We start from the raw sequence: 42,697 nt of genomic DNA on the forward strand, positions 1-42,697 counted from the left end.
CCCGAAGGTCGACACCATGAACACCGTCGCGAGCAGCACGCGCAGATCGGGTCGTCCCCACACGTACGCGAAGCCTTCGCGGACCTGACCTTTCACTCGCGGAGCCGGCTCGACGCGGAACAGATCCCCCGCACGCATCGCCAGGAGTGCGCCGAACACGCCCACGAACGACACCGCGTTGATCAGGAAGACCCATCCCGTACCGATCAGGGTGATCAGGACCCCGGAGATCGCAGGGCCGACGATGCGCGCCGAGTTGAACGTCATCGAGTTCAACGCGATCGCGTTGGAGAGCGTTTCCTTGCCCACCATCTCGATCGTGAAGGACTGTCGCACAGGCGCATCGATCGCCGACGAGCATCCGAGCACGAACGCGATGAGGTAGACGTGCCAGAGCGCGACGACGCCCCCGACGTCGAGCACACCCAGCACCAAACCGCAGATCGCGGCGAATGCCTGCGTGATCATCAGCAGCGTGCGCTTGTCGTACCGGTCGGCGAGAACTCCACCCCACACCGACAGCAGCAGAGTCGGCCCGAACTGCAGGGCCATGACGATTCCGACGGCGAAGCCGTTTCCCCCGGAAAGGGTCAGTACGAGCCAATCCTGCGCCACGCGCTGCATCCAGGTACCGATGAGCGAGACGATCTGCCCGGACGCCCACAAGCGGTAGTTGCGTGTTCGCAGCGCTGCGAACATCGACGGGGCAGTAGGCACTCTTTACATACTAACCCTAGGTAACGATCTACTCCGAGTCGCTCACCAAGGCGCCGATGATGGTGACGGCGTCGCGCAGCACCGCCAGCTGCGGCTCGTCCAACCCCTCCAACTGAGCCGTCATCCATGCTTCGCGTGCGCTGGCCTCGTCGGCGATCAGTTCCTTGCCCGCCGCGGACAGCGAGACGATCACCTGACGGCCGTCGGTGGGGTGCGGAGTGCGCACGACCAATCCGAGTTCGGCCAGCGACGCGATGACCCGCGTCATCGAGGGCGGCTGGACCTTCTCGCGCGTGGCGAGTGCCCCTGGCGTCATGTCCCCTTCGCGGCTCAAGGTTGCAAGAGCCGACAGCTGAGTCAACGACACCTGCGAATCGACTCGGCGCCCCCTGAGATGGCGAGTCAATCGCACGACGGCAAGCGACAGATCACTTGCCAGTTCACGGTTGTCCTTCACGCTGTATCCCGACGTCACAGCGGAGAGATTACGCCTAGAGCCGCGTTCGGGCTCACGTAACCGCGTCAGTGATGGGTCCGACGACGAAATATGCAACGAAGAGCGCTGCCACGACCCAGAGCAAGGGATGAACCGACTTCGCCTTCCGAGCGGCTACGGCGAGTACGACCCAGGTGATGAAACCGACGCCGATTCCATTTGCGATGGAAAACGTGAACGGCATGACGACGATGGTCAGGAACGCCGGAAGGGCCACCTCGAACTTGGTGAAATCGATGTCGCGGACCTGCCCGATCATCAGCGCGCCGACGACCACGAGGGCAGGTGCGGCAGCCTCGATCGGCACGATCGCGGTGAGCGGCGTCAGGAACATCGCCGCGAGGAACAGCACGCCGGTGACGACGTTGGCGAGACCCGTCCTCGCGCCTTCGGCGATGCCCGACGCCGATTCGACGAACACCGTGTTCGACGACGCCGATGCCGCACCGCCGGCGATCGCGCCGGTTCCCTCGACGACGAGGGCCTTTCCGATACCCGGCAGGTTGCCCTTGTCGTCGACGAGGTTGCCCTCCTTGCCGAGACCCGTCATCGTGCCCATCGCGTCGAAGAAGTTGGCCAGCACGAGGGTGAACACCAGAAGGCTGGCGGCCAGAACGCCGATGCGGGTGAAGGCGCCGAACAGGTCGACGTCACCGACCAACGACAGGTCCGGAATCTGGAAGAGGGTGTCCGGCAGGATCGGCACGCTCAGGTTCCACCCCTTGGGGTCGACGCCCTGGGACGGTCCGACATCGGTGAGAGCCTCGATGACGGCCGCGACGCCGGTCGTGACGACGATGCCGATCAGCAATCCGCCGCGCACCTTTCGGACGACGAGGATGCCCATCAGCAGGACACCGAAGACGAACACGGCCGTCGGCCACGACGCGATGGAACCGTCGATACCGAGACCGACCGGAACCGTCGTGCCCGCGGCGTCGGGAATGCGGCGAACGAAGCCGGAGTCGACGAGACCGATGAACGCGATGAACGCGCCGATACCGGCGGCGATGGCGGCTTTCAGCTCCGACGGGATCGCGTTGAACACCGCGGTACGGAACCCGGTCACGGCGAGCAGCACGATGATGATGCCGTCGATGACCACGAGGCCCATCGCCTCGGGCCACGTCACCTGCGGCGCGATCGTGACGGCGAGCAGCGTGTTGATGCCAAGACCGGCGGCGATGCCGAACGGATAGTTGGCGACGATGCCGAACAGAATGCTCATGAAGCCGGCCACGAGCGCGGTCACCGCGGCGACCTGTGACACCGGGAGGATGTTGCCGAGAACGTCGGTCTTGGCCGCGGCGTCGTCGGGCGAGAAGCTACCGAGGATGAGCGGGTTCAGGACGACGATGTAGGCCATCGCGACGAAGGTGACGAGACCGCCACGTACTTCGGCGCCGACCGTGGACCCTCGTTCGGTGATCTTGAAGTAGTTGTCCAGCAGCCGGGACGAGAAAGCCATGGGAGTAACCTACCTTCATGGACAGGCAGAGTGCGGACAGGGAAAGTGTGCTCAGCCCGCGCCTGACGGATCCGGCGCCGGTACTCGCTGTCGGAATAATCGCATGGATCGTCGCCGCGGTCGTAGTCGCGGTCAGCGGCGACCGATGGGCGGACGCGCTGACGACCTGTCTGACCGGAATCGTCCTGGGCGCCTTCGGCTTCACACTCTTCGTGGTCCAACGTGCCGCGGCACGACGCGGGAGCAAGACCGCTCAACGCGGATTGACCTGAGAGCGCCGTCACGTAATCGCCGTCATAAAACAGCCTTTGACGTGCGGAAATTCACCGCCGAACGCGGTTGTGTAACACAGATTTAACGCGGATCATCGGTGATGTCAGATTCGAAACAGCACCGATTCCCGAAAGCAAGGCCATGAAGCTCGTTTCCCAGTTCCGTACCCGTCGCAATCACGTCCGTTCGCTTCGCGCTCTCTACGCCCGCGCACACGCCGTCTCCAGCCCGTCCATGCGCGACGAGTTGCTCGTCATCGCACAGCGGAGCGACTTCGCGCGGTAATCGCCACCGCCGCAAGACCCCACAGAACACCGAACACCCAGCCCGCCAGAACATCTGTCGTCCAATGGGCGCCGAGGTAGATCCGCGAGAAGCCGATCGACAAGGATGCGACGGCGGGTAACACCAGCACCACCGGATTCCGACGCCACGACACGGTCGACCGCCACATCAGTGCAGTGACCGTCGTGGCCAGGATCGCCGACATCATCGCGTGCCCCGACGGGAACGAATAGGTGGAGATCTCCACCAGACGTTCGGGTATCGGGGGCCGGTCACGTCCCCACAGCAGCTTGCCGAGGCTCATCGCGCCCCAGCCGGTCAGCATCGCGCCACCGACCATGATCGCGTCGGGCACTCGTTTCGACGCCAGCAGCGCGACACAGACGACGACCGACAGCACGAACATCGACACCGTGTTGCCCAGCGTCGTGATCGCCCAGAAGACGTCCGTCAGCCACGGCACCCGGTGGGCCACCATCCACTGCAGCACGTCACTGTCCACGCGGTCTCCCCCAGCTCTCGTCACAGTGCACGATGCCGTCGTCGGTCACCCACGACGCGACCCGGCGCATCCCTTCGACTGCGCCGGTCACGCGCACGGTCAACTCTCGGTGCACGACGACCTGTCCCGACGGCAGCTCCGATCCCAGCGCCGCGCAGGCAAGTACCGCGTCCGGCTCGCGATCCCACGAACTGACGCGTCCGACGCCGACGACGTCCGCGCGAATCGATTCCGACGCAGTGCGCACGTCCAGGATCGACGCCAGCGTCGCCGCCGATTCCATCGAGGACAGCACCGCGACGTCCGACGTCACGACGCCGACGAACCACGGCCGGTCGACGACCACCGCGTCGGTGGGGTCGATCACGGCCCCGGACATCGCACGCACACGGGGAGGAAGATCGAGATCGTCGAGATCGACGACTCCCGACGACACCGCCTCGGCGACGAGTCGGTGCGCACGCGCGACGACGGCCGGTGTCGGAGTACGCGCCGGATCGGCGAGCCGGTCCAGAATCAGGGACGCGAACTCCGCGCTGTCGCAGACCGAGGGCGCCAGCGCCGACGCCACGTCGTCGGCGTGCGGATGGTCGAGCAGGTCCAGCAGGCCGGCGAATGTCAGATCCGACGGGGCACGGTAGTGGCCGAGCCGATGGCCGTCGATCACAGCGTGCCGACGCAGCCACCACGCGGTGTACCCGCCACGATCGGCGAGAAGGTCGCGTGTGGTCCGCTCCTCGACCAGCTGCGACAGAGCGTCTGGCCAGCGTTCGTCGTCGACGAGGTCGAGGTCGCGGACGGCGATCAGCACATCGGGGTCCTCCCGCAACGACGCCCACCAGGCGCCCTCGTCGGCGAGATCGTGATCCGGTCCGGTCGGCAGGTCCTCGGTGACGACGCCGAAACCCCATCCGACGCCGACCGCCCGCAACGCGTCGGCGCCGAACCTGTCGACCACGGACGTGGCGACGACACCGAACGGCGAGTCGCTCGACAGCAATCGCACCAGCGGCGCGTCCGGGAGCAGTAGTTCGTCGGCGGCGCGCAGTTCACCGTCCGTGTCCTCGATCGGGAGCGAACCGAGCCACGACGGCAACTCCCGCTGCCCGTCGGCCAGCGACAGCACGGTGGCGATGAGTTCGTCGACGGCATCGTCGTCGTCCCAGTCCAGATCGTCGAGCACGACCTGCAGCGCCGGATCGGACAACAACTCCGCGGGCGACGCCTCGGTCGCGCCGAGCCGGGTCAACAGCGGTGCGGCGGCGTCCGGGTGAACGAGCCGAGCCCAGTGCACTCCCCCGACCGCTCGTGCTCCCACCGTGAGAACCGTCGTACGCGGGCCCGTGACGGTGCGGCCGTCGGACAGCGGAACCGGCAGCGCCGCAAGCTCTTCCGCAGCGACGCCGTCGGTGACGAGCGGGGCCAACGCGTCGTACAGGCGGTGCCACCAGAGGGGTTCGTGCGACGTCCCGGACAGCATGTCGGCGAGCCTGGCCAACCCGATTCGATGGACGTCGACGGCCGCGAGGGCGGGGCCGTGCCGCGGGCCGGACACCGACGGGGCCGCGAGATCCGGCATCACCGGCCCGAGCACCTCGGCCAGTTCGTCGGTCGATCCCGGCAACACGACGGCCCGCGACGGAACCAGATCCTCGCCGTCGGCGCCAGGAAGCCAAGGGGTCGAGGCACATTCACGCACGATCCGCTCGCGCAGCACTCCGTCGACCTCACTGCGCGCGAAACCCGGCCTCGGCACGAACGACGGCCGTGATGCAGCAGGAAGCGCTGCGAGCATGCGGCCGTAGCCGTCGGCGATCCGTTCGACGGGAGTGCCGGGCAGCGTGCGTCTGCGGTCCGGTTGCATCGCGACGTCGGCAATCACGATGGCGGGCAACGACAATTCCTCGTCGGACCGCGTCGGAGCGCGCAGAACGTCGGCGTCGACAGGCACCGGGACGCCGTCGCTCATGGGCACCACCCAGCGCGCGTGGTCGGTGCGGAACTGCCACCAGGTTCGGTCGCCGATGGTCAGGTGCGCCGCACCGTTTTCGATATCCGTTGTGCGGCAGTCGAAGTGCGTGTCGTCGATGTCGATCGTCGTCAACGAGTCGAGTTCGAGGAGCAGGTCGACGGCCTCGGCCCGGAACGCGTCGAGCATCGGTGCGGCATCGTGATGCAGCTTCAGAACGATCTCGGACGCAAACCCTTCCGCCGGCGCTTCGTTCGTCGGCCACGCCAATCGGAGCACCGGGATACCCGCGTCCGGGGCCGTCAGACCCGCGTCGATCAGAACCTGCCCGGTCCGTTCGGCACTGAACACGATTCCGCCTGCCGCGGAACGGAATTCGATCTCCGACGCCACGGTACGCACGGCGGTGAAGCCGACTCCGAACCGTCCGACACCCGACGTCTTCGCCGACGCACGCAGCGCCGTCAACGCATGCACACCCTCGATGTCGAGAGGGGCACCCGTATTGGCCACGTGCAACGCGTCGCCGACGCACCACACCTTCACATGCCCGGGAACCCCCGCTCGGTCCGCCGCGTCGGCAGCGTTCTGCGCCAGCTCGGTCAGCAGACGATCGCGATATCCCGCGCGAACCAGATCCGCCTCGGTCGCCGCATCCTCTCGCAGCCGGGTCGGCGACGACGTCCACGCCGAGACGACCCCGGCCCGCAGAGCTTCGGTGTCGAAAGGATCGTTCAGGTGGTCGATTGCGGATCCTGGATCGGCTGCTCGTCCTGCGACGCCTCCGCCGCTTCCGTCTCCTGCGGCGCTTCCATCTCCTGCGCCGGTTCCGGTTCCTGCACCGGTTGCGGTTCCTGAGGTGTCACGTCGAGCACGGCGTCGTCGTACGGCTCGAACTGCGGCGAGCCTGCGCCGGTGCGCAACTCGGTGTCCGAGTGCGCGCCGCATCCGTACTCGGCGTGGACGACGCGTCCGTCGGCGGCGAACTCGTTGCCGCACACACCGAACGCGGCGGAGAGCGACCCGGCGATCGGAAGATAGAAGCCGCACAGACCGCACGTCGACGGTGCGGCCTTCGCCATCTCGCTGCCCGGACCGAATTCGCCGTCGTGCCACCGCTCGGCCGCGTCGAGACGTCCTTCACGGCTCGGCACCTGCGTCCGTCCGAGGCCGAGCTCGTATGCGACGTCGTCGACCTGCGGGTCACCCGTCGCGACGTAGCCGGGAACGAGCCGCGGATCCTGCACGCGAGGGGGAAGGAGATCGCCGGGACCGAGATCGCCGGGGCGAATGCGCTCGTCCCACGGCAGCCACTCGGGCGCGACGAGAGCATCAGGGCCGGGCAGCAGAACGAGCTCGCTGATGGTCGCGGTGTCCGCGCCCTCGGGTGCCGCGACGACGACGGCCCACTGCCATCCGCGGTAGCCGGGCAGGTCGCTCACGAAGCGATGGGTGGCGGAACTCTCGTCCTCGGCCGTCACGCCGAGATACTCACCGATACCGCCTTCGCCCAGGTCGACGACCGCCTGCCGCGCCAGATCCACGGCGTCGGCCAACACGGGGCGAACCGGTTCACGCTGGGTTGTCCGATCGCGCACGGCTTCGTCGCGGTCCGAATGGTCGAGTTCTGGAGACGATACGAAACTCACGTCGTTCATTTTGCCGCATCACGTCGAATGCGCCCAGTTCGGGCCTGCCATGATGGGCGGATGACCGTCCCCTTCCGGGCCGTGCCGGGTCTGCTCGCCGCGGCGGTTCTGCTGATCGGATGCTCCGGAGCCACGGACGAGCCGGACGCCACCGCCACGACGTCGACCGTGACGGTCGTCCAGACGCGGGAGCACGATCGGACGGCGTTCACCCAGGGCCTCGAAGTGTCCGGCGGCGAACTGTACGAGGGCACCGGCCGCAACGGGTCGTCGTACGTGCGGGTCTCGTCCCTCGAGACGGGCGAGGAACTGCGACGCGTCGACCTGTCGTCGAACTATTTCGGCGAGGGGCTCACCGTCGCCGGAGACTCCCTCTGGCAGATCACGTGGCGCGACGGCGTCGCGTTCGAGCGCGATCCCGTCACGCTGCAGGAGCGTCGGCAGGTGGTCTACGACGGCGAGGGCTGGGGCCTGTGCGACGACGGTGACCGACTGATCATGAGCGACGGCTCGTCGACACTCACGTTCCGCGATCCCGCGTCGTTCGACGAGACGGGGTCGGTCCAGGTGACCGTGAACGGCGAGCAGCTGAGCAACCTGAACGAACTCGAATGCTCCGACGACGGTTCCGTCTATGCCAATCTCTGGCAGAGCGACGACATCGCCCGGATCGACCCCGACTCCGGGCGCGTCACCGAGATGATCGACGCGTCGCCGCTCTGGAATTCGATGACCTCCGACGAGCGTGCGGGTGCCGACGTGCTCAACGGAATCGCGCAGATTCCCGGCACCGACAGGTTTCTCGTCACGGGGAAGCTCTGGCCGACGATGTTCGAGGTGCAGTTCACACCCCAGCCGTGAGTCGGTGTCTTCGCCGCGTCGATTTTTAGGACAGAATTGATCCCGTGACCGATCCCCGCCACTCCGATACCCCTCCGGGTGAGGATCACCCGGGATTCGACAACTACCGACCTGCGCCGCGTCAGGCCAGCAGGCGCACTCCGCTGCCTCCACTGCATCCCCCGACGCCTCCTCCCGGTAAGGGGTCGGGCCCGAAACCGCCGCCGATGCCGCGCAAGCTGACGGTCACCCGCGTCGCCGCGATGCGTAGTCGCGAGCTGACGGGCAAGGGCATCGGCGCGTTCCAGCGAGCCGCCAAGGCCGACGGCGCCGACAAGTCCGGACTGACGGCTCTGACGTACGCGACGATGGCGAACTTCGCGTCCGACGCAGCCCTCGCCGTCGCGCTCGCGAACACGTTGTTCTTCTCGGCCGCGACGGGCGAGGACAAGACGAAGGTCGCGCTGTATCTGCTCATCACGATCGCGCCGTTCGCCGTCATCGCCCCGCTCATCGGCCCGATGCTCGACCGACTTCAGCACGGCCGACGCATCGCGCTGGCCACGTCGTTCGTGCTGCGCGCGACGCTGGCGGTGGTCCTGGTGTTCAACTTCGACAGTTGGGTGCTGTACCCGGCGGCGCTCGGCATGCTCGTACTCAGCAAATCGTTCGCGGTGCTCAAGAGTGCCGTGACCCCGAGGGTGCTGCCACCGGAGATCGACCTCGTCCGCGTCAACTCGCGGCTCACCGTGTTCGGTCTGATCGGCGGCACGATCGTCGCAGGCGGTGTCGCGGCCGTGATCGCGTGGCTCGCCGGGTCGTCGGGCGCGCTGTGGTTCGTCGCCGCCATCACGATCTTCGGCGCGTACCTGAGCATGCGGATCCCGTCGTGGGTCGAGGTCACCGAGGGCGAGGTCCCCGCGACACTGAGCTACCACGGCGACGACGCCGTCACCGAGGTCATCCGACGCGAGAAGCAGACGGCTGCTGCCCCGAAGAACCGTCGTCAGCCGTTGGGCAAAGCCGTCATCGTCGGATTGTGGGGCAACGGCACGATCCGAATCCTGACCGGGTTCCTCACGCTGTACGTCGCGTTCGTCGCCAAATCGCAGACCGAACACGAACCGATCAAGCAGGCCGCGATGCTCGGACTCGTCGGCGCGGGCGCAGCGATCGGAAACTTCGCCGGCAACGCCGCGGGCGCGCGCATCAAGCTCGGCAGGCCCGCGATCGTCGTCCTGCGCTGCGCCGCCGCCGTGACGGCATTCGCGATCATCGCAGCCATCACCGACAGTCTGCTGACCGCTGCGCTCGCGGCTCTCGTCGCCTCCTGCGCCAGCGCCCTCGCGAAGGTCTCCCTCGACGCGTCGCTGCAATCCGATCTGCCGCCCGAATCCATCGCATCCGGATTCGGGCGTTCGGAGACCGTTCTGCAGCTCTGCTGGGTTCTCGGCGGAACGTTGGGCGTGCTGCTGCCGACCGAATACTGGCTGGGTTTCACCGTCGTCTCGGTATTACTTACGATCGGACTCGCGCAGACTTTCCTCACCTACCGAGGAAAGTCGCTGCTGCCCGGGCTCGGCGGAAACCGTCCCGAGCACGCCGAGCAGACCTTTCCCGACGCCGCCACCCGACAGAACGTGAGCTAAGTGAACCTCGCACCGAAAACCAAGAAGATCCTGGCAATCGGGGCGGCCGCTGCCGTCGTCGTGCTCGTCGCCTTCGTCGGGGTGTTGGCGCTCCTCGTCCGGGACGCACCCTCCGGGCGACCGAGCATCACAGCTTTCGCCGACGGCCGGACCATCGACGTCCAGCCCTACCTGTACTGCCCCGTAGACCAGCCTTTGTGCGGCAGTGACGGCGAGAGCGTCACTCTGCCGGTACGCGAGGGACGTCCGCTCCAGCTGTCGCTACCGAGCGAGATCGCGTCGGCGCCGTGGATTCTCGCCGCCGTGTACTCCGACGAGTCGGGAAGCGACGCCGTCGAAACCGACACCCTGTACCTCCCCGACTCGACCTCGGCGGTGACGGTCCCGCCGGTCGACGACCAGGGTCGTGCGCTGCTGGGCGTCGAGGTCCGACTGCCGTCCGGCGTCATCGACACCGACACCCAGCAGGAAGAGATCGTCAGTCACGCGATCTGGTCGATCGCGACGGCCTGAGCGGAGATCGTTTCTTGCTCAGCTGTCCAGTTCCCGGGCCACCGCGCGCACGACCTCGGAGATCTTCTGCGCGGTCTTGCGGTCCGGGTACTTACCCTTGCGCAGCTCCGGCTGAATGGTTGCCTCGAGCAACGTGATCATGTCCTCGACCATGCCGTGCAACTGGTCCGGAGTGTGTTTCCGCTCCACTGGCTCACGCCGGTTCGCGCTGTTCTGCCGCACCGACGGGGCAGGTTCGAGCACCTTCAGGCTGAGCGCCTGAGGACCGCGTCGACCGGCAGCCATGCCGAACTCGACCTTCTGGCCCGCCTTGAGGCCCTCGACGCCGGGAGGAAGCGCAGACGAACGAACGTAGACGTCCTCTCCCTCTTCCTGCGAGAGAAAGCCGAAACCCTTGTCGACGTCGTACCACTTCACCTTGCCGGTCGGCACTGCGCTCACCCGTCCATTCGCTCGAAGTACTTCCACACAACAGTCGCGCCCCACATACGAACGTAGGACGCGAATACTGCAGTCTACAGCGGAGGGCATCTGCGAGGCATCTGCGTTTTCGTTCGCAGCCCAGCCGCTAAGTTGGTGACGTGCCCGATTCGCGCCCCCACCGCAACACACTGCTTCGCGTCGCACTGACGATCTTCGCCGTCGGCCTGCTGGCGATCGTGGCCATCTTTCTCGTTCCCGCGATCACGAACGAGGAACCGCCACTGTGGCTTTATCTGACTGCAATGCTCGCGTCGCCCCTCGGCTTCGTTCTGGCGCTAGTGTTTGCGCTGATGTCCGGTAGACGTGCGAGGTAGAGGGGCCGACAAGTGCGAGTGATCCTGAACGTCATCTGGCTGATCTTCGGCGGACTCTGGCTGGCACTCGGCTATTTCGCGGCGGGCATCGTCTGCTGCATTCTCATCATCACCATTCCGTTCGGCATCGCGTCGTTCCGCGTGGGCGTCTATGCGCTGTGGCCGTTCGGCAAGACCGTCGTCGAGAAACCGACCGCCGGAGTCGCGTCGTTGATCGGCAACGTGATCTGGGTGATCGTCGCCGGCATCTGGCTCGCGATCGGTCACATCGTCACGGCGGTCGCGATGGCGATCACGATCATCGGGATTCCACTCGCCATCGCGAACCTGAAGATGATCCCGATCTCTCTGATGCCACTCGGCAAGGACATCGTCGACGCCTGATCACTTCAGCCCCTCCTGCCCCATTCCGGCTGGATGTGACTTCTGTCACATAACAGCGGCATAACGGAAGGGCAACGAGCGGGCGACGCCGACGCATCACCGCCGCTAGCTGGGAGTTCGCCGGCCCCGCTTTCCGTTATCCGAACGACTGTGGCCGCGGCCCCCGAAATCGACAGTTACCAAATGGTGACACTCCGCCGGAACTTCAGTACGGTCATCAGCGGCTGAGAAACTTCGGCCGAATCCGTACCCGCAGCGCCCAACCTCGTCCCGCGGAAACGGAACCCTCGACGAACTACCCAGGGGACGAGGACGGGGGACCCACACGTCCTCTCGGATAACCGGAAAGCGTTGCCCGGCAACGATTTCCTTGGGGTGAAGCCCGACAGTTCCTCCGGAACGGTTGGGCCGGGCTACCTCTCAGCCCGAACCCGACAGCTGACCTCGCAGGCGCCAGTGGAGAGGATTTCAATTCGTATGAGCGGACGTCATCGCAAGCCGACCACCACCGGCCGCACGGTTGCCAAGGTCGCCGTCACCGGCGCCATCATGGGCACCGCGGGTATCGCCTTCTCGGGCACCGCGAACGCGGCCCCCGACTCGGACTGGGATCGCCTCGCACAGTGCGAAGCAGGCGGTAACTGGGCCATCAACACCGGCAACGGTTTCCAGGGCGGCCTGCAGTTCTCTCCGAGCACCTGGACGTCGCACGGCGGCGGACAGTATGCAGCGTCGGCCAACCAGGCCACCCGTGAAGAGCAGATCGCCGTCGCCGAGAAGGTCCTCGCATCGCAGGGTTGGGGCGCATGGCCCTCCTGCTCGTCGAGCCTCGGACTGAGCAGCGCGCCCACCGAGCGCAGCGTTCCTGCCTCGCCGCAGTCCGCTCCCGAAGCCCCGAAGCTTCCGGACCTCACCAGCATCCCGACGGTCGACGGCACCGCCGAGGTCATCGACGGCATCACGACCGCCGTGCAGACCATCACCAACGATCCGCAGATCACGTCCTTCATCCAGGACGCGACCAAGGGCATCCAGCTCGACCCGCAGATCGTCGAGTTCTACCAGGCCAACAAGGCATTCCTGCCTCAGTAAGCGCCGCACGTACGCGAAAGGCCCCCGAGATTCTCGGGGGCCTTTCGCGTATCTGTTCTTCTAACGGTTGACGACGGTCACCGGGTGCGCGTACGGCAGCTGCTCCACCGGCAACGGGAACTCCGTCTCCTCGCCGAACGGGGACAGGCCTCCCGATCGGGAGGACGAGAGCTCGGTCACCGCGTGATCGCCACGAGCGGTTTCGGGCCAGCCTGGATCGACATAGGGCTTCTTCGACTTGTTCACCATGCGCCCATTTTGACACCTGCGACGCGCCGTACACCAGCCCAGGTCTCTAATCTGTAAAGCAATGACCGATACAGCAGTGGCTTCGGACCTCGCGGCGTGGCTGAGATCCCGTACCGACACCGAGCTCGTCACCACCCTGACGCTGCGGCCGGACCTGACCGTGCCGCCGCCGTCGACCATCGGGGTGCTCGCCGGGCGTGCCGAACAGCGAGCCTCGATCCTGCGCGCCGCGGACACGCTGGACACTCTCACGCTGACGATTCTCGAGATGCTCGCCATCGAAGGCGCGCACGAAATGCCGGTCACGCGGGCCCAGCTCGACGCGATCATCGCCAAACGAGCCACGGGCAAGGCCGTCGACCGCGCACTCACGTCGTTGCGCGACCGTGCACTCGTCTGGGGCACGACGTCGCTGCGCATGGTTCCTGCCGCTCGTGACGCCGTGCCCTGGCGCGTCGGCCGCATTCTCGACGCCACCGAGCAGCTCACCGCCGAGCAGATCACCGCAGCGCTCGCCGAGCTGGACGACAGCGAACGTAGCCTGCTCGAGACGCTGGCAAGGTCGTCGCCCACCGGCAGGACGAGGGACGCAGCACCCGACACTCCCCCCGATCGGCCGGTGCAGAAACTCCTGCGCGCAGGTCTGCTGATCTGGCTCGACGAGCAGACCGTCGAACTGCCGCACCAGGTCGGACAGACGCTGCGCGGCGAACCCGTCTCCGATCCGACGTCGCTGACACCCCCCAAGCCCGCGACCAGCAAATTGACCGCGGCCGACGTCAACGCCGCTGCGGCAGGCGAGGCACTCGAACTGATTCGGCACTGCGGGGCCGTCGTGCAGGCGTTGTCCGACACCCCGGCTCCGGCACTGAAGGCCGGTGGCCTCGGTGTCCGCGAGATCAAACGCATCGCTAAAGTCACCGGGCTCGACGACACCCGCGTCGGACTGCTCGTCGAATTGCTCGCGGCCGCGTCGCTCATCTCGAGCGGCACCCCGGACCCGCTGCCACCGAACGATTCCGGTGAGGACTACTGGGCACCGACGTCGGCCGTCGACGCATGGACGAACGGCACGACCGCCGCCAAGTGGCACACGCTCGCGTCGGCGTGGCTCGATCTGCAGCGCGCGCCGTGGCTGATCGGGATGCGTGATCCCAACGACAAGCCTGTCGCTGCATTGTCCGACGAAGTGCGCTCCCCCGCCGCACCGCGTGACCGGCGGACCATCCTCGAGTACCTGGCCGACCTGGGAACGGGTGTGGCAGCGGGTGAGATCGACATCTCGCGTGGACTGGCGTGGCGTCGTCCCCGGTCGGCGGCCCGGTTCTCACCGCGGCCGGTCTCCCGCATGCTCGCCGAGGCGACGGCACTGAGCATCGTCGCGCGCGGGGCACTGTCGACACCCGGCAAGGCGCTGCTGCACGGCGGCGACGCGGAAGCGGAGATGCGCGACGCGCTCCCCACCCCGATCGACTACGTGCTGGTGCAGGCCGACCTCACCCTCGTCGCGCCCGGACCGCTCGAACCGGAGTTGTCGGACCGCATCGACCTCGTCGCCGACGTCGAATCCGCAGGTGCCGCGACGATGTACCGCATCACCGACGACAGCCTGCGCCGCGCACTCGACGTCGGAATGTCCGCATCCGAACTGCACTCGCTCTTCGAGGTGCACTCGCGCACGCCGGTGCCGCAGGGCCTGACCTACCTGATCGACGACGTCGCCCGCAGGCACGGGCGGTTGCGCGCGGGTGTGGCGTCGTCGTTCGTGCGGTGCGAGGACCCGGCGCTGCTGGCCGAGGTGCTGAAGTCGCCTGCATCCGAGCAGTTGGCGCTCCGCGGACTTGCCCCGACGGTGGCGATCTCGCAGGCGCCGCTGGCCGAGGTCCTGGCCGTGCTGTCCGCGGCCGGGTTCGCGCCTGCCGGTGAGGACGCCAGCGGCGCCATCGTCGACCTGCGTACCCACGGCGCCCGCGTGCCCGCGCGTCGGCACCGTCCGACGTACCGGAACCAGGCGGTCCCGACCGAGGAACAACTCGGACGGCTCGTCACCGAGCTGCGCGCCGGGGAGCGGGCAGCATCGGCGGGCGGCAAGACCGTTCGCTCCGACGGCACCCGCGCGACCGGGTCCGCGACGATGGCCCTGCTGCAGACGGCCGTCAAGGTGCGTCGCAGCGTGTCCATCGGGTACGTCGACGCCCAAGGTGTCGCGTCGCAACGCGTCGTGGACCCGGTGAGCGTCGGCGGCGGGCAGCTCGACGCGTTCGACCCGGCAACCGGGGTCGTCCGGCGATTCACTCTGCACCGCATCACGTCGGTGGCGCTCGTGGAATGAGGCGGCTGCGCCGCACGTGCGCGCGAATGTACAGCCGGCTATACATTCGCGCGCACGTGCGCCGACGGCGCCTCGTGTGGACAATGGAAGAATTGCGCACTTTCCGTAGGAGGAATCGGTGACCGACGGACCCCTCATCGTCCAGTCCGACAAGACGCTGTTGCTCGAGATCGACCACCCGCAGGCAGGCGAAGCCCGCGGCGCCATCGCGCCGTTCGCGGAGCTCGAACGCGCGCCCGAGCACGTCCACACGTATCGCATCACGCCCCTCGCGCTGTGGAACGCGCGCGCCGCCGGTCACGACGCCGAACAGGTCGTCGACGCACTGGTCAACTACTCGCGCTACGCGGTCCCGCAGCCGCTGCTTGTCGACATCGTCGACACGATGGCCCGCTACGGCCGTCTGCAGCTGGTCAAGAACCCGGCCCACGGGCTGTCGCTCGTCAGCCTCGACCGTGCCGTGCTGACCGAGGTCATGCGTCACAAGAAGATCGCGCCCATGCTCGGCGCCAAGGTCGACGACGACACCGTCATCGTCCACCCGAGCGAGCGCGGTCACCTCAAGCAGATGCTGCTGAAGATCGGCTGGCCCGCCGAGGACCTCGCCGGGTACGTCGACGGCGAAGCGCACCCGATCGATCTCGACCAGGAAGGCGGCCACTGGTCGCTGCGCGACTACCAGGAGATGGCGGCCGACTCGTTCTGGGCGGGCGGCAGTGGCGTCGTCGTGCTCCCCTGTGGCGCGGGCAAGACGATGGTCGGCGCTGCCGCGATGGCCAAGGCGAAGGCGACGACGCTCATCCTCGTCACCAATACCGTCGCCGGCAGGCAGTGGAAGCGCGAGCTGATCGCGCGCACGTCGCTGACCGAGGACGAGATCGGGGAATACTCGGGCGAGCGCAAGGAGATCCGCCCGGTCACGATCGCGACGTACCAGGTGATCACGCGTCGTACCAAGGGTGAATACAAGCACCTGGAGTTGTTCGACTCCCGCGACTGGGGCCTGGTCATCTACGACGAGGTCCATCTGCTGCCCGCACCGGTCTTCCGTATGACGGCCGACCTGCAGTCGCGTCGACGCCTCGGGCTCACCGCGACGCTCGTGCGTGAGGACGGCCGCGAGGGCGACGTCTTCTCGCTCATCGGCCCCAAGCGGTACGACGCACCGTGGAAGGACATCGAGGCGCAGGGCTGGATCGCGCCCGCCGAGTGCATCGAGGTCCGTGTCACGCTGACGGACGCCGAGCGTATGGCCTACGCCGTCGCCGAGCCGGAAGAGCGCTACAAGCTGTGCTCGACGGCCCACACCAAGATCGCCGTCGTGAAGTCGATTCTCGCCAAACACGAGGACGCACCCACGTTGGTGATCGGCGCCTATCTCGACCAGCTCGAGGAGCTCGGTGAGGCGCTGAACGCGCCGGTGATCCAGGGGTCGACGAGAAACAAGGAACGAGAGCAGCTGTTCGACGCGTTCCGCCGCGGTGAGATCCAGACGTTGGTGGTCAGCAAGGTGGCCAACTTCTCGATCGATCTACCGGAAGCGTCTGTGGCAGTGCAGGTTTCGGGCACGTTCGGATCGCGCCAGGAAGAGGCGCAGCGCCTCGGACGACTGCTGCGACCGAAACACGACGGCGGACAGGCGCACTTCTACTCCGTCGTCTCCCGGGACACGCTCGACGCGGAGTACGCCGCACACCGCCAGCGTTTCCTGGCCGAGCAGGGGTACGCCTACCGCATCACGGACGCCGACGACATGCTCGGTCCCGCGATCTGACAGACGTGCTAATAATGGGCGTGTGCGCCAATTCCAGTTTCCTGTCGACGTAGCCCACGCCAAGTCGGTGAACGAGACGATGGCCGACGTACGCAGGCTTCGCGTGTCGGCCATCGTGACCGCGGTGGTGCTGATCGGCGCCGGAATCTGGTTCTTCTGGTTGGCACATCCGTGGTCGTACATCCTCGGCGCGGTGTTCTTGATCACGGCCGCGACGTCGCTGTGGGTCACGGTCTGGGCCCCGCGCAAGGTCGGCACCGTCGAGGACCTCTACGCGAAGGGCGGCCTCGTGCCGGCGGTCATCGCGGAGAAGCGGGCGCGCGGTGTGACGTTGCTGGCGCTCGTCGACATCGCGAAACCCGACGCGGACACGCGTCATTTCGCACTGGTCACCCGCAGCATTCGAACACTTCCCGGCCACGAATTGGTGGAAGGCGAACTGGTTCCGTCCATTTCGGTGCTCGCCGACCGCAACAAGAACACGATCGGCGACACCTGGCAGATGGTGTCCCCCATGCCGATCGCATGGGGAACCACCGACAAGACGATCATCGCGCGCGCGACGGCCGAGATCTCCGACGAGGAATGGGCCTTGCTCGTCGCGAACATCGGTCTGTCGGCGAAGGTGCGTGAGGCCGACAACCAGCAGTTGCTCGTCGACCCGCACGACCTTCCCGACGACCTCTGATCAGCTCAGTGCTGGAATGACCTCGCGCTCGAAGAGTTCGATGCCGGAGCGGTCGTAGGCCGCTTCGGGGAAGTAGAAGATGCCGTAGCCGAGGCCCTTCTCCTTCAACGCGGTGAGGTTCTCGACGATCTGCTCGGGCGTTCCGACGCCGGGCAATCCGCGGAACGCGCCGAGGGCAGCGTCCGCCTTCTCCGCACCCACGTGCTTGGCAAGACGCTCCTCGAGCTGCTTCAGCCGATCCTGCACCTCGGCCTCGCTGGAACCGATCGCGACGTTGTAGTTGGCCGAGCGAACGATGGCGTCGAAGTCGCGGCCGAGTGTGCGGCAGTGGCCTTCGAGCAGCTCGGACTTGCGAGTGAATCCTTCGAGGGTGCCGTCGAAGTTGGTGTAGTTCGCGTACTTCGCCGCGATCTTCAGCGTCACCTTCTCGCCGCCGCCTGCAATCCACAGCGGAATTCCGCCGTCCTGCAACGGCTTCGGCCATACACGCGCGCCGTCGACCTGGTAGTACGTACCGTCGAGCGTCGCCGAGCCCGTCTCCCATGCCTGCTTGAAGATCTGCACACCCTCGTCGAGCGCCCCGAGGCGATCACCCGCCTTCGGGAAGCCGTACCCGTACGCACGCCACTCGTGCTCGTACCACCCTGCGCCGATTCCCATCTCGACGCGTCCACCGGACACGAGATCCACGGTAGCGGCGACCTTTGCGAGGTAAGCAGGGTTGCGGTAGGCCATGGCGGTGCACATCTGACCGAGCCGGATACGCGACGTCGACGCCGCGAACGCGGACATCAGTGTCCACGCCTCGTGCGTCGCCTCCTCGGTGGGCTCGGGGACCGTGTGGAAGTGGTCGTAGACCCACAGCGACTCCCACGGGCCGGAGTCGGCAGCCGTCGCCAGGGTGCGCATCACCTCCCACTGGTCCGAAGGATCGATGTCGACGAGATCGAGTCGCCAGCCTTGAGGAACGAACAGTCCGAATCGCATGCTTCGAATCGTACCGAGCAGCTCGGTAATAGACTGCTCGTCCATGAGCACCAGCTCGCTCGTCGAACGCTTTCAGACGCATCGAAACCACCTGTTGGCGGTCGGCTACCGCGTGACCGGGAGCGTCGTCGACGCCGAGGACGCGGTGCAGGAGAGCTGGATCAGGTTGTCCTCGGCCGAATCGGACTCCATCGACGATCTTCGTGCCTGGCTCACCACCGTCGTCGGCCGTATCTGTCTCGATCGACTGAAGTCGGCCGCATCTCGACGCGAAAGCTATGTCGGACAATGGCTTCCGGAACCGATCGTGTCTACTGCGAGCGCACCTGGCGACGACCCTCTCGACGTCGTCGTCAGAACGGAGGACACGCGGCTCGCGGCCCTCGTCGTGCTCGACACGCTCTCGCCCGCGCAGCGCGTCGCGTTCGTCCTGCACGACGGCTTCTCCGTCCCGTTCGACGCCATCGCGTCGGTTCTGGACGTGACACCGGCCGCTGCCCGGCAGTTGGCGTCGCGCGCCCGCAAGCAGGTCGACCACGCGCCGGTCCCCGTCCCCGACGCCGAGCACAACATCGCTGTCACCCGATTCATGACGGCCTTGGCGACGGGCGACCTCGATCGCGTCGTCGCTGCGCTGCATCCGGACTGTCGCACGATCGGCGACAGCGGCGGCACGACGCGGACCGCGGTGCAGATCGTGCACGGCCCCGACAAGTGTGCGCGCTTCTTCCTCGGTCTGATCGCGAAGTACGGCCCCGAGACACTGCTGTCAATGGTTCCGGCGTCGGTCAACGGTCAGCTCGGGTACTACTCGCACGGTGTGTCCGGCGAGCGCGGATTCCCGGCCAGAGCAGGCGGATTCACGGTCCGGGACGGTCTGGTGTGGGCGTCGTACGACTTCGCGAATCCGGCAAAGCTCAAAGGTGTGACTCGGTCGCTTCCTTCCACGGAACCCGACACGCGTCCCCCGAGCCGAAACCCTGCTCGGTGATGCCGAGCGAGCTGTTGATCCGCGCCCTCATGTTCTCGAGGCCGATCTGATAGGTCAGTTCGACGACTCCTGCCCGGCCGAAGCGTCGTTCCAGATCGGCCACCATCTCGTCCGTGACGTCGATCGGCGTCGACGTCATCGCGTCGGCATAGGCGATCGCAGCACGTTCGTCGTCGGTGTACTTCGACGACGTCTCGTACTCGCCGATCTCGCGTAGACGGTCGACGTCGAGACCGTCGAGACGCTGGATCATGACGCCGAAGTCGACGCACCACGAACATCCGATCGTCCATGCGGTGCGATAGACGGCCAGCTCGCGCACGCTCACCGGAAGCGTCGTCGACGCCTTGTCGGCGGCCAGTTCGCTGACGGCAGATGCGAAGAACAGTTTCGGATGGTGCGCGAACACCGCGAACGGCTCGGGAACCTCGCCGAACATCCGTGCCGCAGCCTTGTACGTCAGCCGCACCGGCAGCGACGCGTCCTGTGGGGTGACGGGTGGAATTCTGGTCATGACTTCTCCTGTGGGTGGTTGCTGCTTACATGACCTCGGACGAGTCGGGCGACGAAAATGTGACGCCGGATGGGCCGGGAGTGGAGCCTGAAGGAACGACCCGGATGGGCCGGGAGTGGAGCCTGCAGGAACGACCCGGATAAGCTGCTGTGATGAGCGCGGAGCATTCGAGCCGGACCGTCGAACGCCTACGCCCGTTCGGATCCACGATTTTCGCCGAGATGACGGCGCTGGCTCTCGAGAAGAACGCCGTCAATCTCGGCCAGGGTTTTCCCGATACCGACGGGCCCGCGTCGATGCTGGCGACGGCGGAACGGGCGATCGCCGACGGCTTGAATCAGTACTCGCCCGGTCCTGGGCTGCCGGTTCTGCGTGAGGCGATCGCGGCGGACCGGAAGCGGCGCTTGGACGTCGACTACGACCCGGCGAGCGAGGTGCTCGTGACGGTCGGCGCGACGGAGGGCATCGCCGCGACCGTTCTGGGTCTGGTGGAGCCGGGCGAGGAGGTGGTGCTGATCGAGCCGTACTACGACTCGTACGCTGCAGCCGTGGCTCTCGCCGGGGCTCGCCGGACGACCGTGCCGCTTGTTGCCGACGGGAGCGGCTTCGCACTGGATCTGGATGCGCTCGAGCGTGCGATCGGACCGGACACGAAACTGCTGATCGTCAACACTCCGCACAACCCGACCGGGACCGTGCTGAGCCACGAGGAACTGACGCGGATCGCCGAAATCGCCTGTGAGCACGATATTCTCGTGCTGACCGACGAGGTGTACGAACGGTTGACGTTCGACGGACACAGCCACCTACCCCTTGCGTCGCTGCCCGGAATGTTCGAGCGCACCGTCACTGTGTCGAGCGCGGCGAAGACTTTCAACGCCACGGGGTGGAAGACGGGTTGGGCACTCGGTCCGCGGGTGCTGATCGACGCGGTGCGCGCCGCCAAGCAGTTCTTGACCTTCGTCGGCGGCACACCGTTCCAACCTGCGGTGGCGCACGCGCTGAACCACGAATCCGCGTGGGTGGAGAACCTGCGCGTCGACCTGCAGTCGAAGCGTGACGTGTTGTCGTCGGCGTTGACCAAAGCCGGCTTCGACGTGAAGTCCAGTAGCGGAACGTATTTCGTCTGCGCCGACGTCGCCGGAATCGGAGAGACCGACGCCATCGCGTTCTGCCGCACGCTCCCCGATCGGATCGGCGTCGCCGCCGTACCCGTGTCGGCGTTCGTCGATCATCCGGAACCGTGGAAGACGTTGGTGCGCTTCGCCTTCTGCAAGAAGGACGAGGTTCTCGCTGAGGCAGCCGACAGACTGCTGAACCTGTGACCCGATGAGCGCCCGCACAATCCCGGCCGGCTTCGTCGCCAAAGCCGTGTCGCTGGCCGAGAGCGGGGGCGTCGACCTCGCCTATCCGATGTCGATCGCAGGCATCGGGCACGACACGCTCGACGACCCGAACGGCAGGCTGACCGCCGAACAGGTCACCTTGTTCACGCAGGCGGCATGGCAGATCACGGACGACGAATTGTTCGGACTGGCCAGTACTCCGATGCGCCGCGGCAGTTTTCGCGTCATCTGCCTGACGCTCATCCACTGTCCCGACCTGTCGACGGCTCTCGTACGCATGGCCGAGACGACGCGTGTGCTCTCGGGCATGCCGCCCATGGGAATCACCCGAGGCGAGACGTCGACGCGGCTCACGATTCCCCCGGCGGACAACAGCCACCTCCCGGTAGCGGCCAGGGCCGCTGCGGGCCAACTGCTCACCGACTTCCGCATGGTGCTCGTCCATCGCTTCGCAGCCTGGCTCATCGGTGGACGTGTGAAGCTCCATGCCGTCGAATTGCCGTACGAGATGAGCGATCCGGCGACCGGCAAGTTGTACGACCGTATGTTCGGCACCCGCGTGACGTTCGGCGCGCCCGCCGCGGCGCTCGAATTCGACAACTCTGCGATGCGAGCACCGATCGTCCAGACCGAAGAAACGCTGGCGGAGTACCTTCGCGAATCACCGACCCTGCTGTTCACGGCTCGTGACTACGACAGCACCGCGTCGTCGCAGGTCCGCAGGGCCCTCGAGCTCGGATTGCACGGGCAGGCCCCGGGGACGGACGACATCGCGGAGATGCTGTCCGTCAGCACCGCGCATCTCCGACGCCTCCTGCGGCAGGAAGGCACGTCGGTCAACCAAATTCGCGAGGAAGTTCTGCGCGACGCGGCGGTGTCGGGCCTGAGCCGTGGTGACTCCGTCGACGACATCTCGAGCAGGCTCGGCTTCTCCGAGCCGTCGGCGTTCCGTCGCGCGTTCAAACGATGGACGGGCCAGACACCCGGTTCGTACCGCTAGGTCAAGCAGAACTCGTTGCCCTCGGGATCGGCCATCGTGATCCAGTCGAACGGCCCCTGCGAACCACGATGGAGAATCCGCGCGCCCCGTGCGCCGAGCTTCTTCGCGACGGCTTCGCGGTCGTCACCGACGCGCACGTCGAGGTGCTGGCGATTCTTGACCGTCTTGGGCTCCGGAACGGATTGGAACAGTATCCGCGGACCGTTGGGGTTGTCGGGGTTCGCGATGGCGGCCCCGATCTTCCACACCAGGTTTCCCTCGAAGACGACGGTGTCCTCCTCGCGGGCGTGCCCCTTCTCAACCAAACCTCGAACGAAGTTCCCGTCGGTGGGCTCGACCTGCCACCCCAGCGTTTCCGCCCACCATTTCGCCTGCTCATGAGGCTGCGCGCAATCGATCGTGACCTGTACGTCGTATGCCATGCGGATACCATAGACAACCGATCGGACACATGCGCCGAGTTTTCACTGGAACATACGTTCGAATCGCGCTAGGGTGGCCGACATGAGCGTGGAACTGCAGGGCTCACTGTTCACCGACACCGACTCCGATTTCGGCCCACTCGGGTCGTCGGTGACCCGGCGAACACTGACCCGCGGCGCCTGGGTCGACGTCCGTCCCGGGTGGGCCGGTTCCATCGACCTGTTCGACAGGCTGGTCGCCGGGGTCGACTGGCGGGCCGAACGACGCCAGATGTACGACCGGGTGGTCGACGTTCCCAGGCTCGTGCGCTTCTACGGCGAGCACGAACGCTGGCCGGATCCTGCGTTGACCGAGGCGAAGAGTGCGCTGGACGCGCAGTACCGCAGCGAACTCGGCGAACCGTTCGCGACCGCCGGATTGTGTTACTACCGAGACGGATCCGACAGCGTCGCCTGGCACGGGGACGACATCGGCCGTAGCGCCACCGAGGACACGATGGTCGCCATCCTCTCCCTCGGCGCGACGCGGCAGTTGATGCTGCGGCCCCGCGGCGGCGGCACGTCGCTGAAATTCACTCTCGGACACGGTGATCTGATCGTCATGGGCGGCTCGTGCCAACGCACGTGGGAGCACGCGGTACCCAAGAGCACCCGCGCGACCGGCCCACGCGTCAGCGTGCAGTTCCGGCCGCGCGGGGTGCGCTGAACTAGCCGCGCCTGCGCGTCACTGCGTCGGCGAGAGCGTCCAATTGTGCTGCCGTGGTGTCCCAGTCGAGGCACGCGTCGGTGATGGACTGTCCGTACGTCAGTTCCTCCTTGTGCCCGAGCGTCAGATCCTGACGGCCCGCAACGAGGAAGCTTTCGAGCATGACGCCGACGATGCCGTGCTCGCCCTCGCCGAGGCGGCGCGCGACGTCGGTGACCACGTCGACCTGCTTGTTGTGATCCTTGCGGCTGTTGCCGTGGCTGGCGTCGATGACGACACGCTCCGGCAGGTTCGACTTGCGCAGGCGAGTGACGGTCTCGGCGACCGATTCCGCGTCGTAGTTCGGTCCGTCGGTTCCGCCGCGCAGGATGACGTGGCAGTCCGGGTTACCCGTCGTGCGGATCAACGCGGCCTGGCCGTCGAGGTCGGTTCCCGGGAAGACGTGGCTCGACGCGGCCGCGCGGGTTCCGTCGACCGCGACCTGGATGTCGCCCTCCGTGGAGTTCTTGATGCCGACCGGCATCGACAGCGCGCTGCAGAGCTGGCGGTGCACCTGGCTCGCGGCGGTGCGGGCACCGATGGCGCCGTAGCTGACCAGGTCCGCGATGTACTGCGGCGTGATCGGGTCGAGGAATTCGCAGCCCACGGGAAGTCCGAGCGCCGAGATGTCCACCAGAAGCTGACGGCCGACGCGCAGACCCTCGTTGATGTCGAACGAACCGTCGAGGTGCGGGTCGTTGATGAGGCCCTTCCAGCCCAGCGTCGTACGCGGCTTCTCGAAGTAGACCCGCATGACGATGTGCAGGCGGTCGCCGAGCTCGGTGGCCTTCTCCGCCAGCCTGCGGGCGTAGTCCATCGCGGCCGTGGTGTCGTGCACCGAGCACGGTCCGACGACGACGATCAGCCGGTCGTCGCGGCCGTCGAGGATGTCGACGACGCCGTCGCGACCACGGCGAACCGTCGCCGACACCGCGTCGTCCGCTGCATGTTCGCGGCGCAACAACGACGGCGCGACCAATGGGCTGATGCTGATGGTCCGCTGTTCGTCGAGGTCGGTACCAGCGGGGGTGATGTCGATAGTCATGAGAAATCTTTCTGTTTCTCAGACCGACTCTCGGGGAGCTCCACGCACACGTCGAGCCGGTCTGCATCCGGCTCGTGGGGTGGGAATCTCAGCGCATGGCGTCGCTGGCTGACCCACCCGGGGCCGGCCTGCTAAACCAAAAATATGCGCGCTGCATGGAACAGACCGTAGCACGACCCCCGTCGGCTTCCGTCGACAGCCGCGTCACGGGGGCTTTCGGGGCATCCGATGTCGTGCGCGCGAATGTGTAGCCGGCTATGCATTCGCGCGCACGGGTGCGCAGCCGCATATAGGTTGCGCACAACATAAACGTGCACTACCGTTCAGGACGTGACCAACGAACTCGCACTCGATCGCCAGGTGTGCTTCGCGTTGTACTCCGCATCGCGGGCTACCACCGCGGTGTATCGCCCGATGCTCGAGCGCATGGGCGTCACCTATCCGCAGTACCTCGTGCTGCTGGTGCTGTGGGAGAAGGACGGCCGAGGCGTCCGTGAGATCTGCACCGAACTCGATCTCGACACCGGCACACTCTCACCGCTGCTCAAGCGGCTCGAAGCTCTCGGATTCGTCGAACGGCGACGCCTCACCACGGACGAGCGTCGCGTCGAGATCCATCTGACGGAGTCCGGCCGCGCCTTGCGTGCCCACGCCGTCGACATCCCCAAACAGCTCGCAGGCAAGACGGGTATGACCGTCGCCGACCTCGAACATCTCCGAGACGCGCTGGTCAAGCTGACCGACGCGCTTCACGACACGGAAGGGTAACCACCGAAGATGAAGACCATCTACACCGCAGAAGCTCTGGCCACCGGTGAAGGCCGCAACGGTCACGCACGCACCTCCGACGGGCGGCTCGACCTCGACCTCGCGATCCCGGAGGCCATGGGTGGCAGCGGCCAGGGCACCAACCCGGAGCAGCTGTTCGCGGCCGGGTACGCGGCGTGCTTCCACTCGGCGCTGCAGTTGGTCGCGCGTCAGGACAAGGCCGACGTCACGGATTCGGCCGTCGGCGCACGCGTCGGCATCGGACCGAACGACGCAGGCGGCTTCCAGCTCGAGGTCACTCTCGAGGTGACGCTGCCGAATCTCGGCCGCGACGAGGCACAGGCGCTGGCCGACAAGGCGCATCAGGTGTGCCCGTACTCCAACGCCACCCGCGGCAACATCGACGTCACCGTCACGGTGACCGAGGACTAGGAGGTATTTCCATGCAGGCCACCGAGATTCATCTCGCGTCCCGCCCCGAGGGCGAGCCGGTGCCGGACAACTTCCGCACTGTCACCACCGAACTACCGGCGCTCGAGGACGGTCAGATCCTCGTGCGCAACACCGTCATGTCGGTCGATCCGTACATGCGCGGCCGCATGAACGACGTCAAGTCCTACGTCCCGCCGTTCCAGTTGGATGCGCCTCTCGACGGCGGCGCGGTCGGTGAGGTCGTCGAAACCCGTTCCGACGCTTTTGTTGTCGGCGACGCCGTCTCGCACGGTAAGGGCTGGCGCGACGTCGCGATCGTCGACGCGTCCTCGGCGAAGAAGATCGATCTGGACAAGGCGAAGGCGTCGGCCTACCTCGGCGCACTCGGCCTGACCGGTCTGACCGCGTACGCGGGACTCACCGCCGTCGCACAGTTCAAGGAAGGCGATACCGTATTCGTGTCCGGCGCAGCCGGAGCCGTCGGTTCGCTCGTCGGACAGATCGCGAAAGCACTGGGCGCGGGCCGCGTCATCGGCAGCGCCGGTTCACCCGAGAAGGTGCGACGCCTCCAGGAACTCGGCTTCGACGCCGCGTTCGACTATCACGACGGGTCCGTGAAAGAGCAACTCGCGCAGGCAGCTCCGGACGGCATCGACGTCTACTTCGACAACGTCGGCGGTGATCACCTGGAAGCGGCCATCGCGTCGGCCAACACGTACGCGCGTTTCGCGTTGTGCGGAGCGATCTCTCAGTACAACGCGACGGAGCCGACCCCCGCTCCGCGCAACCTCGCGCTCGCGATCGGCAAGGAATTGACGCTGAAGGGCTTCATCGTCGGTTCCTACCGCCAGCTGTCGGGCGAGTTCGCCGAGAAGATGGCGACGTGGCTCGCCGACGGCTCCGTCCAGTGGGACGAGACCGTCGTCGACGGTCTCGAGAATGCGCCGAAGGCGTTCATCGGACTTCTTCGCGGTGAGAACACCGGAAAGATGGTCGTCACCATCTGATGTGAGACCGGTGGCGCGGCGGTCACTCGTCGCGCCACCGATAGGTGACGCCGGTCAGCGCCTCCGATTTCTCCCACAGTCCGGCCGCGACGGTTCGATCACGTGCTCGCGCAGCGTATCCCACGATCGTCGGATACCCACGCAGTTCGAACGGCCCGTCCGGGCCGATGTACAACCCGCTCGTCACCTCGGGCGACGTCGCGGCGTAGAGCTCCGGGAGCGCACCCATCTCTGCACTCTGCGCGAACAGGTTTCCGATGCCCATGACCTTGTCGTAGACAGTTTCGGTGTGCGACTGCAGATTCGTCCGCGCGTAACCCGGATGCGCCGCAAGCGATTTCACCGATGATCCGCTTGCAGCCAGGCGCCGGTCGAGTTCCAGCGCGAACATCAGATTCGCCAGTTTGGATTGTCCGTACGCTCCCCACCGCCGGTAGGGCCGTCGGTCGTAGTTCGGATCGTCCAGGTGAATTCGGCCGATCTGGTGCAGACCGCTCGACATCGTCACGACGCGATCGGTGATGCGGGGCAGCAGCAGACCCGTCAACGCGAAATGGCCGAGATGGTTGGTGCCGAACTGCATCTCGAAGCCGTCGACGGTTCGTCGGTTCGGCACTGCCATCACGCCCGCATTGTTGATCAGAACGTCGACGGTGTCGACCGTGTGCGCGAACTCCCGCACGGACCCCAGGTCTGCCAGATCCAGTCGACGCACGTGCGCCCGCGGTCCGATGCTCCGCGCGACGGCGTCGCCCTTGTTCGTGTCTCGACAGGCGAGGACGACGTCGGCGCCCGCCTTTCCGAGCGTCCGCGCGGTCACTTCACCCAATCCGCTGTTCGCCCCGGTGACGATGAAGCGCCGCCCGGTCAGATCGGGAATGTCGGACGCAGTCCAGGCGGGGTCGGAGGTCATCGCCCGAGCCTAAGGCCCACCAAGCATCAGCGTGATGCGATTGCGGACGCGTGATTCATCGGCGGCCGGTCGTCCGTCATCAACGGCGAGGTGACCGCGTGGAACGGGTCGTCGCCGAGGCCGAACACCCTGTGTTCCTGCGTCGAGTCGGGAATTCCGAGCCGGCCGAACATCGTGGCCATGATCTGACGGCTCATCATCGCGAGTTCGGACGACGGACGATTGCGGTGCTCTCGCACACCGAGGTTGACCTGGCCTATCGCGTCGACGCCGAGTCTGTCGTACGTGTCGAGCAGAATGCCGATCTCGACGCCGTAGCCCGGCGCGAACGGTATTGCCGCGAGCAGCTCACGCGTCGCCGCGTATTCGCCGCCCAAGGGCTGCAACACGCCGGCAAGTTCGGGGCGCAACGCGGTCAGAAGGGGGCGAGCCACCAGTTCGGTGACGCGGCCGCCGCCCTGCTCGGTCGCGACGCCGTCGACATGCAGCGGCCGCCGATAGAACCCCTTGACGAGCTGCACACGACTTCCGAGGAGCAACGGCCCGAGGAGCGACGGCACGAATCGGGGGCTGGGATCGACGAGGTCGGAGTCGACGAACACGACGACGTCACCCGTCGTCGCCGCGAGCGATCGCCACAGCACCTCGCCCTTGCCGGGGCGCGGAGCGAGCCCGGGGAACGCTTCCTCTCGCGTGACGACCCGCGCGCCCGCGCGTCGCGCCTCCGCCGCGGTGGCGTCTACCGATCCCGAATCGACGACGACCAATTCGTCGACGAGCGTTCCGAGCAACGGCACGACCGACGCGACGACGTCGGCCACCGTCGACTCCTCGTTCAACGCAGGAAGGACGACCGACACAGTCCGACCACACTTGGCGTCGATCAGCTCGGCCACGGACCAGTCCGGCGTCCGCCACGAATGTCGAAGCACCCCCGAATTCATTGCGACACCCCCATCGCCGACGCGAGCAACGGCCACGAGTCGTGCATGTCCTGTTGCCAATAGCCCCACGAGTGCGTTCCGGAATCGCGCAGGTTGTAGGTCGCCGGGATACCGAGCGACTCGAGCCTCGTCTGCAACTGCCGCGAGCACACGTCGGTCGCCCTCTCGATGAGCGCGCCGACGGCGAGTTGCTCGGCGAGCTTGGCCGGATTGCCTGCGATGTCCGGGCCGTCGATCGTGTCGAGCGGTCCCGGCAGTCCCGACCCGCTCGAGACGTACAGGGCCGTGCCACGCAGCTTGTCGGCGTGCACGAACGCGTCGTGTTCCACCCACGAAGGATCCGAATCCGGCCCCCACATGTTGAGAGTGTTTCCGCGGCCGCGCATTTCGACGACCGACTTCACGTACGCCCGGCCGAGCGGGTCCGACGTCATCGCACACCCGCTGTACGACGCGGCTCCCCGATAAAGCCCTGGATGTTCGATCGCCAGCTGCAACACCGACGTTCCCGCCATCGAGATGCCGGCGATGGCGTTGACCCCGTTACCGGAGAATTCGGCGTCGACGACGGGAGGCAGTTCCTCGGCGAGGAACGTCGACCACTTGTTGCGCCCAAGGACAGGGTCGTCGTGTTGCCAGTCGGTGTAGTAGCTCGCGGCCCCACCGGTGGGCACGACGACGTTGACCTGCTTGTCACCGAAGAACGCCGGTATGTCGGTGCGGTCGAACCAGCTGCTGCCGCCGTATCCACCTGCCGCGCCGTTGAGGAGATACAGCGTGGGAGCGGGGATGTCGGGGTTCGCGGCACGGAACACAGTGAGGTCGACGGGGCGGTCCATCGACGGCGAGTAGACCTGCAGCGACGTGGTGCGGTCGGAGACGGATGCGGCGTCGACCACGTACGCGACGTCGGAAGGTGCTGCGGCGGAGGGCATTCCGTACGCGAACGCACAGATGCATGCCGCGGCCACGGCAACGAACGACGACGCGACAGTGCGATACGGCATTTGCGAAATGCTATGTCGGACTCGGCAACAGGATCGACGACGGACGGCAAGTCTGTCAGATGTCGGTGCGGGACGACGCGATCCTTTGGGCCCCTTCACAAGGCGCGCTCATGTTTGGGGCCATTCACAAGGCCGAACACGTGCCTGCGACGAAGTCTCGGCCCCATCATGGACAGCGTGCGGGCGTTCTGCCGCGCACAGTGTCTGCACATCGCATACGGAAAGAAGGATGTCGCGTGGTCAGCTTCGGACTCATCGGTGAATGGAACCCCGTACCCGGACACGTGACGACGTGGAAGCCGACCCCCGAATGCATCGCTCGCGTGCACGCCGCGCCGCCGCACCCGGTGCCACCGTCGCACATCCAGGAGGAGTATCTGAAGTCCGCGTACCGAAACCGGGACTCGGGCTTTCGTTTCTCCCGTTTGTGCCTCGTCACGTTCGACATCTTCGAACCGTTGAACGCGGATGCGATGACGCAGGCCGTCAACGGCTTCCTGCGTAAGCACGACACGTTCGCGAGCTGGTTCCACACCGACGAACACGGTGTGGTGCGCCACGTCACCGATCCCGAGTTCATCGAGCTCGCGCCGACCGACGTCGGTGAGTTCGACGACCAGGAAGCCCTGCGGCAGCATGTCCAGGACACCACTCCTGGCCCGACGAGCTGGGATTGCTTCTCGTTCGGCGTCATCGATCACGGGGACACGTTCACCGTCTATGCCGCGGTCGATCATCTGAACACCGACGGAATCTCGCAGGCACTGACGTTCTTCGAACTCCGGACGCTCTACACCGAGGCGGCTGCAGGCACCCTGAACGTGCAGCCGTGCCTGGGCAGTTACCTCGAGTACTGCACTCGCGAACGCGAGGCGAGTGCCCAGCTGACGTCCCGGTCGCACGAGGTCCGCACGTGGATCGACCTGGTCCGAGAGAACGGCGGCGACCTCCCGACCTTCGCGCTACCGCTCGACGCGCACGCCGAGAAGTACACACGCTCGGAAGTGAGGGACTTCCCGCTGTTCGACAAGGAACTTGCGGATGCCTTCGACGAGGCCTGCGAGCGCGCAGGCGCCAAGATCACCGGCGGGATCTTCGCCGCCGCAGCGATCGCCGAGTACGAGTTGGTCGGCAAGAAGAACTACCTGGGCCTGACCCCGAAGAGCACCCGCACGACGCCCGGCGAGTTCGGCGCCATCGGCTGGTTCTCCAGCCTCATCCCCGTGCATTTCACCGTGTCCGGAACGTTGACCTTCTCCCATCTCGCGGGAGTTGCGCAGCGCGCCTTCAAGTCCGGCAAGCTGCTGTCCGACGTCTCCTACCACCGCGTACTCGAGCTGGTCACGCCCGACAGCGGCATCACGACGCAACCGGGCTGGTCCGCACCGATGATCTCCTACGTCGACGTGCGCAAACTTCCCGGCGCCGACATCGTGTCCAGCGTCAACGGCGGCCTGTTCGGCAACCAGGGCAGCTCCGACGAGGTCTACATGTGGATCAATCGGTTCGAGAACCACACCGGCGCGACGTTCATGTTTCCCGGCACCGACGTCGCGCGTCGGTCCATCGACCGCTACTTCGCGGCCATCGGCGACGTCTTCCTGTCCGTGGCTCGCACCGGTGACTATTCGTTCGCCGACGCGGTGTCGGGAAGGACCGCGTAATCGTCGTGACGTCGACTCGTCACATCGCGTACCGCAGGCTGTGCGCATGCCTGATGGCGGTGTTCATGCTGATGATCGACGTCACGATCGTCAATGTGGCCCTACCGTCCATCGCCGACGACATCGAGGCCGATGCCAGCGCGCAGGCATTGATCGTGTCGTCGTACACGCTCGCGTTCGCGTGCACGTTGCTGACCGGGGCCTGGCTCGGTGGACTGGTCGGTCGCCGAACCGTGTTCGTCTGCGGGATGGCCGGTTTCGTCGCGGCGTCGATCCTGTGCGGATTGGCCGGGTCACCGGAACTACTCGTCGTGGCGCGCGTGGCCCAGGGCATCGCGGGCGGTCTGGTGTCCGGCCAGACCGTCGCGGTGATCGCGTCGTCGTTTCCACGCGAGCGTCACAGCGTCGTGTTCGCGATGTACGGCGCGACGGCGGGTGGTGCAGCCGTTCTCGGGCCGTCGATCGGTGGAGTTCTGGTGTCGCTCGATCTTCTTCAATGGGGTTGGCGCACGGTGTTCTTCGTCAACGCGCCGATCGGTCTGACGGCCCTCGCGCTCGCCGCGTCGAGCCTGTCCGACGCGAGACCGGCCACATTGCCACGGTTGGATCTGCGCGGAGTCGCCCTCTCCACGCTGGGCCTGGTGCTGCTCGTCTATCCGTTGACGCACAGCTACCGGCACGGCTGGTCGCTGCCGACAGTGCTCTCGGTCGTCGCATCCATGGCCTTCTGCGCTCTGTTCGTCGTACACGAGAAGCGCTGGTCTCGAATGGATCACGAGCCGATGCTTCGACTCGAGCTGTTCCGCCGGCGAACGTTCGCGATCGGGTGTGCGCTGTCGATCCTGATGTTCGGATCGTTCACCGGCTTCTTCTTCACCGTGTCGCTGAGTCTGCAATTCGGCCTCGAACTGTCCCCCGTGCGTACCGGCGTCGTGACGGTCCCGTTCGCGCTCGGCGCGGCCGTGTTCTCGGTTCTGTCGCCGAAAATGTTCGCACGCATCGGAACTCGCATGCTGCCGCTCGGTTTCGTGCTGTTCGGTGTGTCGCTGCTGTGTTTCGCAGCACTGTCCTACCACGAGTCGACGGCGAAAAGTGTCGCCGCTCTTGCCTTTCCGTTGTTCGTCGGCGGCGCGGGTATCGGCGTCTTCGTCGCGCCGCTGCAGACGACGATCGTCTCCGGCACCGACAGCTCCACGGTCGGTTCCGCGTCGGGGATCATCCCGACCGTGCAGCAGGTCGGACAGGCCGTCGGACTGGCGTTGGTCGGTCTCCTCTTCTTCCACCAGTTGTCCGATCTGACACCGTCGGTGCCACCCGGCAGTGTCGGGTGGGCGTCCGCCCAGCCGTACGTCGTCGCGCAGCGCCACGTCTTCTTCGTGTTGACTGCCGTCGTCGCGGCCTCGGCCCTTCTCGCCCTCGCTCTGCCGAAGAAGGTCGAAAGCCCTCCCGCAGTTCCCGTCTCCGCCTGATCCATGTCACCACCGAGAAGAAGGACCACCGTGCGTACTCGTCTCACCGCAGTCTTCGTCGCCGTCGCCGCCGTGTGCGGCCTCCTCGCCGGGGCATCCTCCGCGGCAGCCGACCCCGTTGCACTGGCCCCCGATCCCGACGCGTTCTACGCCGCGCCACCCACGATCGGCGACGCGGCCCCGGGCGACGTTCTGGATTCCCGACGCGCCGACAGTCCGCGATACCCGAACACCGACATCTGGCAGATCAAGTACCGGTCGACGAACTCCTCCGGCGACCCGATCGCCGCCGTGACGACGGTCCTCATGCCGCGCGGCCGAGGGGAAGGAACGCCCCTCGTCTCGTATCAGGCGATCGTCAACGCACTGGGGACGAAGTGTGCACCGTCGCACGGCCTGTTCTCCGACGAACTGATCGAGGCACCCGCCGTCTACCTGGGCATGGTCGCCCGCGGATGGGCCGTTGCGGTACCCGACTACCTCGGGCCGAACGCGGCGTACGGCGCGGCGAGGATGGCCGGTCAGATCACCCTCGACGGAGTGCGCGCGGTGCAGCGATTCCAGCAGCTTCCGCTCGCCGATTCGCCTGTCGGCCTGCTCGGGTACTCGGGCGGCGGCTTGGCGACGTCGTTCGCCGCCGCGATCGCCCCTAGTTACGCACCGGAATTGGAGATCGCGGGCATCGCCGAGGGCGGAATCCCGTCGGATCTCGCACAGATCGCGCAGAACCTCGCCTACAGTCCGCAGCCTCACCCCGGCTTCGGTATGGCGATGGCCGTCGCGCTCGGTCTCGAACGCGAATACCCCGAGCGCTTCCCGATCACCGAGAACTTGAACGACCGGGGAATGTCATTGCGCAACAAGATGTTCAACGAGTGCAGACGGTCCATCCTTATCGACGGCGCGTTCCACAGCGCGCGAGATCTGACGACGGCCGCGTCTCTCGCGGACACGCCGAGTGCGCAGGAGGTACTGCGTGAGAACAGCGTGACGTTCTACGAGGGCGTCCCGACTGCGCCGTTGTTCGTCTGGCAGGGTGTGAACGATTTCATCGCGCCGTTCCAGCCCGTCCGCGACATGGTCGGTCGATACTGTGCGGCAGGTGCGACCGTTCAGTTCCGCGGATACCCTGCTGCCGAACATTTCTCGGCGACGGTCGTCGGTCTTCCCGAGGCCTACCTGTGGCTCGACGCACGATTCCGGGGTGAGCCCGCACCCACCAACTGCTGAGGCGGATAGGGTGAGCGCCATGGCCCGCGCTCCCCTTCCCATCCGCAACGGCCTCGGACCTACCCGTATCAGGATGCCCGACGACGCGTCGGCCTCCACCGTTCTCGACTATCTCGTCGGCAGGTTCCCACAGGATGCCGATCGGTTGCGGGAGAAGGTGGCTGCTCGCGAGGTGGTGGATGCGGCAGGTGTCCCGATCGGAGTCGGCACGCCGCTCGTCCCCCGCGCCGACATCTACCTCTACCGGGACGAGCCGGACGAACCCGTCGTCCCGTTTCCGATCGACATTCTTCATCGCGACGAGAATCTCGTCGTCGTCGACAAACCTCATTTCCTCGCGACGACGCCACGGGGTGCGTACGTCACGCGGTCCGCGCTCGTCGTGCTCCGACGTCAGCTCGATCTGCCCGACCTCAGTCCGGCGCATCGGCTGGATCGACTGACGTCGGGTGTACTCGTGTTCACCGCACGGCCGCAGGTTCGACGCGCCTATCAGGAACTGTTCGCGCACCGCGCCGTCGAGAAGGAGTATCACGCCGTCGCACGGTTCGATCCCGATCTGACGTTCCCGCGGACAGTCCGAAGCCGAATGATCAAGGAGCGCGGCGTTCTTCGCGCCGAGGAAGTCCCGGGCGAGCCCAATGCGGAAACACGCGCAGACATCGTCCGGCACGACGGCGTGCACGCACTGTATTCGCTACGGCCGAGAACCGGTCGCACACACCAACTTCGGCTTCACATGAGCTCGCTCGGCGTCCCGATCCTCGGCGACAACTTCTACCCGGAGTTCTACGACGTGGCCGACGACGACTACTCCGCGCCTCTGCAACTGCTCGCACGGTCCATCGAGTTCGTCGACCCGTTCACCCGTGAACGTCGGGCGTTCACGAGTACCCGCTCGTTGCAGCTCCCTACTCGGGCATAGACAACACGTCGCCGTGCGAGAAGTTGTTCTCGGCTATTTCCGCGGTCCTGACGGCGATTCGGTGCGACAACACCGCCATCGTGAACAATCCGATCGCAACGTTGCCGAGGGCCGCGAATCCTTCCTGGGCGAAATCGACGAGCGCATTGAGCATCGTGAAGATCAGCGCGGCGATCCGCAACATTCGCAGCGGCCACAATTTCTTGTTTCGCAACGCCACGACCGACGGCAACGACAGAGCAAACGTCGTGCAGGACGACAGGAACAGAATTCCGCTCGCGATTCCCATCCTGTCGATGTCGAGCGTCGTGTCCTCGGAGTCGAAGTGGAAGTCCCCGACCACCAATTGGACGATGCCGAAGACGACGCCCGCGAACGACGCCAGCGTCATCCCCCACGCGACGACGGGCACCCAGCGCGAACTCTTGAAGAAGGCGGGAATCAGGCGCGGCGCGAACCGTCGCATCGTGTACAGCCGGGCACTTCCCGGACTGCAGTTCCCGAGCAACAGCCGCAGACCGCTGACGGTCTCGGCGTCGGCACCTTCCGCTTCGGCACGCGCAACCATGCGCAGAGCCCACTCGCGACGATGTTCCGGCAAGCCGTGCGCCACCCCCTCCGCCGCGATGAGAGCCGCGTTGGCGAGCGTCTCCTCGCGCGACGGCCTACGCGCGTCCCGCACGATGCGGTTGCCGACGAGGACGACGACCACGAGCACGTACATGATCTCGGCCGACGGGCCGTAGAAGTAGTCGTTGTTCTTCGTGACGAACTTGCCGACCTCGTCGAGGAACAGTCCGAACCCGATTCCACCCAACACCACGGCGAACGCGCGCACCCCGAATCCGATGAAGAGCCAGCCGATCAGCAGAGCCAACATCATCGCGGCGCCGCCCCACAGCGCGTGCGCGATGTGCAGAGTGCCACCACCGACCTGCGGGTAGCCGGTCATTTCCAGGTACAGGCGCGTCACCAGAATCGTCGCGATCGCGATGATCATGAACGCCTCGGTCGTCGCACTCCCGTACGCGTTGCGCAGTATCGGTGACCGGCCGACCCGCGCAGTCGACGGCGCAATCCCGGTTGCCATCGCACCAGTATGAGCGGCCCGGACCACCGGACGACGCGTTTCGACCGACTAGGGCGACTGTGGCGAAAGCTACGATCACACCCATGAAGTTCCGAACACTCGCCCTCACGTCCGGCCTGTCGCTCGCGCTCGTCGTGGCAGGTTGCAGTTCCGAGGATCAGTCCGAGGCGAATCAGACCCTCGACAACGCGGCAGGCTCGGCCAGCAGCGTGGCCGCCAGCCTCGGCGAGCAGGCGGGAAATCTGTTCGACGACGCGAAGGTCGAGGCGTTCGTCGTGGCCTTCCGCGCACAGTTCGGCGCTCTTGCCGACAGCCGTGACGACAACGCGATCAAGGCCCTGTTGAACAGCACGTGCGCCGAGATCGCGAGCGGAACCGACGAGTCGACCGTCGTCTCCGAACTCGAAGTCGAGGCGGCGTCCGGTGACGTCCGCCCCTCGACCGAGCAGGCGCAGCGCATCTACGATCAGGCAAAGCTGGCCTGCAGCTGAGCGAACGGCTTGACAAACTTCTTTGCTGAAACTGCAATAGTCGTATGAGCACGCCGGAACGAGAGATCGACGACGTCATCGCAGGCGTCGGCCCGCGCCTACGTCGGCTCCGCAGCGAACGGGGTACGACGCTCGCCGCTCTCGCGGAGACAACGGGAATTTCGCTGAGCACGTTGTCCAGACTCGAATCCGGCGACCGCAAGCCCAGCCTCGAACTGCTGTTGCCGATCGCTCGTGCGCACCAGATTCCGCTCGACGAGTTGATCAGCGAACCACCTGTCGAAGACCCGCGCGTCACGGGCACCCCGGTGCGCCGCGAGAACGTGACGATCCAACCGCTCACGCGTCGGCCCGGCGGCATGCAGGCCTACAAGATCGTCGTGGACCCGGACCGGCACGAACCGTCCCCGCGCGTCCACGAGGGGTACGAATGGTTGTACGTTCTCAACGGTTCGCTCCGTCTCGTGCTCGGTGAACACGACATCGTCATGAAGCCCGGCGAGGCCGCCGAGTTCGACACCCGCGTTCCGCATTGGTTCGGCGCAGCAGACGGAAGACCCGTCGAGATCCTCAGTCTGTTCGGGCCGCAGGGGGAACGGATGCACGTTCGCGCGAAACCATCCGAGTCTTAGCGCATCGGCTACTTTCTCGTCGGTGGCGTGTGGCAGAGTGAGCGCTCTCACGAACAGTGAAATAGCTCTCAGCTCGATCACGATTACTACGCATCTCGAGGAATGTTCATGACAGACAGAAGTCCCGACACAACGACGTCTCGGGGACCCGCTTCACGCACCGATGTCGATATCGCGACGGGTGTGCTCGTCGGTTTGCAGGGAGGTAGCGTCTCTGCCGCGGTCGACGATTTGTTCTCCACCGCCCGTGACAATCGGGTGAGCCTGTTCGAGCTGGCGCGCGCGGTGATCACGTTGGCAGAGGGTGGGGACCGCGGCGACACCGAGACCCGCCGAGTGGCTCTCGCACGCTGGGGCGCCCATCTTGCCCCGCGTTCAGCGTCGGAAGACAGTGTCTCCGCGTAGTTCCGGAAAACGTGCCGTCATGTTGTCGATCTGACGATACATCTCGTACAGCTCCTTCCGGAGCACACTCGCCTGCGCCTCGAGTTCCCGCGCGCGTGCCTCGGCCTTGTCGGCACGCGCGCGGAACGCCCGCGCCTGAGCGACCTCTATCGAGGTCGTGCACTTCTCGATGTGCTCGGCCAATCCAGCAGCGAATACACGCGCTTGTGCGAGATTGACGTCGTAATTGTCGTCGCGTCGATGGGGGTCGATGAGATCGTCCTTCGGTGGCACACGGATTCGTGTCTATCGGGATTTCGGTTGAATCGTGGATGACTCCGCGGAACACGATACGCGGCAACACAATGCGTGCCCGCACGACCTACGAGAACACGAGAGCCAGAACGACCGACGCCGATGTCGCCGCGATAGCGACGATGACGAGCGTCGCCAGGATTCGCTGCCTGAGAGGCCGCCCCGACGCCCCACCGGCGGACATCGGGAATGCGTCGTCGACGAAGTCGTCGGCGTCGACGCCGTACTCGTCGAAATAGATCGTGTCGCGCGGCGGCACCCAGACCTGCCCGTTGCTCGCGACGGCGGCCGACAGACGATCGAGACGCATCTTCGCCTGAGCCGGGTAGTAGTCGGACGGCGCGTTGATCGGCAGAACCTGCGCCAGCGAGATCGGCGAACGATGCCGAGCCTCCAACGCAGCGAAGGCGGCCGACGCGGTGGGGTCGTCGTCTTCTTTGGACGTCAGGAACCACGCGGCTCCTGCGCCGACGCGATCTCCCATGAGGAGGTGAGTGTAGGCGAGAAGCTCCAGAACGGGTTGCGACGCCGGGGCAGTTCTCAGCGCCGAATAGAGCCGATCGCGGGCCGACGTGTAGTCGCCTCGGGCGAGGTCGGCCTGTGCTTGATCGATGACATCCACCGAATCAGCGTAGCGATGTTCGGGGGCAAGAGAAGGCCGGGTTCCGAATCGGAATCGACAGCCGTGATGTGCGCGTGCGCGCGAAGATTGTGGTGGCCAGGGCCGGGATCGAACCGGCGACCTTCCGCTTTTCAGGCGGACGCTCGTACCAACTGAGCTACCTGGCCGGGCGGCACCGGTAAGAATGCCCACTCGTAACTCTGCACTGCATGCAACTCTTGCACTACTGGTGACGCTGACTTGCATCGCAACTCAGTGCTTTCGCACTGATTTTGCGACCCTGACGGGACTCGAACCCGCGACCTCCGCCGTGACAGGGCGGCGCGCTAACCAACTGCGCCACAGGGCCTTGCTCGAATTTCTGTCGAAATTCACTGCCGCAAACCTTAGCAGAAGTTTTTTCTGCTTCGAACCGCGGCGGCCTGCAAGAGACTGCTGTACTGCTGGCCGGTTTGTCAATTCCGACCGTGTCCTACCGTACCCCCTACGGGATTCGAACCCGCGCTACCGCCTTGAAAGGGCGGCGTCCTAGGCCGCTAGACGAAGGGGGCCCGCCGGATTGCTCCGGCGCTACCCTCAACGGCGTTCCGTTGGGAGCTGGGATAGCTTAGGACACTTTTCGCGGAAAACTCAAACCGGCAGGTCAGAGGCGTTTTCAGCGCTCGAGACGGTGTTTTCGGACCAGCCGCGGGTGCGCCAGGCGTCCAACCACTGAGGGGTTGCCATCGCGAACAGGATCACCTCGAGCGATTCCTCGAACATCGCGCGTAGGTCCCGGCTGTCGGACACGAGATCGGCCATGTAGCGCTGACCGGCCAACGATGCGGACAACACGCGTACGAACTTCTCCGGCGTGAACTCGTCCGAGAGGTCACCCAACTCCTGGGCGCGACGGGCCTGCTCGAGGCCGGCGAGACCCCACACCTTCCCGCCTCCGGACTGCACCTCGCTGTAGAACTCGGGCTCGACGATGAGCCGGAATTCGGCGCGAACGATCACGTCCGACTGGAAGCTGCGGGCCAGGTCGTCGATGATTCCGTGGAGCACGTCGAACGGGTGCAGCGTCGACCCTCTCCAGCGTTCGGTGATCGCGACATACTTGTCGAGAGCGGCGCTCAGTACGGCCCTTGCCAGGTCCTCTTTCGACTGGAAGTGGAAGTACATCGCACCCTTGGTGGCGTTGGAGCCCTCCAGGATGGTGTTGACCGACGCTGCCGCATACCCACGACGCGCGAACTCCGATGCCGCAGCCTCGACGATCGCCGCCCGGGTCCTCCGTGCGCGCTCTTGTTGTGCCATTGGTTTTCCGTGCCTTCCAAACCCACGCGACCCGCTCTATCAGCGGCTTACCGCAATTTCGAGACTACTTCACTGCAGCGCGAAAAGACCGTCCTCCACCTTGGAACTCCTCGAGAAACCGAGAAACGGACAAATCCGCGGACCATTACAAACAATCCGAGTGGTATGGTCTCTTCGGCTCGAGTGCGCTGCAGGGGGTGCGCACTCGAGTCGCCGACTTCTTCAGCGCACCTCGTGACGACACCTCTCGGGAGTGTGTCATCCTCCCGAGCCGCCGGGCTTCTTCCGGCGGTCTACGACACCACCCACCCTACCCGGTTTTCATACGTAACCGTCGGATCGTTTCGTCTGCCCGATCGCGTCGACGACGGCCTCGGCACACGCGATCGCACGTAGACGAGAATCAGCTTTCGGGCCCCACCCGATCGAATTACCCGAGGCGAAAAACAGGCATCCGGCCCGATAGTGCTTCACGCCGAATCCAAGGGATCGAAAACCCGAACATTTCACGGTCGTACGGTATCGAGAAATCGATAGTTGAACCAAGAATCACATTATCCGAGAACGTGTTTCGCAGTTACTTTTCGACCTATACTCCTTCGTGCAACCCGTTGCGACACAGCAACTTTCGAATCATCTCGCTCGATGTTCCAGTTAATACACTGCGTCCGAATACATTCGAAAGCAACCCGTTCTGTAACGGTTCGAAATCGACACAGGCAGTTCCAACACGCCGGGCTTCGGTCGGTAATTAATGTGGCGTAGAGCACATCGGGTCGACGACGACTACGAATTCAGGTGACGGCATGATCATGGGAAGACTCGCAACTCGTTCAGCAGTAACCATTCTCGCGTGCGCACTCGTCGCAGCGACGCCGTGGACGGTCGACGCAGACCCGATAGCGGACTTCGTGTCTCCGGCGCAGGACCCGAGCCTGGCTGCAGCCACCCCGCTGGGCGAGCCGTGGTTCGACCCGCCGCCCGGATACGAAAGCTCCGCTCCAGGAACGGTTCTCGATACTCGCGACGTCACCGTCGGACCGCTGGTAACACCGACGCGATCGACTCAGATTCTGTTCCGCACCAGCGACTCCCACGACCGGCCGGTCGCTGCGACCACCACCGTCGTCGTTCCCACTGCCCCCTGGACCGGACCTGGTACGCGTCCGGTGGTCGCGTACAACATGGCCATCGATTCACTCGGAAACACGTGCGCCCCGTCGTGGACCCTGCCGCGCGGGATTGCGCCGGAAATTGCTGCGGTGCAACTGTTTCTGGCCAAGAACTATGCAGTCGTCGTCACCGACCATCAGGGACCGCGGCAGGCGTACGCCGCGGGCCGCATGGCAGGACACGCCGTCCTGGACGCGTTGCGCGCCATGGTGAACCTGCCCGGGCTGGGACTGCCACACGAATCTCCGATCGCGATCACCGGCTACTCGGGCGGCGCCATCGCGTCGGGTTGGGCCGCGCAGCTCGCTCCCGATTACGCGCCCGACGTCAACCTGGTCGGCACTGCGTTCGGCGGTGCTCCTGTCGATTACCGAATACTCCTCGGCTCCATGAACGGAAACAACGGCGCATCGACGCTGTTCCTCTCGGCCACGATGGGCGTCGCACGGGAGTACCCGGAGATGTTCCAACTCATGAACGCCAACGGCCTCAGGTTGGCGCAGATCGCCAAGGACATGTGCATTTATCTGTTGGCACCCCCCGGTCTGGTGGCACCCATTCCGGTGCAAGCTCTCTCGGACGTCCCGAACGTGGACCGCACGCCCATCGCGGAGCGGATCATCGCGGACAACCGGATGGGCGGAGACCTCGCTCCGTCGGCGCCCGTCTTCATCTACCAAGGACAGCAGGAATTCTGGATCCCTCGACAAGGGGCCGAGACGCTCTACGACGAATGGTGCGCGAACGGCGCGAACGTCAGACTCGAGGAGTACGTCGGCGAACACCTCGTCGTCGCGATCTCCGGGTTGCCCGGCTCTCACGCCTGGATCGACGACCGCCTCGCGGGCAAGCCTGCGCCGGAAGGGTGCAGCAGCTTCGGACGATGACAGGCCGAGGGGGTGCCTCGTGAGTCCTGGAGTGTGCACCACTACACTTTCGATCCGCGCCCCTATAGCTCAGTTGGTAGAGCTACGGACTTTTAATCCGCAGGTCGTAGGTTCGAGTCCTACTGGGGGCACCGAATGCGCACGGCTCGAACTTCACCGCGGCTCTTCGCCCGAAGTTCGAGCCCTTTTTCGTCGTCGGCCTGCGAAGGGCCCGTGACCGCGAGGCGAACAGCGGATGACGATTGCAACTCGATACCGCGACGAATGCGTTGCAGGCCGCGAAAGGGCAGTCACCCGTCGGGCAGACTGTCTGCGGCGACGCACAGCACATCGACAGCAAACATGCAGCCCTTTCCCGTTATGCAGTCGTACACTCGGTAACGGTTCGAGAACGGGGAACGAACCTGCAATGGGGGAAATCTCCGAAGTACCAGCCGGTAATCGTGATGCGCGACGCAGTTCGACGCGTGCACACAGCAAAGTTACGGTGCCGTAGGCTGGGTCCGGTTATCCGCAATGTCTGGAGGCAATGTAATGGCGAGGGATCTGACACAACTGGAACTGCTTCAAGAGCTGGTTCCTGTTGCGGAAGACAACGTGAACCGCCACTTGTCCATGGCCAGGGAGTGGCATCCGCACGACTACGTGCCGTGGGACGAGGGCCGTAACTTCGCCGAACTGGGTGGTGTGGACTACGACCCGGAGCAGAGCAAGCTCT

At 65.8% G+C, this 42,697-nt stretch carries 45 protein-coding genes, 4 tRNA genes and 1 riboswitch (1 of these 50 running past the window's edge); of the genes, 27 read left to right on the top strand and 22 right to left on the bottom strand.

The genetic code is table 11. From position 1 onward, the window contains the following. The 3 genes in view from DK926_RS09995 to DK926_RS10005 are tightly spaced (at most 52 nt apart) and all read right to left on the bottom strand, a layout consistent with a single transcriptional unit that may run on beyond the window. Window positions 1-699, bottom strand: partial view of an MFS transporter gene (locus tag DK926_RS09995; RefSeq protein WP_207890792.1) — the 5' portion only. The gene continues 597 nt to the left of window position 1, outside the view; 699 of the gene's 1,296 nt are visible here — the first part of the coding sequence; its start codon is at window positions 697-699; the stop codon falls past the left edge of the window. A 46-nt stretch (window positions 700-745) separates the two neighbouring features. After that, on the bottom strand, window positions 746-1,174 hold the full coding sequence (locus DK926_RS10000; protein ID WP_068426059.1) for a MarR family transcriptional regulator: 429 nt from the start codon (window positions 1,172-1,174) through the stop codon (window positions 746-748). A gap of 52 nt (window positions 1,175-1,226) precedes the next feature. Beyond that, window positions 1,227-2,681 carry an NCS2 family permease gene (locus DK926_RS10005; RefSeq protein ID WP_068424751.1) on the bottom strand — a complete coding sequence of 485 codons (1,455 nt, stop codon included), beginning with the start codon at window positions 2,679-2,681 and terminating at the stop codon, window positions 1,227-1,229. 17 nt (window positions 2,682-2,698) lie between these two features. On the opposite strand from DK926_RS10005, the gene DK926_RS10010 reads away from it, so the two are divergent. Continuing rightward, window positions 2,699-2,953, top strand: coding sequence for a DUF2530 domain-containing protein (locus DK926_RS10010; RefSeq protein WP_068424753.1), 255 nt, complete (start codon window positions 2,699-2,701; stop codon window positions 2,951-2,953). 254 nt (window positions 2,954-3,207) lie between these two features. Here DK926_RS10010 and DK926_RS10015 read toward each other — a convergent pair whose 3' ends face one another. Genes DK926_RS10015 through DK926_RS10025 form a run of 3 tightly spaced genes read right to left on the bottom strand, consistent with a single transcriptional unit; the run spans window position 3,208 to window position 7,368 of the window. Continuing rightward, window positions 3,208-3,741 (bottom strand): phosphatase PAP2 family protein, encoded by a 534-nt coding sequence (locus DK926_RS10015; RefSeq protein ID WP_114330275.1) that lies wholly within the window; start codon window positions 3,739-3,741, stop codon window positions 3,208-3,210. Continuing rightward, complete coding sequence (locus DK926_RS10020) at window positions 3,731-6,448, bottom strand: ATP-binding protein (RefSeq protein ID WP_114330322.1); 2,718 nt, start codon at window positions 6,446-6,448, stop codon at window positions 3,731-3,733. The genes DK926_RS10015 and DK926_RS10020 overlap by 11 nt, the downstream gene beginning before the upstream one ends. Beyond that, window positions 6,445-7,368: a DUF3027 domain-containing protein gene (locus DK926_RS10025; RefSeq protein WP_114330276.1), complete on the bottom strand. Its 924-nt coding sequence runs from the start codon at window positions 7,366-7,368 to the stop codon at window positions 6,445-6,447. Before DK926_RS10025 ends, DK926_RS10020 begins: the two co-directional genes overlap by 4 nt. 51 nt (window positions 7,369-7,419) lie before the next feature. On the opposite strand from DK926_RS10025, the gene DK926_RS10030 reads away from it, so the two are divergent. The 3 genes from DK926_RS10030 to DK926_RS10040 are packed head-to-tail and all read left to right on the top strand — an operon-like array spanning window position 7,420 to window position 10,361. After that, window positions 7,420-8,220, top strand: a complete 801-nt coding sequence (locus DK926_RS10030; RefSeq protein WP_114330277.1) for a glutaminyl-peptide cyclotransferase — start codon at window positions 7,420-7,422, stop codon at window positions 8,218-8,220. Between the two features lie 44 nt (window positions 8,221-8,264). Beyond that, window positions 8,265-9,848 carry an MFS transporter gene (locus tag DK926_RS10035; protein WP_207890788.1) on the top strand — a complete coding sequence of 528 codons (1,584 nt, stop codon included), beginning with the start codon at window positions 8,265-8,267 and terminating at the stop codon, window positions 9,846-9,848. Further along, window positions 9,849-10,361, top strand: coding sequence for a DUF2771 domain-containing protein (locus DK926_RS10040; protein WP_114330278.1), 513 nt, complete (start codon window positions 9,849-9,851; stop codon window positions 10,359-10,361). Window positions 10,362-10,379: 18 nt separating this feature from the next. Here the strand turns inward: DK926_RS10040 and DK926_RS10045 are convergent, their stop codons facing one another. Next, window positions 10,380-10,793, bottom strand: a complete 414-nt coding sequence (locus tag DK926_RS10045; RefSeq protein WP_068424760.1) for a cold-shock protein — start codon at window positions 10,791-10,793, stop codon at window positions 10,380-10,382. A gap of 149 nt (window positions 10,794-10,942) precedes the next feature. On the opposite strand from DK926_RS10045, the gene DK926_RS10050 reads away from it, so the two are divergent. The 3 genes from DK926_RS10050 (at window position 10,943) to DK926_RS10065 (ending at window position 12,634) form a co-directional block, all read left to right on the top strand. After that, window positions 10,943-11,158, top strand: coding sequence for a hypothetical protein (locus DK926_RS10050; protein ID WP_068424763.1), 216 nt, complete (start codon window positions 10,943-10,945; stop codon window positions 11,156-11,158). Between the two features lie 12 nt (window positions 11,159-11,170). Then, the gene (locus DK926_RS10055) at window positions 11,171-11,542 is read left to right on the top strand and encodes a YccF domain-containing protein (protein ID WP_114330279.1); all 372 of its coding nucleotides are present in this window, start codon (window positions 11,171-11,173) and stop codon (window positions 11,540-11,542) included. A gap of 278 nt (window positions 11,543-11,820) precedes the next feature. Then, a riboswitch (cyclic di-AMP (ydaO/yuaA leader) is annotated at window positions 11,821-12,011 on the top strand. 8 nt (window positions 12,012-12,019) lie between these two features. Then, window positions 12,020-12,634, top strand: coding sequence for a transglycosylase family protein (locus tag DK926_RS10065; RefSeq protein WP_068424769.1), 615 nt, complete (start codon window positions 12,020-12,022; stop codon window positions 12,632-12,634). A gap of 60 nt (window positions 12,635-12,694) precedes the next feature. On the opposite strand, the gene DK926_RS10070 is transcribed toward DK926_RS10065, so the two are convergent. Beyond that, on the bottom strand, window positions 12,695-12,883 hold the full coding sequence (locus DK926_RS10070) for a hypothetical protein (protein WP_068424772.1): 189 nt from the start codon (window positions 12,881-12,883) through the stop codon (window positions 12,695-12,697). Window positions 12,884-12,944: 61 nt separating this feature from the next. On the opposite strand from DK926_RS10070, the gene DK926_RS10075 reads away from it, so the two are divergent. The 3 genes from DK926_RS10075 to DK926_RS10085 all read left to right on the top strand — a co-directional run bounded on the left by DK926_RS10075 (window position 12,945) and on the right by DK926_RS10085 (window position 17,677). Next, on the top strand, window positions 12,945-15,215 hold the full coding sequence (locus DK926_RS10075) for a helicase-associated domain-containing protein (RefSeq protein ID WP_114330281.1): 2,271 nt from the start codon (window positions 12,945-12,947) through the stop codon (window positions 15,213-15,215). Between the two features lie 118 nt (window positions 15,216-15,333). Further along, window positions 15,334-16,989: a DNA repair helicase XPB gene (locus DK926_RS10080; protein WP_068424777.1), complete on the top strand. Its 1,656-nt coding sequence runs from the start codon at window positions 15,334-15,336 to the stop codon at window positions 16,987-16,989. A gap of 22 nt (window positions 16,990-17,011) precedes the next feature. After that, window positions 17,012-17,677, top strand: a complete 666-nt coding sequence (locus DK926_RS10085; protein WP_207890789.1) for a DUF3239 domain-containing protein — start codon at window positions 17,012-17,014, stop codon at window positions 17,675-17,677. Here DK926_RS10085 and DK926_RS10090 read toward each other — a convergent pair whose 3' ends face one another. Next, window positions 17,678-18,664 carry an LLM class F420-dependent oxidoreductase gene (locus tag DK926_RS10090; protein ID WP_114330324.1) on the bottom strand — a complete coding sequence of 329 codons (987 nt, stop codon included), beginning with the start codon at window positions 18,662-18,664 and terminating at the stop codon, window positions 17,678-17,680. A 43-nt stretch (window positions 18,665-18,707) separates the two neighbouring features. Here DK926_RS10090 and DK926_RS10095 point away from each other — a divergent pair, with 43 nt between their 5' ends. Further along, a complete protein-coding gene (locus DK926_RS10095) occupies window positions 18,708-19,655 on the top strand; it encodes a sigma-70 family RNA polymerase sigma factor (protein ID WP_114330283.1) in 948 nt (315 codons plus the stop codon). On the opposite strand, the gene DK926_RS10100 is transcribed toward DK926_RS10095, so the two are convergent. Next, on the bottom strand, window positions 19,582-20,169 hold the full coding sequence (locus DK926_RS10100) for a carboxymuconolactone decarboxylase family protein (RefSeq protein ID WP_114330284.1): 588 nt from the start codon (window positions 20,167-20,169) through the stop codon (window positions 19,582-19,584). The genes DK926_RS10095 and DK926_RS10100 overlap by 74 nt on opposite strands. A gap of 152 nt (window positions 20,170-20,321) precedes the next feature. Here DK926_RS10100 and DK926_RS10105 point away from each other — a divergent pair, with 152 nt between their 5' ends. Next, window positions 20,322-21,494: a pyridoxal phosphate-dependent aminotransferase gene (locus DK926_RS10105; RefSeq protein WP_114330285.1), complete on the top strand. Its 1,173-nt coding sequence runs from the start codon at window positions 20,322-20,324 to the stop codon at window positions 21,492-21,494. A gap of 4 nt (window positions 21,495-21,498) precedes the next feature. Then, complete coding sequence (locus DK926_RS10110) at window positions 21,499-22,515, top strand: AraC family transcriptional regulator (RefSeq protein WP_068424789.1); 1,017 nt, start codon at window positions 21,499-21,501, stop codon at window positions 22,513-22,515. Here DK926_RS10110 and DK926_RS10115 read toward each other — a convergent pair. Beyond that, a complete protein-coding gene (locus tag DK926_RS10115; protein ID WP_114330286.1) occupies window positions 22,512-22,937 on the bottom strand; it encodes a VOC family protein in 426 nt (141 codons plus the stop codon). The genes DK926_RS10110 and DK926_RS10115 overlap by 4 nt on opposite strands. 82 nt (window positions 22,938-23,019) lie before the next feature. Between DK926_RS10115 and DK926_RS10120 the strand changes: the two genes are divergently transcribed. Continuing rightward, a complete protein-coding gene (locus DK926_RS10120; protein WP_114330325.1) occupies window positions 23,020-23,643 on the top strand; it encodes an alpha-ketoglutarate-dependent dioxygenase AlkB in 624 nt (207 codons plus the stop codon). A 1-nt stretch (window position 23,644) separates the two neighbouring features. On the opposite strand, the gene DK926_RS10125 is transcribed toward DK926_RS10120, so the two are convergent. Then, the gene (locus DK926_RS10125) at window positions 23,645-24,727 is read right to left on the bottom strand and encodes a 3-deoxy-7-phosphoheptulonate synthase (protein WP_114330287.1); all 1,083 of its coding nucleotides are present in this window, start codon (window positions 24,725-24,727) and stop codon (window positions 23,645-23,647) included. 330 nt (window positions 24,728-25,057) lie between these two features. On the opposite strand from DK926_RS10125, the gene DK926_RS10130 reads away from it, so the two are divergent. The 3 genes from DK926_RS10130 to DK926_RS10140 are packed head-to-tail and all read left to right on the top strand — an operon-like array spanning window position 25,058 to window position 26,934. Beyond that, entirely contained in the window at window positions 25,058-25,495 is a 438-nt protein-coding gene (locus DK926_RS10130) for a MarR family transcriptional regulator (RefSeq protein WP_068424803.1), read from the top strand. A 9-nt stretch (window positions 25,496-25,504) separates the two neighbouring features. Then, window positions 25,505-25,927 carry an organic hydroperoxide resistance protein gene (locus tag DK926_RS10135; RefSeq protein ID WP_114330288.1) on the top strand — a complete coding sequence of 141 codons (423 nt, stop codon included), beginning with the start codon at window positions 25,505-25,507 and terminating at the stop codon, window positions 25,925-25,927. A gap of 11 nt (window positions 25,928-25,938) precedes the next feature. Further along, window positions 25,939-26,934 (top strand): NADP-dependent oxidoreductase, encoded by a 996-nt coding sequence (locus tag DK926_RS10140; protein WP_114330289.1) that lies wholly within the window; start codon window positions 25,939-25,941, stop codon window positions 26,932-26,934. 22 nt (window positions 26,935-26,956) lie between these two features. Here DK926_RS10140 and DK926_RS10145 read toward each other — a convergent pair whose 3' ends face one another. The 3 genes from DK926_RS10145 to DK926_RS10155 are packed head-to-tail and all read right to left on the bottom strand — an operon-like array spanning window position 26,957 to window position 29,798. Then, window positions 26,957-27,847 carry an oxidoreductase gene (locus DK926_RS10145; protein ID WP_114330290.1) on the bottom strand — a complete coding sequence of 297 codons (891 nt, stop codon included), beginning with the start codon at window positions 27,845-27,847 and terminating at the stop codon, window positions 26,957-26,959. Window positions 27,848-27,873: 26 nt separating this feature from the next. Beyond that, on the bottom strand, window positions 27,874-28,791 hold the full coding sequence (locus tag DK926_RS10150; RefSeq protein ID WP_114330291.1) for a glucosyl-3-phosphoglycerate synthase: 918 nt from the start codon (window positions 28,789-28,791) through the stop codon (window positions 27,874-27,876). Continuing rightward, the gene (locus tag DK926_RS10155; RefSeq protein ID WP_114330292.1) at window positions 28,788-29,798 is read right to left on the bottom strand and encodes an alpha/beta hydrolase family protein; all 1,011 of its coding nucleotides are present in this window, start codon (window positions 29,796-29,798) and stop codon (window positions 28,788-28,790) included. Before DK926_RS10155 ends, DK926_RS10150 begins: the two co-directional genes overlap by 4 nt. A 236-nt stretch (window positions 29,799-30,034) precedes the next feature. Between DK926_RS10155 and DK926_RS10160 the strand changes: the two genes are divergently transcribed. The 4 genes from DK926_RS10160 to DK926_RS10175 are packed head-to-tail and all read left to right on the top strand — an operon-like array spanning window position 30,035 to window position 35,086. Next, a complete protein-coding gene (locus DK926_RS10160) occupies window positions 30,035-31,462 on the top strand; it encodes a condensation domain-containing protein (RefSeq protein ID WP_114330293.1) in 1,428 nt (475 codons plus the stop codon). 5 nt (window positions 31,463-31,467) lie between these two features. Beyond that, window positions 31,468-32,931, top strand: coding sequence for an MFS transporter (locus DK926_RS10165; protein WP_243636739.1), 1,464 nt, complete (start codon window positions 31,468-31,470; stop codon window positions 32,929-32,931). Between the two features lie 30 nt (window positions 32,932-32,961). Beyond that, window positions 32,962-34,161 carry a lipase family protein gene (locus DK926_RS10170; protein ID WP_114330294.1) on the top strand — a complete coding sequence of 400 codons (1,200 nt, stop codon included), beginning with the start codon at window positions 32,962-32,964 and terminating at the stop codon, window positions 34,159-34,161. Window positions 34,162-34,180: 19 nt separating this feature from the next. After that, window positions 34,181-35,086: a pseudouridine synthase gene (locus DK926_RS10175; protein WP_114330295.1), complete on the top strand. Its 906-nt coding sequence runs from the start codon at window positions 34,181-34,183 to the stop codon at window positions 35,084-35,086. On the opposite strand, the gene DK926_RS10180 is transcribed toward DK926_RS10175, so the two are convergent. Beyond that, complete coding sequence (locus tag DK926_RS10180) at window positions 35,073-36,176, bottom strand: hypothetical protein (protein ID WP_114330296.1); 1,104 nt, start codon at window positions 36,174-36,176, stop codon at window positions 35,073-35,075. The two genes, DK926_RS10175 and DK926_RS10180, sit on opposite strands and share 14 nt — an antisense overlap. Window positions 36,177-36,259: 83 nt before the next feature. Between DK926_RS10180 and DK926_RS10185 the strand changes: the two genes are divergently transcribed. The 3 genes from DK926_RS10185 (at window position 36,260) to DK926_RS10195 (ending at window position 37,704) form a co-directional block, all read left to right on the top strand. Then, the gene (locus DK926_RS10185) at window positions 36,260-36,667 is read left to right on the top strand and encodes a hypothetical protein (protein ID WP_114330327.1); all 408 of its coding nucleotides are present in this window, start codon (window positions 36,260-36,262) and stop codon (window positions 36,665-36,667) included. Window positions 36,668-36,711: 44 nt separating this feature from the next. Then, a complete protein-coding gene (locus DK926_RS10190; RefSeq protein WP_114330297.1) occupies window positions 36,712-37,299 on the top strand; it encodes an XRE family transcriptional regulator in 588 nt (195 codons plus the stop codon). 108 nt (window positions 37,300-37,407) lie between these two features. Then, window positions 37,408-37,704 carry an ANTAR domain-containing protein gene (locus DK926_RS10195; protein WP_068426093.1) on the top strand — a complete coding sequence of 99 codons (297 nt, stop codon included), beginning with the start codon at window positions 37,408-37,410 and terminating at the stop codon, window positions 37,702-37,704. Here the strand turns inward: DK926_RS10195 and DK926_RS26850 are convergent. From DK926_RS26850 to DK926_RS10225, 6 genes are all read right to left on the bottom strand, one after another. Then, on the bottom strand, window positions 37,675-37,977 hold the full coding sequence (locus DK926_RS26850; protein WP_206030933.1) for a hypothetical protein: 303 nt from the start codon (window positions 37,975-37,977) through the stop codon (window positions 37,675-37,677). The genes DK926_RS10195 and DK926_RS26850 overlap by 30 nt on opposite strands. An 88-nt stretch (window positions 37,978-38,065) precedes the next feature. Further along, a complete protein-coding gene (locus tag DK926_RS10205; RefSeq protein WP_068424832.1) occupies window positions 38,066-38,620 on the bottom strand; it encodes a DUF6584 family protein in 555 nt (184 codons plus the stop codon). 90 nt (window positions 38,621-38,710) lie between these two features. Further along, window positions 38,711-38,787 (bottom strand) — tRNA-Phe (locus tag DK926_RS10210). 108 nt (window positions 38,788-38,895) lie between these two features. After that, window positions 38,896-38,969 (bottom strand) — tRNA-Asp (locus DK926_RS10215). 129 nt (window positions 38,970-39,098) lie between these two features. Continuing rightward, a tRNA-Glu gene (locus DK926_RS10220) sits at window positions 39,099-39,171 on the bottom strand. Between the two features lie 79 nt (window positions 39,172-39,250). After that, complete coding sequence (locus DK926_RS10225) at window positions 39,251-39,919, bottom strand: TetR/AcrR family transcriptional regulator (protein ID WP_068424835.1); 669 nt, start codon at window positions 39,917-39,919, stop codon at window positions 39,251-39,253. Window positions 39,920-40,725: 806 nt separating this feature from the next. Here DK926_RS10225 and DK926_RS10230 point away from each other — a divergent pair. The 3 genes from DK926_RS10230 to DK926_RS10240 form a co-directional block, all read left to right on the top strand. Beyond that, complete coding sequence (locus tag DK926_RS10230; RefSeq protein WP_114330298.1) at window positions 40,726-41,979, top strand: lipase family protein; 1,254 nt, start codon at window positions 40,726-40,728, stop codon at window positions 41,977-41,979. 58 nt (window positions 41,980-42,037) lie between these two features. Next, window positions 42,038-42,110, top strand: a tRNA-Lys gene (locus DK926_RS10235). A 403-nt stretch (window positions 42,111-42,513) separates the two neighbouring features. After that, window positions 42,514-42,697 (top strand): acyl-ACP desaturase (locus DK926_RS10240; RefSeq protein WP_165839551.1); only part of this gene is annotated, 184 nt, incomplete at its 3' end.

The organism is Rhodococcus sp. Eu-32 (assembly GCF_003336925.1).
In the GTDB taxonomy this organism is placed as follows: Bacteria; Actinomycetota; Actinomycetes; order Mycobacteriales; family Mycobacteriaceae; genus Rhodococcoides; species Rhodococcoides kyotonensis_B.

Coding starts and splice junctions, on each gene's coding strand:
- DK926_RS10005 (WP_068424751.1), bottom strand. CDS start 2,681: ATGGCTTTCTCGTCCCGGCTGCTGGACAACTACTTCAAGATCACCGAA.
- DK926_RS10010 (WP_068424753.1), top strand. CDS start 2,699: ATGGACAGGCAGAGTGCGGACAGGGAAAGTGTGCTCAGCCCGCGCCTG.
- DK926_RS10025 (WP_114330276.1), bottom strand. CDS start 7,368: ATGAACGACGTGAGTTTCGTATCGTCTCCAGAACTCGACCATTCGGAC.
- DK926_RS10030 (WP_114330277.1), top strand. CDS start 7,420: ATGACCGTCCCCTTCCGGGCCGTGCCGGGTCTGCTCGCCGCGGCGGTT.
- DK926_RS10065 (WP_068424769.1), top strand. CDS start 12,020: ATGAGCGGACGTCATCGCAAGCCGACCACCACCGGCCGCACGGTTGCC.
- DK926_RS10070 (WP_068424772.1), bottom strand. CDS start 12,883: ATGGTGAACAAGTCGAAGAAGCCCTATGTCGATCCAGGCTGGCCCGAA.
- DK926_RS10075 (WP_114330281.1), top strand. CDS start 12,945: ATGACCGATACAGCAGTGGCTTCGGACCTCGCGGCGTGGCTGAGATCC.
- DK926_RS10090 (WP_114330324.1), bottom strand. CDS start 18,664: ATGCGATTCGGACTGTTCGTTCCTCAAGGCTGGCGACTCGATCTCGTC.
- DK926_RS10095 (WP_114330283.1), top strand. CDS start 18,708: ATGAGCACCAGCTCGCTCGTCGAACGCTTTCAGACGCATCGAAACCAC.
- DK926_RS10100 (WP_114330284.1), bottom strand. CDS start 20,169: ATGACCAGAATTCCACCCGTCACCCCACAGGACGCGTCGCTGCCGGTG.
- DK926_RS10105 (WP_114330285.1), top strand. CDS start 20,322: ATGAGCGCGGAGCATTCGAGCCGGACCGTCGAACGCCTACGCCCGTTC.
- DK926_RS10110 (WP_068424789.1), top strand. CDS start 21,499: ATGAGCGCCCGCACAATCCCGGCCGGCTTCGTCGCCAAAGCCGTGTCG.
- DK926_RS10115 (WP_114330286.1), bottom strand. CDS start 22,937: ATGGCATACGACGTACAGGTCACGATCGATTGCGCGCAGCCTCATGAG.
- DK926_RS10120 (WP_114330325.1), top strand. CDS start 23,020: ATGAGCGTGGAACTGCAGGGCTCACTGTTCACCGACACCGACTCCGAT.
- DK926_RS10125 (WP_114330287.1), bottom strand. CDS start 24,727: ATGACTATCGACATCACCCCCGCTGGTACCGACCTCGACGAACAGCGG.
- DK926_RS10135 (WP_114330288.1), top strand. CDS start 25,505: ATGAAGACCATCTACACCGCAGAAGCTCTGGCCACCGGTGAAGGCCGC.
- DK926_RS10140 (WP_114330289.1), top strand. CDS start 25,939: ATGCAGGCCACCGAGATTCATCTCGCGTCCCGCCCCGAGGGCGAGCCG.
- DK926_RS10145 (WP_114330290.1), bottom strand. CDS start 27,847: ATGACCTCCGACCCCGCCTGGACTGCGTCCGACATTCCCGATCTGACC.
- DK926_RS10150 (WP_114330291.1), bottom strand. CDS start 28,791: ATGAATTCGGGGGTGCTTCGACATTCGTGGCGGACGCCGGACTGGTCC.
- DK926_RS10155 (WP_114330292.1), bottom strand. CDS start 29,798: ATGCCGTATCGCACTGTCGCGTCGTCGTTCGTTGCCGTGGCCGCGGCA.
- DK926_RS10175 (WP_114330295.1), top strand. CDS start 34,181: ATGGCCCGCGCTCCCCTTCCCATCCGCAACGGCCTCGGACCTACCCGT.
- DK926_RS10180 (WP_114330296.1), bottom strand. CDS start 36,176: ATGGCAACCGGGATTGCGCCGTCGACTGCGCGGGTCGGCCGGTCACCG.
- DK926_RS10185 (WP_114330327.1), top strand. CDS start 36,260: ATGAAGTTCCGAACACTCGCCCTCACGTCCGGCCTGTCGCTCGCGCTC.
- DK926_RS10190 (WP_114330297.1), top strand. CDS start 36,712: ATGAGCACGCCGGAACGAGAGATCGACGACGTCATCGCAGGCGTCGGC.
- DK926_RS10195 (WP_068426093.1), top strand. CDS start 37,408: ATGACAGACAGAAGTCCCGACACAACGACGTCTCGGGGACCCGCTTCA.
- DK926_RS10225 (WP_068424835.1), bottom strand. CDS start 39,919: ATGGCACAACAAGAGCGCGCACGGAGGACCCGGGCGGCGATCGTCGAG.
- DK926_RS10230 (WP_114330298.1), top strand. CDS start 40,726: ATGATCATGGGAAGACTCGCAACTCGTTCAGCAGTAACCATTCTCGCG.